Source organism: Nakamurella sp. (assembly GCF_044224575.1).
Classification (GTDB): domain Bacteria; phylum Actinomycetota; class Actinomycetes; order Mycobacteriales; family Nakamurellaceae; genus Nakamurella.
Genome location: NZ_JBGAKE010000004.1, coordinates 115343 through 172319, shown reverse-complemented (window position 1 = coordinate 172319; position 56977 = coordinate 115343). Strand labels below are relative to the sequence as shown.

Here is a 56977-nt window from a genome sequence, read left to right as displayed (position 1 = left end):
TCGGTCACCAGCAGGGCCGGCGCGGGGTACCAGACGTCCAGCACGGTGCCGTCGGCCGTGACCGAGGCCAGGCCCGTGCCGAACGCGCCGCCCTCGACGGCGGTCGAATCTGACGCCGAATCGGAGCCGGCGGGTGCGGATGTCGGTACAGCGGTCATGCCGGGAGCCTATCGGCCGGACTCGCCGCGGACCGCCACCCGTCGCTGTCAAGTCGGGTTCGCCGGCGGTGTGGATAACCCGGCCGTCGCGCCCGGTTCACCGTCCCGGACGGCGTGTCGTCCACATCGGCCGACAACCGGCTTGTCCGGTGACCCGTGGCCGACCAGCGTGGCCACCATGCCGCAGCGCACCGACGATCCCGTCATCAGCCGGACCGAGTTGCTCTCCCAAGGGTTGTCCGATCACCAGATCCGTCGGGCCCGGGAGCGCGGCGAATTGCACAGCGTCCTGCCGGGGCTCTACCTCCGTTCCGTACCCGACCCGCCGACGGATCCGGCCGAACGCCACCGGGCGACCCTGACCGTCGTGGTGCCCCTGCTGGCCGGTCGCCCCGTCGTCAGTCACGTGTCCGCGGCGGTCATGCACGGGCTCCCGTTCTGCCACAGCGACATCGGCTGGCTCGGCCGGCCTCGCCACGACGAGATCGATTGGCTCGGCCGGCCCCGCCGGGGGGACGACGATTCGCCCGGTGCGACGCGTCCGAGCGAAAGCCCGCCGATGCACATCACCCGGCCGGACGCGACCAAGTCCCGGCGCGGCGCCGCGGTGCGGCTGCACAAGGCCGCCCTGCAGCCGTCCGAGGTGGTCGAACTCGGCGGGTTGCCGGTGACCACACCCGAGCGCACCGTCGTCGACTGCGCGCTGACGCTGCCGTTCGACCACGCAGTGATGCTCGCGGACGCCGCCCTGCACCGCGGCCTGGTGAGCCCGGAGTCACTGGCGCGCCAGCTGGCCCGGCTGCACCGGGTCCCGGGCACCCGCCGGGCGGAGCAGGTCGTGTCCTTCGCCGACCCGCGCAGCGCCGGCCCCGGCGAGTCGTTCAGCCGGGTGCTGATGCACCGGTGGGGCCTGCCGACCCCGGAGCTGGGCGTGCCGGTCACGGATGCCCGAGGACGAGCGCTGGGTCGGGTGGCGTTCGTGTTCGCCGCAGCTCGGGTGCTGGGCGAGTTCGCCGATCATGACTCGCCACCGAACGCCGATCCCGACGACCGCACGGCGGCCTGGCCCGAGGCCGGCTGGCGGACGGTGCGCTGGTCCTGGCCGGACCTACGGTCGCCGGAAACGTGGGTCGATCGGCTGCAGACCGCGCTCGGCGGGGGGTGACCACGCTGAACGATCAGGCTCGTGCGTCGCCGACCGGCTCGTGCGTCGCCGACCGGCTCGTCCGTCGCCGACCGGCTCGTGCGTCGCCGACCGGCTCGTGCGTCGCCGACCGGCTCGTGCGTCGCCGACCGGCTCGTGCGTCGCCGACCGGCTCGTGCGTCGCCGGTCAGGGCGCGACAGTGATTCGGGCCAGCCCGGCGCCCAGGGCCTGGTCGGCCGTTCGCCATTCGTGGTCGGTCCACAGCTGCTGGTCCACCACCACATCCGTGATGTTCATCCCCGTCCCGTGCGCGACCGCCCAGGCCGCCAGGGTCCGCCCGGCCGCGTCGGGGGTCAGCCCGGCGAGCGAGGCGGTCACCGTGGCCGTACGCCCCTCGTCGGTGACGTCCTGCACGGTGAGCCCGCCGAGCTCCGCGTCGGCCGCCGCGAGGGCCGCGGTCAGCTGGGGGGTCGCGTCGTCGGTGCCGGCCGGTGCCGGCCGGTCCGGGGAAATCGCGGTGGGGCGGTGGCCGCCGGCCCGGCACCCGAGCTCGATCGGCGCCGACCCGGACAGGGCGCGCACCAGGGTGGTCGCCTGCGGCTCCCACTTGGCATACGCGTCCGGATACGCCGACTGCTGGACCTTCTGCGCGGCCTGGGTGAGCGGCAGGTCCGGCCAGTCGTCGACCTGCAGCAGCGCGTCGTAGAACCGGCCGGCGGCGTAGATGGGGTCCAGGATCTCCTGTTTCGTGCCCCAGCCCTGGGACGGGCGCTGCTGGAACAGGCCCACCGAGTCCCGGTCGCCGTTCTCCCGGTTGCGCAGGGTGGACTCCTGGTAGGCGGTGGCCACCGCGATGATCCGGCCGCGTTCGGCGATGCCGCGGGACACGCCGACGGCGTTGATCGTGGACGCGTGTTGCAGCTGCGCGACGGTGAGTTCGACCGTCGGGGACGCCGCGTCCGTGCCGACCGTCACGCCGGGGACGGTGCATTCGGGGTGGTCGGCGAACGGGTTACGCCAGATCAGCAGCCCGGCGGTCACCGCCGCGGCGAGCAGGCAGACCACGCCGGCCACGATGAGGCTGTTCTTCACCGGCTTGCGCATCGCCTCCGACGGTACTGTGCGGTGCGTGTCCACCGCGCCCGCACCGTCCGCCAGTCCGATCGATCCGATCGCGCTGGACCTGGCGGGCGATCCCGCCGAACTGACCGCCGCCCTGGTCGACATCCCATCGGTGTCCGGTTCCGAGGTGGTCATCGCGGACGCCGTCGAGGCCGCCCTGCGCCGGCTGCCGCATCTGCGGGTGCAGCGAGTCGGCCAGAGCGTGCTGGCCCGGACGGATCTGGGCCGGCCCTCCCGGATCCTGCTGGCCGGGCATCTGGACACCGTGCCGATCGCCGACAACGTTCCCGCCCGACGGGACGGGGACGTGGTGCACGGCTGCGGCACCACGGACATGAAGTCCGGCGACGCGATGCTGCTGCATCTGGCCGCGACGCTGCCGGAACCGGCGCGCGACCTGACATTCGTGTTCTACGAGTGCGAGGAGGTCGACTACGACCGGAACGGGCTGACCCGGATCCAGGCCGACCATGCGGAGTGGCTGGCCGCCGACCTGGCGATCCTGGGCGAACCCACCAACGGAAACGTCGAGGCCGGCTGTCAGGGCACAGTGTCGGCGGCGGTGACCGCCCGCGGGCGGCGGGCCCACTCGGCCCGGTCCTGGCTGGGGGACAACGCGATCCACCGCGCCCGGGTGATCCTGGAGCGGCTCGCCGGCTGGGACGCACGGATCGTCGACATCGACGGCTGCGAGTACCGCGAGGGCCTCAACGCGGTCGGCATCAGCGGGGGAGTGGCCGGCAACGTCATCCCCGACGAATGCACGGTCCGGGTGAACTTCCGGTTCGCGCCGGACCGCAGCGCCGACCAGGCCGTGGCGGTGGTGCGCGACCTGTTCGCCGACTTCGACGTGTCCGTGCTGGATGTCGCGGCCGGAGCGTTGCCCGGTCTGCACGCCCCGGCGGCCGCCGAGTTCGTCGTCGCCGCCGGCGGGCGGGCGCAGGCCAAGTACGGCTGGACCGACGTCGCCCGGTTCGCCGCCCTGGGCGTTCCCGCGGTCAACTTCGGGCCCGGGGACCCGTCGCTGGCCCACACCCGTGAGGAGCACGTCAGCATGACCCAGATTCGCGACATGACCGCGGTGCTGCGTCGGTACCTGGCCGGCTGACTCCTGATTCGCCGGGCCATGCGGCTCGGCCCATGGTCGAGGGCCGGCCGGCCGCGGTCCGGCGGAACCGCGGAACGGACCGAACCCGCACCCTTGATCGACCGGCATCTCATTGGGTTGCCGGTCGATGAATCCCCGGCGAAGGCTCGTCCGCGAGTGGTGACGCGGTCACCTGAGCGTCACCGCGTCACTACTGTGGCCCAGGTGACCGAATTCGAGGATCCGTCGTTGCCGCCGCCGGACGGGCAGGAGCCGGAACGGTTCAAGGGACCGGTTCGACTGCGCGGCGACCAGCGATACCAGACCGCCAGCACGACCGACCAGCGCCTGCTCGACTCCCGCGGACCCAGCGACTGGGTGCACACCGACCCCTGGCGGGTGCTGCGCATCCAGGCCGAGTTCGTGGAGGGCTTCGGCGCGCTCGCCGGGCTGCCGCGGGCGGTATCGGTGTTCGGCAGTGCGCGGACCAAACGGGGGACGCCGCACTATCAGAAGGCCGAGGAGATCGGCGCGGCGCTGGCCAAGGAAGGCTTCGCGGTGATCACCGGGGGTGGGCCCGGAATCATGGAGGCCGCCAACAAGGGCGCCAAGAAGGCCGGTGGGCTGTCCGTCGGCCTCGGCATCGAGCTACCGTTCGAGCAGGGCCTCAACCGGTACGTCGACCTGGGCATCAACTTCCGGTACTTCTTCGCCCGCAAGACGATGTTCGTCAAGTATTCGCAGGCCTACATCTGCCTGCCCGGGGGCTTCGGCACGCTGGACGAGCTGTTCGAGGCGCTCACCCTGGTCCAGACCAAGAAGGTCACCAAATTCCCGGTCGTGCTGTTCGGATCCGAGTACTGGGGCGGGCTGGCCGACTGGATCAAGACTTCGGTCGCCGGTGCCGGCAACATCTCGCCGCCGGATCTGAGCCTGATCCACGTCACCGACGACGTCGACGACGCGATTCGGGTGGTGCACGACGCCTACGCGGCGTGGGAGGCGGCGCACTGACCCGACGGCCCGGACGCCCACGGACGAAGCCGGCCGACCGGGCATTCGGGTCGTCGGCCGTCACCGGTCCGAGGGATGTCGGCGCGGACCGGGGTGACCTATCGTCACCGGCCAAGGGGACGGATGGGGGGATGCCACGTGTCGGTGTCCGACGAGGTGTCGCAACGGGTGAGGCGGGCGCTGGTCGGCGCCGGGGCGGTTCTGTTCATCGGCGCGGGCGCGCTGCTCCTGCGGGCTGCGAATCAGCCGTGGGACGAGCTCTGGCGGGACGGCTGGAGCGGAGCGGACCCGTGGCTCGCGCAGGAGCACTTTTTCGACCATGTGTGGCCCGCTGATCCATGGTTGCCGGTGGCCTCGGCGGCCTGGTGGGGCGGCGCCGCCCACCTGATGACGGCGGTCGGCCTGGCCCTGGTCTTCGCCGCGGTCCGATCGCCCTGGTGGTCGCGCATCGTGCAGGTGATGATCGTCGGCTCGGTCCTGGTTCTCGGGCTCGGGACGCTGCTCGCCGGTCGCGCCGACGCGCCGGTGCCGACGGCGTCCTGGTGGTATTGGGCGATGGCACCATGGGCCATCGGGCTGCCCCTCATCACGGTGGTGCTGGAGTGGGTGCGCGATTCCGCGCACCCGCGGTTGCTGCCCAGCTGGGTCTGGCTGGCCTGGCTGGGCGCGCTGCTGGCCACCACCCCGGTGCTGCAGCTCTTCCTGATGCCCTCGATCGTGGGCGAGGTGCCCCCGGGTCCCGTTGATGTCTTCTGGTCCGTGGTCCCGCCATGGGTCGCCGGGTCGGTCCTGCTGGCCGGGCTGGTCCGGACCGGACGACCGGCTCGGCCGGACCTCGCGGGGTCGACCCGGGTGGCCGCGGTCGGTTCGGGCGAAACGGCATGACGGCCGTCGGGGCGCCGACCGCGCGGCGGCTGGCCGCGGCCGGCGCCCTGGCGTTCATGGCGGCCGGGGCCCTGCTGATCGCTGCATCCTGGTCGCGGTGGGGTGTCCCGTGTTGGCCGGATCTGGACTCCCCGGCCTGCCTGACCGTCCAGGACCACCGGTTCGACTACCTGCTGCCCACCGAGCCGTGGACGCCGCTCGGGCGAACGGCGCACCTGGCCGGTGTCGCGTACCTCATGCTGGCCGTCGGAATGGCACTCGTCTTCGCGGCGGCCCGGTCGGCCGGGTGGGCCCGCGGACTCCAGGCGCTGCTGGTCGGATCCGCACTGGGCATCGGCCTGGTCACCCTGGCGTCGGCCCGGGCCGGCGAACCCATCGGCTTCGAATGGGTGATCTTGCCGTGGCTCTTGAGCCCGCTGCTGGTCGCCACGATCCTGGTCGACATCGTGAGCCTGAGCGATGACCGTGCCGTGCTGTCCGACCGCGCCTGGTGCGCCTGGGCCGGGATGCTGATCCTGGCCCACCCGTTCCTCGGGCTTGTCCTCACCATGATCGCCGTGGACTACAACCCGCACGACACGACGCCGTGGGACGGCATGCTCGGCGGCGGCGCCTTCGTCGGGGCCGGCCTGATCGTGCTCACCGGGCTCGCGACCCGCCGACGGGCGCCCGCCCAGCGGTAGGCGGCACGACCCGGCGGCGGCTCGTGGGAGGATGGCGCGCGTGTTGCGCTGGTTGACCGCAGGTGAATCCCATGGCCCCGCCCTGGTGGCCGTCCTCGAAGGCCTCCCCGCCGGGGTGCCGGTGACGTCCTCGGACATCGCCACCCAGCTGGCTCGGCGCCGGCTCGGGTACGGCCGGGGTGCCCGGATGAAGTTCGAACAGGACAAGGTCTCGATCCTGGGCGGCATCCGGCACGGTTCCAGTCTCGGTGGTCCGGTGGCCATCGAGATCGGCAACACCGAGTGGCCCAAGTGGGATCAGATCATGGCGGCCGACCCGGTCGACAAGGATGTGCTGGCCGGCCTGGCCCGCAACGCGCCGCTGACCCGGCCCCGCCCCGGGCACGCCGACCTGGCCGGGATGCAGAAGTACGGCTTCGCCGACGCCCGGCCGATCCTGGAGCGGGCCTCCGCCCGGGAGACGGCGGCCCGGGTCGCGCTCGGCACGGTCGCCCAGCAGTACCTGCGGGCGGTGCTCGGCGCCGAGGTCGTCTCGCACGTGGTGTCCATCGGCGAGGCCGACGCGGTCGCCGGCCCGCTGCCCACCCCGGCCGACCGGGACGCGATCGACGAGTCGCCGGTCCGGGCGTTCGCCGCCGAGTCGACGGCCGTCATGGTGACCGAGATCGAGGCGGCCAAGGCCGACGGCGACACTCTCGGCGGCGTCGTCGAGGTGCTGGTCTACGGCCTCCCGCCGGGCCTGGGGTCCTTCGTGCACGCCGACCGCAAGCTCGACGCCCGGTTGGCCGGCTCGCTGATGAGCATCCAGGCGATCAAGGGCGTGGAGATCGGCGACGGCTTCCTGACGGCCCGCCGCCGGGGCAGCGCCGCGCATGACGAGATCGACCCGACCGAGACCGGATCGACCACCGGCGTGTCCCGCCGGAGCAATCGCGCCGGCGGCATCGAGGGCGGCATGACCAACGGCGAGGTGCTGCGGGTCCGCGCGGCGATGAAGCCCATCTCCACCGTGCCGCGGGCGCTGGCCACCGTCGACATCGCCACCGGGGACCGGGCCCAGGCCAACCATCAGCGCAGCGACGTGTGCGCGGTGCCGGCCGCGGGTGTCGTGGCCGAGGCCATGGTTGCGCTGGTGGTGGCGGACGCGGTGAGCGAGAAGTTCGGCGGCGACTCGGTGGGTGAGACGGCCCGGAACGTCGCGTCCTACCTCGCCTCGATCGACTTCGCGCCGACCCCGGTGTCATCGGCCGCCGCCCCCGCCGGCCGGTGATGGCCGCACCCGCCGAACCCGGTGCGGCGCGGCCGCTCGTCGTGCTGGTCGGGCCGCCCGGCTCGGGCAAGACGTCGGTCGGTGGTGCCCTGGCCCGGCTGACCGGCAAGCAGCTGCGGGACACCGACCATGACATCGAAATCACCGCCGGCCGGCCGATTCCCGACATCTTCCTGACCGATGGAGAACCGGCGTTCCGGGCGTTGGAACGCGCCGCGGTCGCGACGGCCCTCGTCGAGCACGACGGGGTGCTGGCCCTGGGTGGCGGATCGGTGCTGGCCGAACCGACTCGTGCGTTGCTCAAGCGCCACACGGTCGTGTTCCTGTCGGTCACCATGCCGACCGGGGTCCGGCGCACCGGCCTGGCCAGCAACCGGCCGCTGCTCACCGGGGTGAACCCGCGCGCCACGTACAAGGCTCTGCTCGACGCCCGGCTGCACCTGTACCAGGAGGTGGCCACCCTGGAGGTCGCCACCGACGAGCTGACCGTCGAACAGGTGGCCACCGTCATCGTCGAGGAGCTTCGACTCTCATGACTTCTCCTGTCGTCGTCCACGTCCCGTCCGGGTCGCCGTACGACGTGACGATCGGCCGCGGCCTGCTCGACGAACTGGTCGCCGCGGCCGCGGCGACCGGCGCCGCCCGGGTCGCGCTGGTGCATCCGCACACGCTGCTGCTCACCGCCGAGACGCTCCGGGATGCCTTGCAGGAGAACGGGCTGGACGTGCACCTGCTCGAGGTGCCGGACGCCGAGGACGCGAAGAACCTGACCGTGCTGGGCTTTTGCTGGAACGTGTTCGGGCAGATCGGGATCGATCGGCGGGACCTGGTGATCGGGCTGGGCGGGGGATCGGTCACCGACCTGGCCGGGTTTGCCGCCGCGACCTGGATGCGGGGCGTGCCGGTGATCCAGGTGCCCACCACCCTGCTGGGCATGGTGGACGCCGCGGTCGGTGGAAAGACCGGCATCAACACCGACGCCGGCAAGAACATGGTCGGCTCCTTCTACGAGCCGCGGGCCGTCATCTGCGATCTCGCGACGCTGGAGACGCTGCCGCGGCACGAGCTGGTCGCCGGGCTGGCCGAGGTGGTCAAGTGCGGGTTCATCGCCGACCCGCAGATCCTGACCCTGATCGAGAACGACCCGGAGGCCGCGGCCGACCCGGCCTCACCCGTGCTCGCCGAACTGGTCCAGCGGTCGGTCGCGGTCAAGGCCGCCGTCGTCGCCGCCGACCTGCGCGAGTCGGAACTACGCGAGATCCTCAACTACGGGCACACTCTCGCTCACGCCATCGAGAAGCGGGAGCGCTACAAGTGGCGGCACGGCGCCGCGGTCTCGGTCGGCCTGGTGTTCGCCGCCGAACTGGCGCGGGCGGCCGGCCGGCTGGACGACGAGACCGCCGACCGGCACCTGACCGTCCTGCACACCCTGGGCCTACCGACCACCTACGACCCGGACGCGCTGGGCGAGCTCGTGCGGATCATGGGTTCGGACAAGAAGACCCGCGCCGGCACCCTGCGGTTCGTCGTCCTCGATGGGTTGGCCAAGCCGGGCCGGCTCGTCGGGCCCGATCCGGCCCTGCTGGCCGCCGCCTACTCCGTGATCGCCGGGCCGGGCAAGCGTCCCGGCACCATCGACCTCGGCTGAAGCGCTCCAGTGCGGGTTCCGCGCGACCCGGGCTGCGCACTCGGCGGGTTGGCGAAGCGGGTCAGCTGCTCACCAGACGGTGACCGGGTCGCGGTCGGTGATGCAATAGACCGCGCCGGCCGGATCGTGCAGCACCGTGAATTTGTCGGCGACGTGCTGCACGGCGGCGCCGAGCACCTGGTGCCGCTCCGTTTCGGCGGAGCGGTCGGTGCCGGCCAGATCGAGGTGCGCGGTGGCCGGAAAGCGATCGTCGCCGACCGCCTGCACCATCAGCCGCAGCGGCATGCCGGGCGGGCGGACCAGCGGAAACAGCGTCGAAATCGAGGACGTCGTCGGCGGCCAGCCGGTCAGCTCGCTCCAGAACTGCGTCTCGGCATCGGCGTCGGCGGCGCGGACGTCCAGGCAGAGCTGGTCGACCAGCGAGATGTGCTCGCCCCACCGGGCGGGCTCCGGGCGGGCGGATGCGCGATGGGACACGAAGCAGAAGGTGAACCCGCCCGGTGAGGTCAGCACGACGTAGCCGTGCGGGGACTCGACCGAGATCGCGGCGCCGAGGTCGACCGCGACTCGCGCGGCGGCGCCGGGATCGGGCACGTGCAGGTCCAGGTGCCGCCGGCTCGGCCCGTCTCGGAGGCGTTGGACCCGGAGGAAGTCGTCGCCGGCGGGCGGGACCAGCGTGGCGAACTCGGCGCTGTCGCCGCGGCGCGGCGACAGCGCATACCCGGTGACGTCGGCCCAGAACCGCACGCCCACCTCGAACCCGGATGGCTCGAAGTCCAGGAACGCGGAGGTCCAGAAGATGTCGGCCGGCACGGCGTCACGCTACCGGGGCCACCCGTCCCCGAGCCGGTTCAGTGTGCAGAAGGTGCCCCTCATTCCGGGGCATAGGGGCACCTTCTGCACACTCGGCGGGAACTAACTGCGGCCGACGACCCGCGCGCTGAGCCGGGCGAGAACCCCGGCCGCCGCGGCCGCGAGGGCGACCGGCCAGGGCATGCCGGTCAGCTCCCAGACCATGGCCACCGCAAACAGGGCGCTGCGGTGGCTGACGGCCAGCGCCCCTGCGGCGCCGACCAGTGCCCACTCCGGCACCGAGACGGGGGCGCCGGCGGCCGCCGCCGCCACCCCCACCGCAGCCCCCAGCGCGGCCCCCACCGACAGGGCCGGCGTGAGCAGGCCGCCCACGATCCCGGCCCGCAGACAGACTCCGGTCAGCGCGATCTTGAGCACGACCAGCAGCAGGAACGCGGCGGCCGCGGTCCCGCCGGACAGTGCGGCGCCGGACAGCAGCACCCCGTCCCGCATGCCGGGCACCGGGTTCATGGTGAGTTCGATGATGCCCTTGCCGTTGCCGGGCAACGTCGGCCACCACACCGCGGCCAGGCCGACCAGGCCCATCGCCGCGGTCATCGCCAACGGTGTCCGCAGCCAACCGGTGGGCTGGGTGGCCATGGCTCGGCGCGCGACGGTGTCCAACGTGATGGCCGCGGCGCCGGCCAGCGGCCCGGCGGCGACCGCCCACAGGGCCAGGGCAGCGGCCGCGCCGGCATCGACCGGGCGGTCCGGCATCGAGTACACCCGGCCCGACCCCAGGACCGTCCAGGCCGTGACGGTGGCCACGGCGGACACCACGATCAGGACCGGCCAGTCGCCGGGTCGGAGCGCCGGCATCGCCGCCGTGGCGTGGGCGATCAGCCGTGCCCGGCGGCTGGTCCCTTCGGGCAGGTCCGGCCGCGGGGCCCGATCGACCGCGGCCAGGGTCAGCGCCGCGAAGATCACCCCGGCGACCGGCACGTTGTAGACCGCGGCCAGTCCACCGCCGGCGCCCGCCGCAATCAGCACCCGACGGTCGACGGTCGTCAACCGGAACCGGTCGGCGAGCTGGGCGCCGGCGGCGCCGCCGACCTGCCGGGGGGCCCCTTCCCGTCCCACCGAAGCGCCGCCGCCCACCGCGACCGCCTGCAGCAGGGCGTCGAACGCGGTTCGGACGATCGGCATCCGGGCGCCGGTGGTGATCGCATCGGACACGCCGGCCGGCCGGCCGGACCCGCGCAGCCAGGCCCAACCCAGCCCCACGACCAGGCCACCGAGGCAGGCACCCGCCACCCGCCGCCAGCCGGGGGCGGACTCGATGCCCTGCAGGAAGGTGCCGGAGTCGTACCCGAACAGCAGGTGCTGGGTGCCGTGCAACACCAGGGTGACGCCGATGCCGCCGACTCCGGCGAGGACTCCTACCGCGACCGCGAGGGTCAGGCCGCGGAGTGGGGTCACCGGCGAATTATGGTCGGGCCGGACGACCGGCCGGTGGGTCGGTCCGGAAGGGAGGGTTCGGTGGCCGGCGAGATCGACCTCGATCTGGTGCGGACGTTCCTGACGGCGTACCGGGTGCAGTCGCTCAGCGCGGCGGCCCGGGAACTGGGCCGGGCGCAGTCCACCGTTACGACTCAGATCGCGACCCTCGAGGCCGAACTCGGACACGAGCTGTTCGAACGGCGACCGACCGGGGTGCTGCCGAACGCGCGGGCGCACGCCCTTGCGGCCCGGATCGCCCGACCGTTGGACGAGCTGGAGCGGGTGCTGTGGGCGGACCGACCCGGCGCCGACGACCGGCTGATCCACCTCGCCGGACCCGCCGAGTACCTGTCCCACCGAGTGCTGCCGCGGTTGGACGCGATCGTTCGGACCGGCACCCGGGTCGGCGTCACGTTCGGCCTGTCCGACCATCTGCTGGCCGAACTGGGGACAGGGGTGCACGATCTGGTGATCAGCGCCGTCCGTCCGCGGCTGGCCGGAGTCACCGCGACGGCGCTGGTGGACGAGGAGTTCGCGCTGGTCGCGGCCCCGCGCTGGAGCCGGCTCACGGACGGCGAACCGGCCGACCCGGCCCGCTGGGCCGGCGTCCCGGTGATCGCCTACGCCGAGCACCTGCCGATCATCCGCCGGTTCTGGCTGACCGTGTTCGACCGCCGGCCGGCCGAGATCGTGCCCTGGGCGACCGTGCCGGACCTGCGCACCATCGCCGCGATGGTGCGGGCCGGCCTCGGGGTGTCCGTCCTACCGACCTACCTGATCGACGACGACCTCGCGGCCGGCCGGCTGGTGCGGCTGGCCGGTCCGGAGGTACCGCCGATCAACACCCTGTATCTGGCGGTCCGGTCCGGAGCGCTCGACCGGGACCCGGCGCTGCGCGAGGTGCACACCGCGTTGGTCCGGGTGTGCCGGTCGTGAACGCTTCGATCAGTCCGTCAGCAGGGTGACGACCGCGCGGCCCAGGGCAACCGCGGACTGCGGGTTCTGCCCGGTGACCAGCCGCCCGTCCACCTCGACGTGCTCGGTCCACGGTTCGGCCGGAATGTGCTTGGCGCCCTGCTCGGTCAGCTTGTCGGCCAGCAGGAACGGCACGGTGTCGGTCAGCCCGACGGCCGCCTCCTCCTCGTTGGTGAAGCCGGCGACCGTCTTTCCGGCGATCAGCGGGGTGCCGTCGGACAGCTTCATGTTGACCAGGCCGGACGGGCCGTGGCAGACCGCGGCGACCACCCCGCCGGATTCGTAGATGACCCGGCCGATCGCCGCGAGCGCCACGCTGTCGGGGAAGTCCCACATGGTGCCGTGGCCGCCGACCAGCACGACGGCGTCGTACGCGCCCGGGTCGATCTCGTCCAGCCGGGTGGTGTCGGCCAGCTGAGTGCTGATCTTCTTGTCGGTCAGGAAGGCCCGCTGGATCTCGTCGGAGTCGTCGTACCCGTCCTGCGGCGGGGTGCCGCCGGCGATCGACGCGACGTCGACGTCGAAGCCGGCGTCCACGAACTCCCGCCACGGGTGGGCCGCCTCGCCCACGTAGTAGCCGGTCTTGCGGACCCCGCCGAGGTCGTCGTTGCTGGTCAGTGCGAGCAGGACACGCTTGTCGGACATGAATCTTCCTTTCGTCGGTGGTCAAGGCATCGTTCGATCAACCGGGTCGAGGCTAGGCGCGCCCCGGTCGGTTCACCCATCGGTCGCCCGATGGCCCCGATCCGGTCGCCGATGGCGAACGCGCGGGCCGGATCCGGATGCCGATGGGTCGATCGGCCCTGGGAGCCAGGTGCCCAGCTGCGGGACGCTCGACACGTGAGGGCACCACCGATCGACCGGCTGGGTCCGGATGACATGACGATCCTGGCCGCCGAGGCGTCCGGAGCGCGGATGCAGTTCGCCGCGATCGCCGTGCTCGACGCGGCACCGGACCCCGACGCAATGCGGGTACTCGTCACGTCGCGCCTCGACGCGGTGCCCCGGCTGCGCCAACGGTTGGTCCGGGTGCCGCACGGCCGCCCCGTTTGGATCGCCGACTCCGCCTTCGACCCGTCCCAGCACCTGGAGTCCATCGCCTGCCCGCCGCCGGGTGACCGCCGCGCAATGCTGGCCGTCGCCGCGCGGATCGTCGAGCAACGATTGTCGTTGGCCCGCCCGCCGTGGCGCATCGTGCACGTCGGCGGGCTGAACCCCGCCTCCGCGGGCGGCCGATCCGCGCTGGTGATCGTGCTGCACCACGTGCTGGCCGACGGGCTGGCCGGGCTGGCCATCCTTTCCCGGCTGGTCGACGGAGCAGAGTCGGCGGCGCGCCCAGCGGTCCCCGCGGACCCGTGGTCGGGTGGCCGCGGCTCGGCCGGGCGCCGGTGGACCGGTCCGGCCGCCCGCCTGCGCGCCGGCGCGGCGGAACTGCTGCGGGACGGGACTCGTGGGGCCCCGCCCTGCTCGATCAACGCCGGCCCGATCGGACCGCACCGCGCGCTCGGCGTCGCCCGGGCGGACCTCGGCCCGCTGGCCGCGGCGGCGAAGGCGGCCGGCGGGACGGTGAACGACGTGGCGCTGACCGCCGTCACCGGAGCGCTGCACGACCTGCTGGCCGAACGGGGCGAACCTCTGGACCGGCTGGTGGTCTCCATGCCGGTCGCCGCTCGCCGCCGCCCCGCCGAGGCTGGCGACCTGGGCAACCGGACCGGGGTGCTGCCCGTGTCGCTGCCACTGAACGGGGCGCCCCGGCAGCGGCTGTCAGCCGTCGCAGACATCACCCGGGTCCGCAAGACCGACATCCCGGGCGCGTCGGCGGCGTTGTACGGCCCGTTCGCGCGTGCGCTCGCGGCGCTCGGGGCGTTCGGCTGGTTCATCGGCCACCAGCGGCTGGTGAACACGTTCGTCACCAACGTCCGTGGGCCGTCCGAACCGCTGGTGTTCGGCCGCAATCGGATCACCGAGCTCGTTCCGGTGTCGCCGATCAGCGGCAACGTGGGCGTGGGGTTCGCCGTGCTCAGCTACGCCGGCCGGTTGAGCATCACGGTCGTCGCCGACGCCGATCGATGCCTCGACGTCGACCGGCTGGCCGCACTGGTCCGGGCGCAGCTCGACGAGCTCGCCGCACCACCGGCGCGAATGGCCGGAACTGCCCGCTCACCGGGCACGAACAGCCAGTCGGGCCCGGCTCGCCCGGGTGGAACGCGGCGACCCTGATCCCGCGGCTCACCGGCCTACCATCGGTGTTCGTGACGAGCCTGCACCGCACCCGCCGTTCGACCGTCCGCGCCGCCCTCGTCGCCGCGGGCATCGACGCGCTGCTGGTCACCGACCTGATCAACGTGCGCTACCTGACCGGGTTCACCGGGTCCAACGCGGCCCTGCTGCTGGTCGCGGCGGACGACGAGGAACCCGAGCAGGCGCACGGACACACCGACCGGACTACCGACGAGCCCGACCCGCGCACCCGCTTCTGCACCGACGGCCGTTACACCCTGCAGTCCCAGGAGCAGGTGCCCGACCTGCCGCGGCTGATCGCCCGCCCCTGTGACGTCGCTCTGCTCCGCGCGGCGCCGGCGGGCAGCGTCGGGTTCGAGGCCCGCTCGTTGCCCGTCGCCGCCTACGACACGTTGCAGGCGATCGCCCGCGAGCGCACCCGGCCGGTGTCCTTGCGCACGACGCTGGACGTGGTCGAGGACGCCCGCGCGGTCAAGGACCGGACCGAGATCGAGGCGCTGGAGCGAGCGTGTGCGGTGGCCGACCGGGCGCTGGCCGACCTGATCGGCGCGGGCGGCATCCGGCCCGGCCGCACCGAGCGGGCGGTCGGCCTCGAGCTCGACCAGCGAATGCGCGAGTTGGGCGCCGAGGATCCGGCGTTCGAGACCATCGTCGCCGCCGGTGCCAACAGCGCCGTCCCGCATCACCGGCCGACCGCCGCCGTGCTGGCCGCCGGGGACTTCGTCAAGCTCGACTTCGGCGCGACGGTCGACGGCTACCACTCGGACATGACCCGCACCTTCGTGCTCGGGGAGCCCGCGGGGTGGCAGCGGGAGATCTACGACCTGGTGCATGCCGCGCAGGCGGCCGGCCGCCAGGCCTGCGTCGTGGGGGCGACCGGGGATGCGATCGATGCGGCGTCCCGGGACCTCATCGCCGCCGCGGGTTACGGTCCCCAGTTCGCGCATGGTCTGGGCCACGGAGTGGGCCTGCAGATCCATGAAGCGCCGAGCCTGGCCCGCGGATCGGCCAGTATCATGGCCCCCGACATGTGCGTGACCGTCGAGCCCGGGGTGTACCTGCCGGGGCGGGGCGGGGTGCGCATCGAGGACAGTGGCGTGATCCGTCCCGACGGGTATCACGTCCTCACCCAGACCTCCAAGGATCTCGGCGTGCTCTGAGCCGCCGAGCCGGGCCCGGCCCGGTTCCCGAGGAACGGTCGACCCAGCGAAAGGCGCAGCACCCGCACCATGGCCAGCACCAGTGATTTCAAGAACGGGCTCGTCCTCAACCTCGACGGGCAGCTGTGGACCATCACCGAGTTCCAGCACGTCAAGCCGGGCAAAGGGCCCGCGTTCGTGCGGACCACCCTGAAGAACGTGCTCTCCGGCAAGGTCGTCGACAAGACGTTCAACGCCGGCGTCAAGGTCGAGACCGCGACGGTCGACAAGCGGGACATGACCTACCTGTACAAGGACGGCAGCGAGTTCGTCTTCATGGACGGCGACACCTACGACCAGATCCATATCCCGGCCGAGACGGTGGGCTCCGCCGCCGACTATCTGCTGGAGAACCAGGAGGCGCTGGTCGCGCAGAACGAGGGTGTCGTGCTCTACGTCGAACTGCCGGCCTCGGTCGAACTGGTCGTCTCGCACACCGAGCCGGGTCTGCAAGGTGATCGGTCGACCGGCGGCACCAAGCCGGCCACCCTGGAGACCGGTGCCGAGATCGCCGTGCCGCTGTTCCTGAACACCGGCGACAAGATCAAGGTCGACACCCGTGACGGCCGGTACCTCGGCCGAGTGAACAGCTGACGACCGCAGGCTATTGACATGTCAGCCCGCAGCAAGGCCCGCAAGCGTGCCCTCGACGTGCTCTATGCCGCCGAGGCGCGCGGGGTCGACCCGTTGATCGTGCTCGATGAACGCATGCAGCAGCCGACCGGACCCGACCGCCACTCGTGGACGCCGATCGGCGATTACGCCGAGGGTCTGGTGCGCGGCTTCGTCGAGCACCAGGAGCGCATTGACGGGCTGCTGGCCGAGCATTCCCGGGGCTGGTCGGTGGAGCGGATGCCCGCCGTCGACCGCGCCATCCTGCGGATCGCGGTGTACGAACTGCTGTATTCGACCGAGGTGCCGCCCGCGGTGGCGGTGAACGAGGCAGTGGACTCGGCCAAGGTGCTGTCCACGGACGACTCCCCACGGTTCGTCAACGGAATCCTCGGCCAGCTCGCGGTGATCACGCCGCAGCTCCGCGGCGCCTGAGCACCGGGCCGGCCGCGCGAAGCGCCCCGGGGTCGACGATCGAGTCAGAGCACCGGATCGTGGGTGCCATCGAGGAATTGCTGGGCGTACGAGTTGTCGGCTACTCGCCGAGCTCGGTACCGGCCGGCAGGACCCCCCACTGGACCAGCTGGTCGGTGAGATCCTCCGCACTCATGTCATAGATCACGGCTAGTGACCGCAGATCCTCCGAGCGGATCGTCAGGACCTTGCCGTTGTAGTCACCGCGCTGGGACTGGATGGCGGCGGCGTACCGAGCCAGCGGGCCGGCCTGGTGGGCGGGCAGTTCGGCCAGTCGCTGCAGATCGATCATCAGCTTGGGGCTGGGCGCGCCACGGCGGGTCGCGCGCGCGTCCGGCAACAGTTCGGCGACCGGGACCCCGTAGAACTCCGCCAGTTCGGCCAGCTTGGCCACCGTCACGGCCCGGTCCCCGCGTTCGTAGGAACCGACGACGACGGCCTTCCAGCGCCCTTCGGACTTCTCCTCGACCCCGTGCAGGCTCAGACCCTGTTGGGCACGAATGGAGCGCAGACGGGCGCCCAGGGCGTGGGCGTAGTCCTGGGTCATGACGGCTCCCTGATCTGACGGTGCATATTCGGCGGTGCTCCTTGCCGAGTGTATACGCAGAGTAGTCGCAATCCGTGCAGGCGTGCCAATGGGATCACGGAGGACTGGCGGCCGGGCGCGGGCCGGAGGGTGGATCGTCGCGGTGCGGTCAGTTGGTAGCATTGCCGGTCGACCACCCTTTAAGGACCGTCCGGTGAGGCGGGAAAGGAGGTCTGCACGTGGTGCGTGCGCGCCCTGCTCAGGCCAGCTCGTCCGGCGTCGAACCCGTTGCGGAATTCACCGCCGGGGGCGCCTCCCCCCCTCCTCCGTATCCGCCCGGGCCCGGGACGGATCGCACGGAATTCCCCACCGAGATCCGCACCGAGATCCTGGGGCCGGCGCAGATCGCCCGGGTGATCGACCGGATCGCCCACCAGATCCTCGAGCGCAACGGCGATCTTCCCGTGGTGCTGCTCGGCATCCCGACTCGCGGCGTTCACCTGGCCCGCCGGCTGGCGGATCGGTTGACGGCGTTCACCGACCGGCCGACCCCGGTCGGCGCCCTGGACATCACCCTCTATCGCGACGACCTGCGCCGGCGCCCGCCGCGGGCGCTGGAGGAGACCAGGATCCCGGCCGGCGGCATCGACGACGCCATCGTCGTGCTCGTCGACGATGTGCTCTACTCCGGTCGCACGATCCGGGCGGCGCTCGACGCGCTCCGGGATCACGGCCGGCCCGCGGTCATTCAGCTGGCCGTGCTGGTCGACCGCGGCCACCGGCAATTGCCGATTCGGGCCGACTACGTGGGCAAGAACATTCCGACGGCCTTCGGCGACGACGTGGCCGTCGGCCTGCTCGAGATCGACGGCGCCGACAGCGTGGAGCTGGCCCGTGCCGTGCCGAGCCGCGACCCCAGTACCGGACCGTCCGGCACCGGACACGCCGTCGAACTCACAGGGGAGCGGACGTCATGACCGGCACCACTTATTTCGACAGCCCGCCGTCGCCGGCCCAGTCTCCGACGCAGCCGGTGTCCCGTCCGGCCCGCCCGGCAATGGCCCGGCCGGCCGCACCGACCCTGCCCCGGCACCTGCTGTCCGCGGGCGACCTGTCCCGCGCGGGGGCCGAACTCATCCTCGACACGGCCGAACGCATCGACCAGGCGATCGCCGGACGGGAGGTGCGCAAGCTGCCCACCCTGCGCGGGCGCACTGTGGTCAACCTGTTCTTCGAGGACTCGACCCGGACCCGCATCTCGTTCGAGCTGGCGGCCAAGCGGCTGTCCGCCGACGTCATCAACTTCTCCGCCAAGGGCTCCTCGGTGTCCAAAGGTGAATCGCTGAAGGACACCGCCTGGACGCTGCAGGCCATGGGGGCCGACGCCGTGGTCTGCCGGCACTCGGCGTCCGGTGCGCCGCAACAGCTGTCCGCCTGGGTCGACGGCCACGTCGTCAATGCCGGTGACGGCACCCACGAGCACCCCACCCAGGCCCTGCTGGACGCGTTCACCCTGCGCCGGCACCTCGGCGCCCTGGACGGGCGGCGGATCGTGGTCGTCGGCGACGTGCTGCACTCACGGGTCGCCCGGTCCAACGTGCTCCTGCTGTCCACGCTCGGCGCGCAGGTCACCCTGGTGGCGCCGCCCACCCTGGTCCCGGTGGGTGTGGACGCGTGGCCGGCCGATGTCTCCTACGACCTGGACGCGGCGCTGACCGGGGCGGACGCGGTGATGATGCTGCGCGTGCAACGCGAGCGGATGAGCGGTGCCTTCTTCCCGACCGAGCGCGAGTACTCGCGGTGGTACGGGTTGGATGAACGCAGGCGAGGGCTCCTTCTGCCGCACTCCATCGTCATGCATCCCGGGCCGATGAACCGGGGGATGGAGATCACCCCGGGCGTCGCCGACGGGGTCAACTCGGTGATCGTGGAACAGGTTGCCAACGGGGTGACCGTGCGGATGGCGGTGCTCTACCTGCTGCTGTCCGGTGAGATGGAAGTTGGATTGTGATCGCTGTGACTAACGCTGTGTTGATCACCGGTGGGGCGCCGTACGGCGAGGACGTCGCCGACATCCTGGTGGTGGACGGGGTGATCGCCGCCGTCGGACCCGACGCGGCGACCGACCCCCGGGCCGCCCGCGCCGAGACGGTCGACGCCGCCGGGCTGGTGGTGCTGCCCGGTCTGGTCGACCTGCACACGCACCTGCGCGAGCCGGGCCGCGAGGACGCCGAGACGGTCGAGACCGGTTCGGCGGCAGCGGCTCTCGGCGGTTACACGGCGGTCTTCGCGATGCCCAACACCGACCCCACCGCGGACACCGCCGGCGTGGTCGAGCAGGTGTTCCGGCTCGGCGAGCAGGCCGGCCTGGTCGACGTGCACCCGATCGGCGCCGTCACCGTGGGCCGCAAGGGGGAGCGGCTGGCCGAACTGGCCGCCATGGCGACCTCGGCGGCCCAGGTCCGGGTGTTCTCCGACGACGGCGACTGCGTCGCCGACCCGCTGCTCATGCGGCGGGCGCTGGAATACGTCAAGGCGTTCGGCGGGGTCATCGCCCAGCACGCCCAGGAGCCGCGGCTGACCCAGGGCGCCCAGATGCACGAGGGTGAGGTGTCCGCCCGCCTGGGGTTGACCGGCTGGCCGGCCGTCGCCGAGGAGGCGATCATCGCCCGGGACGCGTTGCTGGCCGACCACGTCGGCTCCCGCCTGCACGTGTGCCACCTGTCCACCGCCGGCAGCGTCGAGGTGGTGGCGGCCGCCAAGCAGCGGGGCACCGACGTGACCGCCGAAGTGACGCCGCACCACCTGATGCTGACCGACGAGCGGGCGGTCGGCTACGACCCGGTGTTCAAGGTCAACCCGCCGCTGCGCACCCGGGCCGACATCGACGTGCTCCGGGCCGCGCTGGCCTCCGGGGTGATCGACATCGTGGCCACCGACCACGCCCCGCACGCCAGCCAGGACAAGGAAACCGAGTGGGACAACGCCAGTCCCGGCATGCTCGGGCTGCAGACCGCGCTGTCCGTCGTCATCGCGACCATGGTCGAGCCGGGTCTGCTGGACTGGCGCGGCGTCGCCCGGGTGATGTCCGAGGCGCCCGCCCGGATCGGCGGGTTGACCGGCCAGGGCCGGCCCATCGCCGCCGGCGAGCCGGCCAACCTGGTCCTTGTCGACCCGGCCGCGCGTTGGACGGTGCGCGGCGCGGAGTTCGCCTCGCTGTCCCGCAACACCCCGTACGAGGGGATGGAACTGCCCGGCCGGGTGGTCGCCACCTACCTGCGCGGCCGGCGCACCGCCGCTGTTGGCCGGCCGGTCGGGGCCGTTGCCGGACAGGGGGTCTGACGTGGAACGCACGCTCTGGGTGCTCGGCCTGGTGCTGATCTGCGCGCTGGCGGCCTGGGGGCTGTGGGTCGGTTGGCGGCACCGGGCCAACCGGCAGGGCGGGCTGGCCCCGCTGCCGGCGGTGCCGAACGCGCCGGGGGACGTCGTCACCCCCGCGCTCAAGGGGTTATACGTCTCCAGCACGACCGCCGGAAACTGGCAGGACCGCATCGTCGCCCAAGGTCTGGGGATGCGGGCGACGGCCATCGTGCGGCTCACCGAGGACGGCGTGCTGATCGACCGCGAGGGTGCCGACCCGATCTTCGTGCCGATCACGGCCCTGGTCGAGGTGACCACCGCGCCGGGCATCGCCGGCAAGGTGATGGGACAGGCCGACGGCATCCTCATCATCCGCTGGCGACTGGGTGAGACCGAGCTGGACAGCGGGATCCGGGCCGACGACCGGGACGAGCAGGCCGAATTCATCGCCGCCGCCGCGGGTCTGCTCGGCAAGAACAAGGAGGCAAGCGCATGACGCCGGCCGTGCTGGTGCTCGAGGACGGAACCGCTTATCACGGCGAGGGTTTCGGTGCGACCGGAACCGCCTTCGGTGAGGCGGTGTTCGCCACCGGGATGACCGGCTACCAGGAGACGCTGACCGACCCGTCGTACCGCCGCCAGGTTGTGGTGGCCACCGCGCCGCAGATCGGGAACACCGGTTGGGTCGCCGGCACCGGCTCCGAGGAGCGTTACGGCGCGAGCGACGACGAGTCCGGCGCGATCTGGGTCGCCGGGTTCGTGGTGCGCGACCTATCACCCCGCCCGTCGAACTGGCGGGCCACGTCGTCGCTGCCGGAGGAGATGGCCCGGCAGGGGATCGTCGGAATTGCCGGCGTCGACACCCGGGCGCTGACCCGGCGGCTCCGCACCGCAGGTGCGATGCGCTGCGGGATCTTCAGCGGCGACGCCTTCGCCGACGTGATCCGAAGCGGCGGTGAACCGGCCGGCACCGTGATCGGCAATCTGGTCGCCCAGGTGCGCGCGCAACCGTCGATGGCCGGCGCCGACCTGACCGGTGAGGTCACCACGGCCGACGGCTACGTCGTGCCGGCCGATGGGCCGGAGTACTTCTCGGTGGCCGCGATCGACCTGGGCATCAAGGCCAACACGCCGAGAATGCTGGCCGCGCGCGGGATCCGGACGCACGTGCGGCCCGCGACGACGACCATCGAGCAGATCAAGGCGCTCGGCGTCGACGGGGTGTTCCTGTCCAACGGGCCGGGCGACCCGGCCACCGCCGACTCCGTGGTGCAACTGACCAGGGACGTGCTGGCGGCCCGGATCCCGTTGTTCGGCATCTGCTTCGGCAACCAGGTGCTGGGCCGGGCGTTGGGCTTCGGCACCTACAAGCTCAAGTTCGGGCACCGCGGGATCAACCAGCCGGTGCGCGACCATGCCACCGGCCGGGTGCTGGTCAGCGCGCACAACCACGGATTCGCGGTGGACGCGCCCATCGGCGAGGTGGTCGACACCGAGTTCGGCCGAGCCCAGGTGGCCTTCAGCTGCCTCAACGACGGCGTCGTCGAAGGGCTGGAATGCCTGGACCGGCTGGCCTTCTCGGTCCAGTTCCACCCGGAGGCGGCGGCCGGCCCGCACGACGCCGGATACCTGTTCGACCGGTTCGTCGACCTGATGGTCGAAGATACGGGACGGGCCGTTCCCCGTCACAACGCCGACGCGCCGAATGAGAAGGTCACCGCCTGATGCCTCGTCGCACCGACATCAACCACGTCCTGGTGATCGGCTCCGGGCCGATCGTCATCGGGCAGGCCTGCGAGTTCGACTACTCCGGCACCCAGGCCTGCCGGGTGCTGCGCGACGAGGGCATCCGCGTCTCGCTGATCAACTCGAACCCGGCCACGATCATGACCGACCCGGAGTTCGCCGACGCCACCTACGTCGAGCCGATCAACGCCGAGTTCGTGGAGAAGCTGCTGGCCGACCAGGCCGCGCGCGGGCACAAGATCGACGCCGTGCTGGCCACCCTCGGCGGGCAGACCGCGCTGAACACGGCGATCGCCCTGGACGAGCGGGGCGTGCTGGACAAGTACGGCGTCGAGCTGATCGGGGCCGACATCCCGGCCATCAACCGGGGCGAGGACCGGCAGATCTTCAAGGATGTCGTTCGTTCGGTGGGCGGTGACGTGCCCCGCTCCGCGGTCTGTCACACGATGGACGAGGTCCGCGCCGCGGTCGCCGATCTCGGCCTGCCCGTGGTCGTCCGGCCGTCCTTCACCATGGGCGGGCTGGGTTCCGGCATGGCCTACTTCGGCCCCGGCGACGGCAACCAGAACGTGCACGCCTCGGTGCTGATCGAGGAGAGCGTGCTCGGCTGGAAGGAATTCGAGCTGGAGCTGATGCGGGACGGCAACGACAACGCCGTCGTCGTCTGCTCCATCGAGAACCTCGACCCGATGGGCGTGCACACCGGCGACTCGATCACCGTCGCCCCGTCGATGACGCTGACCGACCGCGAGTACCAGCGGATGCGGGACCTCGGCCTGGCCATCCTGCGCGAGGTCGGCGTGGCCACCGGGGGCTGCAACATCCAGTTCGCGGTCCACCCGAGCAACGGCCGGATCATCGTCATCGAGATGAATCCCCGGGTGTCCCGCTCGTCGGCGCTGGCGTCCAAGGCCACCGGCTTCCCGATCGCCAAGATCGCGGCCAAGCTGGCCATCGGGTACACGCTGGACGAGATCGCCAACGACATCACCAAGGCCACCCCGGCCGCGTTCGAGCCGACGCTGGACTACGTGGTCACCAAGATCCCGCGGTTCGCGTTCGAGAAGTTCCCCGGGGCCGATCCGACGCTGACCACCACCATGAAGTCGGTGGGCGAGGCGATGGCCATCGGGCGGTCGTTCGCCGAGTCGCTGGGCAAGGCGATGCGGTCGATGGAGACCAAGGCCGGCGGCTTCTGGACCGATGTCCCCGCGGCCGACGACGGCCTGGCCGCGCTGCTCGAACACCTGAAGACCCCGCTGGACGGCCGGATCTACGGCGTCATGCACGCTCTGGACTTGGGTGCCACCGTCGAGCAGGTGCATGAGGCGACCAAGATCGACCCGTGGTTCCTGGACCAGATCGACCTGGTCCGCACCATCGGCGGGCAGCTGCGGGACGCCGACGAGCTCACCCCCGAGTTGGTCCGGCGGGCCAAGCGGTACGGCCTGTCCGACCGGCAGCTCGCCGTGCTGCGGCCCGAGTTCGGTGGCGAACAGGCCGTGCGGGAATGGCGGTGGGCCAACGGGATCCGGCCGGTCTACAAGACCGTCGACACGTGCGCGGCCGAGTTCGCCGCGTCCACGCCGTACCACTACTCGGCCTACGAGACCGACCCCGCGGCGGAATCCGAGGTGGCGCCGCAGACCGAGAAGCCCAAGGTGATCATCCTGGGCTCCGGGCCGAACCGGATCGGCCAGGGCATCGAGTTCGACTACTCCTGCGTGCACGCGGCGCTCGCGCTGCGGGCGGCCGGCTACGAGACCGTCATGGTCAACTGCAATCCCGAGACGGTGTCCACCGACTACGACACCAGCGACCGGTTGTATTTCGAGCCGCTGACCGTCGAGGACGTGCTGGAGGTCATCCACGCCGAGCGGCAGTCCGGCACGGTGGCCGGGGTGATTCCCACCCTGGGTGGGCAGACCCCGCTCAAGCTGGCGCAGGAACTGCAGGACGCCGGCGTCACCATTCTGGGCACCTCGCCCGACGCGATCGACCTCGCCGAGGACCGGGACCGGTTCGGTTCCCTGCTGCGCGAGGCCGGCCTGCCGGCGCCGGCCTACGGCATGGCCGTCTCGTTCCCGGAGGCGCAATCGGTCGCCTCGACGATCGGCTACCCGGTGCTGGTGCGCCCGTCGTACGTGCTCGGTGGCCGCGGCATGGAGATCGTCTACGACGAGCCGTCGCTGGCCGACTACATCGACCGGGCCACCGAGGTGTCGGCCGACCGGCCGGTCATGGTGGACAGGTTCCTCGACGACGCCATCGAGATCGACGTCGACGCCCTGTGCGACGGCACCGAGGTCTACCTGGGCGGCGTGATGGAGCACATCGAGGAGGCCGGCATCCACTCCGGTGACTCGGCCTGCGTGCTGCCGCCGATCACCCTGGGCCGCAGCGACATCGCCAAGGTCCGCGCGCACACCGAGGCCATCGCCCTGGGGGTCGGGGTGCGCGGGCTGCTCAACGTGCAGTACGCCCTCAAGGACGAGGTGCTGTACGTGCTCGAGGCCAACCCGAGAGCCTCGCGCACCGTGCCGTTCTCGTCGAAGGCGACGGCGGTGCCGCTGGCCATGGCCGCGTCCCGGATCATGCTCGGCGCCACCATCGCGCAGCTACGGGACGAGGGCATGCTGCCGCCCACCGGCGACGGCGGCACGCTCCCGCCCGGCGCGCCGGTCGCGGTCAAGGAGGCGGTCCTGCCGTTCCACCGGTTCCGCCGGGCCGACGGGTCCGGGGTCGACTCGCTGCTCGGGCCGGAGATGCGTTCCACCGGCGAGGTGATGGGCGTGGACACCAGTTTCGGGCCGGCGTTCGCGAAGTCGCAGACCGCCGCCTACGGTTCGCTGCCGACCAAGGGCACCGTGTTCGTGTCGGTGGCCAATGCCGACAAACGGTCGATGGTGTTTCCGGTGAAGCGGTTGGCCGACCTCGGGTTCAAGATCATCGCCACCGAGGGCACCGCGGAGATGCTGCAACGCAACGGCATGGACGTCGAGGTCGTCTCGAAGTACTTCGAGGGCAAGGGATCCGGCGAGGGCACGGTCGTCGAGCTGATCCGCGCCGGCAAGATCGACCTGATCATCAACACGCCGTACGGGCAGTCCGGGCCACGCATCGACGGTTACGAGATCCGCACCGCCGCCGTGGCCGCCGACATCCCGTGCATCACGACGGTGGCCGGGGCCGCGGCGGCGATCCAGGGCATCGAGGCGCTGAACCGGTCCGACGTCGGCGTGGCCCCCCTGCAGGTGCTGCACGGACGGCTCCGCGCGAGCCGCGAGAAGGTCGGCTGATCGTGCGGCCGATCGGGGGGTCGCCGTCATGACGCTCAGCTCCACCGCCTACCGCCGGGTGGCCCGGCCCGTGCTGTTCCGGATGGCCAAGGGTGACCCGGAGGCCGTGCATCACCGCACCCTGAGCGCGCTCCGGACCGCCAGCCGGTCGTCCCTGGCCCTGCGCGCCATGGCGGGTATCAGGCGGCGACACCCCAGCCCGCGCAGCGTCTTCGGCGTCGACTTCCCGTCCGTGGTGGGCCTCGCCGCCGGGATGGACAAGGACGGCGTCGCGTTGAAGGCCTGGCCGGCCCTGGGGTTCGGGCACGTCGAGGTCGGCACCGTGACGGCGCACGCGCAGCCGGGCAACCCCAAGCCGCGACTGTTCCGGTTGCCGGCATCGGAAGCGATCGTCAACCGGATGGGATTCAACAACGCCGGCGCCGAGGCGCTCGCCGGCCGGTTGGCGTTGACCGGCCGGATCGGGGTGCCGCTGGGCATCTCCCTGGGCAAGTCCAAGGTCACCTCGGTCAACGACGCGGTCGGCGATTACCTGACCTCGCTGCGAGCCGTGTACTCCTACGCCGACTACATCGCCGTCAACGTGTCCAGCCCGAACACTCCCGGGTTGCGCAGCCTGCAGGACCGGGCGCCGCTGGACGAGCTGCTGGCCGCGCTGACCGCGGAGGCGGGATCGCTTGCCTGGTCCGCCCAATCGGACGGCCGGCAGCGGCGGCCCGTCCCGGTCCTGGTGAAGATCGCCCCCGACCTGACCGACCAGGCCATCGGCGACCTGCTGGAAGTGTGCGTCGACCGGGGGATCGCCGGCCTGATCGCCACCAACACCACACTGTCCCGGCCCGGCATCGCACCGGCCGAACGCGCGAAGGCGGACGAGGCCGGGGGACTGTCCGGCCGGCCCCTGCACGCACGCTCGGTCGAGGTGGTCCGGTTCGTCACCGACCACTGCGACCTGCCGGTGATCGGCGTGGGTGGCATCTCCTCGGCCGCCGACGGACTGCGGATGCTCGACGCCGGAGCCTCGCTGCTGCAGCTGTACACCGGGTTCATTTTCGGCGGGCCACCGCTGCTGACGTCCCTGAACAAGGCCATCGCGGCGCGCTGAACCGGTCGGCCGTAGACCGGTGAGATGACCGCGTCTTGTGGTATTACTCCGGTAGCATACGAGTATGAAGCTCAGCGTGAGCCTGCCGGACGAGGACGTCGCCATCCTGGACGAGTACGCCCGCACCGCCGGTCTGCCCTCGAGATCGGCTGCGTTGCACCATGCCGTCCGCATGCTGCGCCTGCCCGAACTCGAGCGGAACTACGAAGCGGCATGGAACGAATGGGAGGCGTCCGGCACCGAGGCCGCGTGGAACACGACCACCGCCGACGGGGTCGCCGATGCGGCGCGGTGAAATTCGCCTCGCCGACCTGAACCCGGCCCGCGGAAGCGAAGCAGACAAGCGACGCCTGGTCGTCATCGTCAGCAACGACCGCGCGAACCTGACCGCTGCGCGACTGGGCCGCGGCGTCGTCACCGTCGTCCCGGTCACCAGCAACATCGATCACGTCTTTCCCTTCCAGGCGCTCCTCCTCGCCGCGGTGACCGGTCTTCGACACGACTCGAAAGCCCAGGCCGAGCAGATCCGGTCCCTCGCCGTCGAGCGACTCGGCGCGGTACTCGGGCACGTCCCGGCGAATGTCATGGGACAACTCGACGACGCACTCCGCCTTCACCTGCAACTGTGACGCCCTGGGGAGTCGCGCCCGGTGCCGCACGGGCCGTTGCCGACACGGACGTTCCGGCGCGCGCGGCCGGGCCCGGCTACCGTCGCTATCCATGAGAATCGGCATCGGCATCGGGGACATCGCCGGCCGGGGCAGCTCCCCGGGCGACCAGATCGAGCAGATCCGCGCGCTGGCCGCGCAGGGCGTGCCGAGCGTCTGGCTCGCCCAGATCTTCGGTGCCGACGCGCTGACCATGATGGCCGTGGCCGGCGCCCAGATGCCGGGGATCGAGTTCGGCACGGCCGTGGTGCCCACCTACCCGCGGCATCCCACCGCGCTCGCCGCGCAGGCGATGACGGTGCAGGCGGTGACCGGCGGTCGGCTGACCCTCGGCGTCGGGCCGAGTCACCGCGAGGTGATCGAGGACATGTTCGGCCTCGACTACACCAAACCCGCCCGGCACATGCGCGAGTACCTCACCGTCCTCGGCGGCCTGCTGCGGGGCGAGCGGGTCGACTTCACCGGCGAGACGATGCGGGTCAACGCCCGGCTGAACATTCCCGGATCGACCCCGCCGTCCGTGCTGGTCGCCGCCCTCGGCCCGGTGATGCTGCGGGTCGCCGGCGAGCTGGCCGACGGCACCGTCACCTGGATGACCGGACCGGAGACCCTCGCCCGGCACACTGTTCCCGTGCTTTCGAAGGCAGCTGCGGACGCCGGTCGGCCGGCCCCACGGGTGGTCGCCAGCCTGCCGATCTGCCTGACCACCGATCTGGCGGCGGCCCGGGAGCGGGCGGCCCGGCAGTTCGCGATGTACGGCCAACTGCCCAACTACCGGGCGATGCTGGCCCGGGAGGGTGCGGCGGGGCCGGCCGACATCGCCATCGCCGGCGACGAGGCGGCCCTCCGGGCAGGATTGGGCCGCTTGGCCGACGTCGGGGTGACCGAGTTCCTGGCCGTGCCGTTCGGCACGAAGGAGCAGATCGCGGACACGATCGGTCTGCTCGCCTCGTGGTAGGGCGGGGGCGCGCCGGCCCGGTCCGATGAGAGGATCGCAGCTATGACGATCACCGAGCCGTTCGGTCACCGCCTGGTCGCTGCGATCGAGGCCCGTGGTGCGCTGTGTGTGGGCATCGACCCGCACCCCGGACTGTTGCAGGCCTGGGACCTGCCCGACGATGCCGGTGGTCTGGAGCGGTTCGCGATGACCGTGGTCGAGGCGCTGGGGCCGACGGTGGCGGTGCTCAAGCCGCAGTCGGCGTTCTTCGAGGCGCATGGAGCGGCCGGCATCGCCGTGCTCGAGGAGGTCCTCGCCGCCACTCGGGAGGCCGGCGCACTGAGCATCCTCGACGGCAAGCGCGGCGACATCGGCTCGACCATGGCCGCCTACGCCGCCGCCTACCTGACTCACGAGGCGCCGCTGGCCGCCGATGCGCTCACGGTCTCGCCCTACCTGGGGTTCGGCTCGCTGCTGCCGACGGTCGACGTGGCGCTGGCGGAGGGGCGCGGCCTGTTCGTGCTCGCGCTGACCTCCAACCCGGAAGGTCACCAGGTGCAGCACGCCCTGGGCCAGGACGAGAAGACCGTCGCCCAGTCGATCGTCGACCAGGTCGGCGCGCTGAACGCCGGCGACGATCCGATCGGCTCGATCGGTCTGGTGGTCGGCGCCACCATCGGCAAGACCGGCGTCGACCTGACGTCGGTCAACGGGCCCATGCTGGCGCCCGGCCTCGGTGCGCAGGGCGCGACCGCGGAGGACCTGCGGGCGATCTTCGCCGATGCGCACGGGGCGCTCCTGCCGAGCACCTCGCGTCAGGTGCTCGGCGCCGGTCCGTCGGTGGCCAAGCTGCGAGAAGTGGCGGCGCGCACGATCGACGAGGTGCGCGCCGCGCTCGGCTGAGCCGCTCGGTCAGCGAGGTGCCGAGGTCGTGTCTCCGCGGTGGAAGGTGCAGCTGAAGCGGACCGGCCCGGGGGAGCCGCCGTCGAGCAGGTCCAGCACGGCCCGCCCGGCGGCGCGGCCCTCGTCGGCGGCCGGCTGCACCATCGTGGTCAGGTCCTGCGGGATGATCCGATCCAGGACGATCCCGTCGAAGCCGATCACCGACAGGTCGCCCGGCACTGACAGTCCCAGGTCCGACGCGGCCCGGATGACGCCGGCCGCGAGCAGGTCGCTCTGGGCGATGACGGCCGTGGGCCGGCCGGCCGGGTCGGCCAGCAGGGCGTGGCCCGCAACCATGCCCTCCTCGACAGAACTGCCGGCCGCGACCCGGCCGGGTGCCCCGGGGTAGACCGTCCGGGCGCCCCGGAGCCGATCCAGGGTGACCGTCACCGAACCGGCGCTCTCCGCCTCGACGGTCAGCGGCCCGCGGAATCCGAACGGGGGACCGGTTGGCGTCGTTCGGTCGGGTGTGGACGGACGGAGACTGCTCTCGCGACCGTCGGCGCCCTCGGCGTTGACCAGCGGAAGGGCGACGATCGCGACGTCGGTGTGTCCGAGATCGGCCAGGTGCCGGGCGGCCGTCGCGCTGGCCGCCTCGTCGTCGATGCTGATCGTGAGCAGCGCCAGGTCGGGCCCACCGACGGCGACCACCGGAAGGGCCCGGCGGCGGAGCAGTTCGACGGTGCGGTCGCTGCGATGGCTGAAGGCGAACAGGATCGCGGCGTCCATCGTGGCGGTCCCGATGGCATCCGCGCTGGCTCCGACGTCGGACAGCAGCAGCAGGCCCTGACCCTGGGCGGACGTCTCCTGCGCGATCCCGTCGAGCACCGCGAGGCGCAGCGGGTCGCGGAACGCGGCCAGCACCCGCTCCTCCATGATCACGCCGATGATGCCGGACCGGCCTTGCCGCAGCGATCGTCCGCGCGGATCCGGGCCCGCGTACTCGAGTTCTTCCGCGGCGGCCAACACCTTGCTCCGGGTCGCGTCCGAGACCGGGCCGGAGCCACTGAAGGCCAGGGACGCGGTGGATACCGACACGCCGGCGCGGGCGGCGACCCGAGCCAGGGTCGCCCGGGAGCGGGCCATGGATCGAGTGTAGTCGAAACGATTCGATCGGCCCCGCCCTCCAGCAGTTGATCATGGGCTCCCGGCCGTTGTGCGGCGCTCCATAGCGGCCGGGAGCCCATGATCAATTCGAGAGGGGGGCGGTGGGTGCGCCGATCGCGTGTTCGGCCAACATGGCCCGGACGACGGCCAGCGGGGCCCATTGGGCGTGGCCCCGGCGGGTCACGGCGAAGGCCCGCAGCAGGGCGGCGGGCCGCGCCAACGGCAGCAGGCCGATACCGGGCGCGACCGGGCCGTCCGCCGGCAACAGCCCGACGCCGTTGCCGGTCGTGATGAGATCCTCGACGAGGTCGAGACTGTCGGCGCGGTGGGCGATGTCGGGCTCGAACTCACCCATCGCGGCCAGGATCCGCACGACGTCCTCGTCAGCGGTGTTGCGCGAGTTGACGATCCACCGGTGCCGTCGGAACTCTCGCACGACCTCGGGCGCGGGGCGGTCGTCGGTGTTCCCGCCCAGGTCCGCGGCCGGCACCCCGAGGGACCAGCGGGCAGACCACAGCCGGATCACCTCGAGCGGGGCGGCGAACCGGATCGGTGCCAGTGAGTAGTCGTAGACCAACGCCAGATCGACCTCGCCGGCGGCGAGGGCGGCCAGCGCCTCCGGCGGTTCGTGCTCCCGGACCCGCAGGACGATCCGGGGGTGCTCCACGCAGATCCGGCTGATGGCGGGAATCAGCGCGCGTCGGATGCCGGTCGCGAACCCGGCCACGGTGACCTCGCCCGCCGGATCGCCCGGACCGAGGTCGCGGCGCGCGGCGTCGATCGCACCCAGGATCGTCGCCGCGTGGTCCGCCAGCCGCCGGCCCGCGGGGGTGAGCCGCACCCGCCGACCGTCGGGTTCGATCAACGGCAGCCGGAAGTCTCGCGCGAGTGCGGCGATCTGCTGGGACACCGTGGACGTGGTCACCTGACACTCGTCGGCCACGCGCTGCATCGAGCCGAGCCGGGCGAGTTCGATCAGGAAGAGCAGCCGTCGGGTGTCCATCGGGACAATTGTCCACGATTCATGAACGGTTATTTCAAAGATCTGATGTGGACGCGAACGGTTGCCGGCTGGTCTGATCGATCGCGTGGTCAGTCACAGCACCCGGGCCGGCGCCGGCATGGCGGTGTCCGCGATGGTCTTCGTCCAACTCGGCCTGGCCGCCTCGGTCGGCCTGTTCGACTCGCTCGGCCCGGAGGGCGCCGCATGGCTGCGGCTCGCGTGGGCCGGCGTCCTGCTCCTGGTCCTGGTGCGCCCACGCCGGTCCTGGTTCACCCGGTCGAGCCTGCTCGCGTGCGTCGCCCTGGGGATCGTCACTGCGGCGATGACGATCCTGTTCATGGCGGCGGCAGCGCGGCTGCCGCTCGGCACGGCCAGCGCGATCGAGTTCCTCGGACCGCTGACGGTGGCCGCCGGGCGCGGGCGCGGGGTGGCTCGGCTGTGGGTGGCGCCGGCCGCGGTCGGGGTCGTGCTGCTCACCGAACCCTGGCACGGCGAGGCGGACCTCGCCGGTGTCGGGTTCGCCCTGGGAGCGGCGGCCTGCTGGGCGGCCTACATCCTGCTCACCCAGTACGTCGGGGACGAGGTATCGGGCATCAAGGGGCTGGCCGTGTCCATGCCCGTCGCCGGCGTCGTCGCGACCCTGGTCGCCGGTCCGGCCACGATCCCCGCCCTGACCTGGGAGCTGGTGCTGGTCGGTCTGGGCCTGGCCCTGCTGGTCCCGGTCGTCCCGTTCGCCCTCGAGATGCTGGCCCTGCGCAGGCTGTCGACCGCCGCATTCGGCACTCTGATGAGCCTGGAACCGGCGATCGCGCTGGTCGTCGGTCTGGTCGTGTTGCACCAGGTGCCCGGGGCGGTGCCGGTGATCGGGCTGGTCTGCGTGGTGGTGGCCGGCATCGGCGCCGAGCGCGGCGGTGCGCGGAGCCGGCCGCCGGCGCCGGTGGCGGTCGATCTGTCCGCCCGGGCCTGACATCGCAGCTCAGGGGTGTGTCAGAGGCCGCCGCTAGCGTCGGTCCCATGCTGGTCGATCACCTGGAACGGACCCGGCTCGCCTACGACACGGTGGCCGTCGACTACGCCCGCATGTTGGCCGGCGGGTTGCCGTCCGACCCCACCGACCGGCTGGTGCTGGCCCGGTTCGCCGCCGGCCTGCGGGGGCCGGTCGTCGAGGTCGGCTGCGGTCCGGGTCGGATGACGGGCCTGCTGGCCGAACTCGGCCTGGCGGTGCGTGGGATCGACCTCTCGCCGGAGATGGTCGCCGAAGCCCGGCGCCGGCACCCGAACCTGGACTTCGGGGTCGGCACCATGACCGCCCTCGACGTGCCCGACCGCAGCGTCGCCGGCCTGGTCGCCTGGTATTCGATCATCCACCTGCCGCCGGTGGACCGGCCGGTCGCGTTCGCCGAGTTCGCCCGGGTCCTCGCTCCGGGCGGTCGGCTGCAGCTGGCGTTCCAGGTCGGGGACGGGCCGGTCGAGATCCGGCACGCCTACGGGCATGCCGTGTCGGCGACGGCGTACCGGCTCGACCCGGACGGGATCGCCGACCTGCTCCGGGCGGCCGGCTTCACCGTGCTGGTGCGGCAGGTACGGACCCGCCTGGGTCCGGAGACGACGCCGCAGGCATTCCTGCTGGCCGGGGTGCGGTCGGGCCGCCCGCCGGCGCGCCCGCCGGGACCAGGCTGAACACGCTCTCCTCCTCCTGGACGTTATGCAGACGAAGGATCGCGTACAGGCCGTAGAGCAGCCGACGGAGCTCGACGACGTCCTCGGGCTGCACGACGTCCTCGGGCTGCACGCCGTCCTCGGGCTGCACGCCGTCCTCGGGCTGCACGCCGTCCTCGGGCCCGGGCGCGTCGGGCGCAAGCTCGTCGACCAACCGGCGCAGGCGGGAGACCTGGTGCTCGATCTCGGCGTGCGTACGGCTGATGGCGGCGCCGGCGTCCATGCCGAGCGCGCGGTCCATGAGCGGGACGAGCAACCGCTCGTCGGCCCGCTCGTGCGGGATCACGTCGGCCTCGAGTCGGTCGAGCAGCACGTGTACCGGGCGCAGGTCCGGGTGGTGGGTGGACAGCGCGTCCGCGACGGCCCGGATCTGTTCGACCACGGGCTTCGCGGCATCGTGCTCGGCGCGCAGCGCGACCGCCGTCGCGATGTCCGCGGCGGGCAGCGGTGGCGACGCGGGCCGGCCCGGCAGCACCGCCAGCAGGGCGATGCCGATGGCGAGCAGGTCGATGATCTCTTGTGCGATCGCGCCGGCCGCCGGGGGCAGCATCCCGAAGGCGGCGACCACCATGGCGATCAGGGACAGACCCATCCCGACGAGCACCGCCGCGAGCGCGATCCGCCGGCTCCGTCGCGCGATGCCGATGGCCTCGCCCAGCACGCCGATCCGGTCGACGGTGAGCACCACGTCGGCGGCCTCGGACGACGCGGACGAACCCCGGGCGGCCAGGGCGACCCCGACGCCGGCGGCGGCCAGCGCCGGCGCGTCGTTGATGCCGTCGCCGACCATGATCGTGGCCGCGCGGGCCGACTCCTGTTCGACGATGTCGAGTTTGCCCGCCGGATCCCGGTCGGCGAGGACCGAATCCACCCCGACGATGCGACCGACCGCGTCGGCCACGTCGGCCCGGTCGCCGGTGATCAACACGACGCGACCGATACCGGCCCGGCGCAACTGCCGGATCATCCGCGGCGCATCCGGCCGCAGCTCGTCCTGGAGCACCAGCGCCCCGGCCGGCCGGTCGTCGACGGCGATGAAGACCGTCAGCGAGCCGTCGAGGTCGGCCCGCCGGCGCAGTTGGCGAGCCCACGCCGGCGCGCTCCCACCCATCACCCAGGCCGCCTTGCCGAGCCGGACCGTCTGCCGGCCGACCCGGCCGCGCACGCCGTACCCGTGTTCCTCGACCACGTCGGTGGGCATCGTCAGGGTCAGCCCGCGGCGGGTGCCGGCAGTGACGATCGCGGAGGCCAGGACATGGGGCGAGACCTGGTCGACGCAGGCCGCCAGGCGCAGCACCTCGTCCGGATCCCACTGCTCACCGGCCGTCACCACGTCCGTCACCTGAGGCCGGCCGCGGGTCAGCGTGCCGGTCTTGTCGAACAACAGTACGGTGCCTCGGGCCAACCGCTCCAGGGCGGCGCCACCCTTGATGATGACGCCCTGCGCCGCCGCCCGGGAGAGCCCGGACATGAAGGCGATCGGCGCGGCCAGCAGCAGCGGGCAGGGGGTGGCCACCACCAGCACGGCGACCGCAAGGACCGGGTCGCCGCCGATCAGCCAGGCCAGGCCGGCCACCAGCAGGGTCAGCGGGACGAACACGATGGCGAACCGGTCCGCAACCCGGACGAACGGGGCCGATGATGCCTGCGCCTGCTCGACCAGCCGCACCACCCCGGCATAGGTGGAGTCCGCGGCCGATGCCGTGGTGAGCAGCTCGGCCGGCGGCCCGGCATTCACCACGCCGCTGCGGACGTCGTCGCCGGCGATCCGGTCGACGGGCAGTGGTTCGCCGGTCAGCGCCGATTCGTCGAAGACCCCGGGGGTGATGAGCCGGCCGTCGACGGCAACGATCTCGCCCGTCCCGACGAGCAGGTGGTCGCCAACGGCGACCTCGTCCACCGGCACCTGCTCGAATCCGCTCGCCACCGCCCGCCGTGCGGTACGCGGGGCCCGACCGACCAGCAGGCTCAGCTCGCGCCGGGCTCGCGCATCCGCCCGGGCCTCGAGCAGCTGACCGCTGGCCAGCATCACGGTGATCATCGCCCCGGCGAACGGTTCACCCACCACCAGCGCGCCGGCCAGCGCGAGCACGGCGATGACGTCCACGCTGAACCGGCCCTGCCGGATCGCGGCCGCCAGCTGCGCCACCGCGACGACCAGCCCCACGACCGCACCCATGATCCACGCGAGCGTGGCTGTCGTCGTGGACCCCAGCAACCACCCGACGGCGCCGACCATCAGCAGCGCCGTCGAGGCGACGAACAGCGCAACCTCCCCGTTGCGACGCCACCAACGCACGGCCCGGTTCCCTTCCAATCCACGACCGACCGGTGGAGTCCCGCGCGGATGCCCGGGCTTGCGGTCGACCCTGCAGAATCAGTCAAGGGCGGCCGCGCAGCCGGGCCAAGGGGCGAAGGTCCCTCCGCCCGGTCCGCCCGGTCCGCCCGGTCCGCCCGGTCCGCCCGACCCGCCCGCCCCGCCCATCCGGCCCACCGACCCAGGCGTCGGATCCGATCCGTACCGTGTCGGTTGACGGATCCGTTAGCAGCCGAAAGTGAGGACCGCCGGTGACCGTTCGGATCGCTTCCATCGGCACCACCCCGTTGTCCGGACCGGCGGCCCACGGGTTGTCGGATCTGCCGACGGACGCGCTGACCGCCGCCGCCCGGGAGATCCGGGACGAGGTGTTCGGGAGCCGGGTGACGTTCTCGCCCAAGGTGTTCCTGCCGTTGACCAAGTTGTGCGCCGATCGGTGCGGCTACTGCACGTTCGCCACGGCGCCGCGGCATCTGCCGCACGCCTACCTGACGTCGGACGAGGTGCTGACGATCGCCGGGCAGGGGGCGGCCCACGGCTGCGCGGAGGCGCTGTTCACCCTGGGCGAGGGGCCGGAACGCCGCTATCCGCAGGCTCGCGCCTGGCTGGACGAGCACGGGTTCGCTTCGACGGTCGACTATCTGGTCGCCAGCGCCGATCGCGTGCTGACCGAGACCGGCTTGCTCCCGCACGCCAACGCCGGTGCCATCTCGCGGGACGAACTGGCCCGGCTCCGGACCGTCGCGCCCAGCCAGGGAATGATGATCGAGTCGCTGCGACCGGACCTGGCCGCACATCGCGGCGCGCCGGACAAGACCCCGCAGCGGCGCCTGGCCACCCTGCACGCCGCGGGCGAGCTCGCCATCCCGTTCACCACCGGGATCCTGGTCGGCATCGGCGAGACCGAGGCGGACCGGATCGAGGCCCTGCTGGCCATCGCCGACGCCCACCGCGCACACGGCCACGTGCAGGAAGTGATCGTCCAGAATTTCCTGCCCAAGGCCGGGACCGCCATGCGCGACATCCCGGCCTGCCCACCCGAGGACCATCTCCGGGCGATCGCGCTGGCCCGGCTCATCCTGCCGTTCGATGTGCACCTGCAGGCTCCGCCGAACCTGACCGACACCGAGCAGCTCGGCGATCTGCTGGCGGCCGGGATCGACGACTGGGGCGGCGTCTCGCCGGTCACCGCCGACCACGTCAACCCCGAACGGCCCTGGCCGGCGCTGCGCACCCTGCGGGCAGCCACCGAGACCGCCGGGCACACCCTGGCCCCGCGCCTGACGATCTATCCCGAGTTCGCCCTCGACCCCGAGCGGTGGCTCGACCCGGCGACCCGGTTCCCGGTACTCGACCGGTCTGACGCGCACGGCCTGGGCCGGGACGACCCAGGCGCGGTCTGGCCCGAGAAGCACGGTGCCGCCGCCAATGTGGGCACCGGCGCGGAAGTGATCCAGATCGGCCGCCGGTCCACCGCCTGGTACTCGGGCGCCGATGTCGCCCCGCCCGTGCTGATCCCCGGCCCGGCCCGGGCCGGTGGCCGGATCGCCGAAGTACTGGCCGGCGCCCGGGCCGGGCAGGAGCTGGGCGAGGACGAGATCGTCACCCTGTTCTCCGCCCGCGGCCCGGAGGTGCCGGCGGTCGCCGAACTCGCCGACGAGATCCGCCGGCAACGGGTCGGCGACGACGTCACCTACGTGATCAACCGGAACATCAACTACACCAACGTGTGCACGTTCAAGTGCACGTTCTGCGGGTTCTCCAAGGGCCCCCTGTCGCTGAACCTGCGGGGCAAGCCGTACCTGCTGACCCTGGACGACATCGCGCAGCGGTCCCGGGAGGCCGTCGAGCTCGGCGCGACCGAGGTGTGCCTGCAGGGCGGCATCCACCCGCACTTCGACGGCAACTTCTACGTCGACGTCGCCCGGGCCGTGCACGAGGCCGTGCCCGGCCTGCACATCCACGGGTTCACCGCGCTGGAGGTGCACGAGGGTGCGAAACGGCTGGGTGAGCCGCTGGTCGACTACCTGCGCCGGCTACAGGCGGCCGGGCTGAAGACGCTGCCCGGCACCGCCGCCGAGATCCTGGACGACGAGGTGCGGCGGGTCATCTGCCCGGACAAGGTGACCACCGACGAATGGTTGGCGGTGCACGAGGCCGCGCACTCCGTCGGGCTGCGCAGCAACGTGACCATCATGTTCGGCTCGGTCGAACACCCCAAGCACTGGGCCCGGCACATGCTGCGGACCCGCGCCCTGCAACGGCGGACCGGTGGGTTCACCGAGTTCGTGCCGCTGCCGTTCGTACACATGGCCGCGCCCGTCTACCTCAAGCGGGGCGCGCGGCGCGGACCGACCTGGCGGGAGGCCGTGCTCATGCACGCCGTCGGCCGCATCGTGTACGCCGGCGCGATCGACAACATCCAGGCGTCCTGGGTCAAGCAGGGCCCGATCGGTGCGCGGCAGTTGCTCCGCGCCGGCGTCAACGACCTCGGCGGGACCCTGATGGAGGAGAACATCTCCCGGGCCGCGGGCGCCTCCCACGGTCAAGGGCTGGACGCCGACGGGCTGCGCGCGCTGGCCGCCGCCGAGGGCCGCCCGGCCGTTCAGCGGACCACCCTCTACCAGCGGATCCAACCCGGCGCGGCGCCCGTGGCCACGCGGCCCGCCTCGGTCTCGGCCTGACCCGCGCGCCCGTCGGGGACGGCCGACGCGCCAGGAGGAGCCGGCAGGCAAGGTGCATGTCGGTCGGACATATGGGCCGGCGCTGGTTCCGGCTGGCCCGGTCGACCGACGCCTGGGCGCCGGGCTGATCAACTCGGCACAATGCGCCTGAAATGTCGGACTTGGTGCCGAGTTGATCAGCCTGACGCAGATTCGCCGACCCACATACCAGCCGACGCACTCTTGACCGCGGAGAAGGCCGACCGTAGCCTTGTCGAAACGATTCGATCGAATCGTTTCGACCATTCTGCCGGTGAGCGATCAAGGCTGTGGCCGCACCGCCGCCGGCGCACCACCACGGCACGACGCGATTCGAGGAAGACATGTCCCAGCCGACCGCCCCGACCGGTGCGGCCGCCGCCATCGGTGCGCCGCTGACCCGCCGCGAACTCGTCGCCTGGCGCAACGCCCTGTTCGTCATCTTCGCGCTGTGCGGGATCGCGCTGGCGAGCTGGGTGGCCCGTGTCCCGGCGATCCGGGACGCCGTCGGTGCAACGACCTGGCAAATGGGACTGATCGTGTTCGGGCTGTCCGGCGGATCCATGGTCGGTCTGGTGCTGTCCAGCCACATCCTGGCCCGGTTCGGCCCCATCGCCACCATCCGGGCCACGATGATCCTGTGCGCCGTTGGCCTCGTCATCGCCGGGGTGGGCGGGAGCATGGGCTCGATCCCGGTGGTGATCCTCGGCCTGGTGGTGTTCGGCCTGGGGGCCAGCACCTGCGACGTCTCGATGAACGTCGACGGGGCGGCGAACGAGCGGGCCCTCGGCCGCACCGTCATGCCGATCTACCACGCGATGTTCAGCGTCGGCACCATCATCGGCGCCGGGACCGGCGCGCTGGCCGAGCATCTGGGCATTCCGATCGTCGTCCACCTGTCGGTGGTCGCCGGCGTCATGATCGTCGCGGTGCTGATCGCCGTCCGGTTCCTTCAGCCGGATCCGGCCCTGTCCGCCGGCGCGGAGGCCGACGAGGCGCAGGCCAAGGGGGACTGGCGGTCCCGGCTGGCCGTCTGGCGGGACCGGCGCACGCTGCTGATCGGGCTGATCGTGCTGGGCATGGCGTTCGCCGAAGGGTCGGCGAACGACTGGCTCGCCCTGGCCATGGTGGACGGTCACGGTGTCGACAACGCCACCGGGGCCCTTGTCTTCGGCATCTTCGTCACCGCCATGACGATCGGTCGGGTGGGCGGCGTGTTCCTGCTCGACCGGTTCGGCCGGGTGCCGGTGCTGCGGGTGTCCGCGCTGCTCGCCGCCGTCGGCCTGGTGACCATGATCTTCGCGCCGAATCCGGGGTTGGCGGCGGCGGGTGTCGTCGCCTGGGGTCTCGGCTCGGCGCTGGGCTTCCCGGTCGGCATGTCCGCCGCCGCGGACGACCCGAAGACCGCGGCCGCCCGGGTGAGTGCGGTGGCCACCATTGGATACCTGGCGTTCCTGGTCGGCCCGCCGCTGGTCGGCTTCGTCGGAGAGCAGGTCGGGCTGCTCAACGCGCTGCTGATCGTGCTTGGTCTGGTCGCGGTCGCCGGCCTCGTCTCGCCCGCCGCGCGCGAGCCCCGGCGGGAGCGGGTACGGCTCGGCGGATCCGACGACGCCTGACCGCGGGCTACGGTGGGCGCGTGGAGAAGGACCCGAACTGGCACGAGCCCCGCGCCCCGGCGATCGCCATCTGGACGGTCTTCGGCCTGCTGATCGGGGTCGCCGCGGCCGTCGTGCTGAGCCTGTGGCTGCTGGCGCCGATCGTCGGAGGCGGGTTGGGCCTGCTCTACGGGCTGTACACGACGCGGCGGCGGCAGGTGCCGGAGGACGACTGACGCCGGCTCACAGCGGCAAAATGTCGTTGTGCGGCAACGGGTTCGCGTAGCATCGCGGCCGTGATGACGACGATCGAGATCCCGCGGGACCTGCTGGCCGCGGTGCACCGCGCCGCGGCCGCCGACGGTACCTCGGTCCCTTCGATGGTCGAGCAGGCGCTGCGCACCCTGATTCGGGACCGGGTCATCCAGCAGGAGGCGGCGCGCGATCCGCTCGACCCGCCCACCACCCGATCGTTCGGCCGGATGCAGGACGTGTACGACAGTTACCTGATGGAGGGGCTGGGCGCACCGCGCGGCGGCCACTGAGCGCCGGTCAGTGACCGACGGCGATCTTCAACACGACGACCACGATGCCGATCACCACATTCAAGGTGATGGTCCGCACCACGGCCAGCCCCGTCATGCCGGATCGACGTACGGCCCAGTACCCCCACAGCTGTTGCTCGACGATCGCGATCACCAGAGCGATCCAGGCACCGTCGCCGTAGGAGATGTCCGGGAACACGGCGGCGGACAATGCGCCGATCGCGGGCGGAATGGCCGCGAACGCGACCGGCCATTCCTTGCGCATGCCTTTGCGGATGGCGCCGAACTCCCAGCCGCCATGGACGTTGGCGACGGTGAGCGCATAGACGTGGGCCAGCCAGAAGACGATGCCGCCGACCACGATCATGATCGCCAGGGTCACCGGCCGCGCCGGCCCGGCGGTGACGATGACCGTGCCCGCCACCACCGAGCCGTAGACGGCCGAGGTGAAATCCGCGCGGCGTCGGGTGGACACCGTCCCGGGCGGGGGGTTCGTCGGCCCGATGGCCGAGGCGATCAGCGCCTCCGGCGGGGGGGCCGAGACCGGTCGACCGGTCGCGGCCGGCGGGGCGGCATGGTCGGGGTCGCGCGGGCTGTCCGGGATCGAGGCAGTCACCCGCCCATTGTCGCGCCCCGCGGCGCGTCATTCGTCCGCCGGTAGGGCCGGATGAGTTCGTTGGCTATCCTGACCTGTGACATGCACGCCCGGTGCGGGCGTCCGGTGCAGGGCAGAACCCGAGTCCGGCCATCGGGCCGTGACGGCACGGCTCGAATCCCGAGCCCCGCGAAGGAGCACGCAAGTGTCCACCTCCACCATCCTTGGCCTCGACCTGTCCGTGGACCGGTCCGGCGACCTCGACTGGAAGGTCGCCTCGCTCGCCCTGGCCGACTTCGGTCGTAAGGAGATCACTCTCGCCGAGCACGAGATGCCCGGCCTGATGGCGCTGCGCCGCGAGTATGCCGAGGTCCGGCCCCTGGCCGGGGCGCGGATCTCCGGCTCGCTGCACATGACCGTGCAGACCGCGGTGCTGATCGAGACCCTGGTCGACCTCGGCGCCGATGTCCGCTGGGCGTCCTGCAACATCTTCTCGACCCAGGATCACGCGGCCGCCGCCGTGGTCGTCGGCCGCTACGGCACCGTCGACGAGCCCGCGGGCGTCCCGGTCTTCGCCTGGAAGGGGGAGACCCTGCCCGAGTACTGGTGGTGCACCGATCAGATGCTGCGCTGGCCCTCCCCGGACGGCACTGTGCTGGGTCCAAATATGATTTTGGACGACGGCGGGGACGCGACCCTGCTCGTGCACAAGGGCGTGGCCTACGAGAAGACCGGGGTCATCCCGACGATCAACGAGGACGACCCCGAATACTCGGAGGAGTACGCGGTCATCCTGGACCTGCTGCGCGCCTCGCTGGCCGACGACGACCAGTACTGGACCCGGACCGCGCCGTCGATCATCGGGGTCACCGAGGAGACCACCACCGGTGTCAACCGGCTCTACCAGCTGGCCGCGGCCGGTGAGCTGCTGTTCCCGGCGATCAACGTGAACGACTCGGTGACCAAGAGCAAGTTCGACAACAAGTACGGCATCCGGCACTCGCTCATCGACGGCATCAACCGCGGCACCGACGTGCTGATCGGCGGCAAGGTCGCGCTGGTCGCCGGCTACGGCGATGTCGGGAAGGGTGCCGCGGAGTCCCTGCGCGGACAGGGCGCGCGGGTGGTCGTCGCCGAGATCGATCCGATCTGCGCGCTGCAGGCGCTGATGGACGGCTTCGAGGTGTCCACCGTCGAGAAGTCCATCGACCGCGCCGACCTGGTGATCACCACGACCGGCAACAAGGACATCGTCACCGTCGAGCACATGAAGCGGATGAAGCATCAGGCGATCCTGGGCAACATCGGCCACTTCGACAACGAGATCGACATGGCCGGGCTGGCCCGGTCGGGTGCGAGCAAGATCGAGATCAAGCCGCAGGTCGACGAGTGGCGGTTCGCCGACGGGCACACCATCATCCTGTTGTCCGCGGGCCGGCTGCTCAACCTCGGCAACGCGACCGGGCACCCGTCGTTCGTGATGTCGACCTCGTTCTCCAACCAGGTCATCGCCCAGCTGGAGCTGTACACCAAGCCGAACGAGTGGGACAAGGAGGTCTACCGCCTGCCCAAGCACCTGGACGAGAAGGTCGCCAAGATCCACGTCGAGGCGCTCGGCGGCGAGCTGACCAAGCTGTCCAAGGACCAGGCCGAGTACATCGGGGTGGACGTCGAGGGTCCGTTCAAGCCGGAGCACTACCGGTACTGAGTCCTCCGACGCGCCGGCCCGTCACCGCCGACTTGCGCCGAACGCAGCTTCCGGACGACCGGGGAGGTGCGGACGGCTCAAGTCGGCGGGACTGACCGGCGGGCCGTTACTGGGCCAGGATCGCGGCCTTCTGCGACTCGACCTCGGCGTCGCTGAGCAGTCCGGCGGTCTTGAGGTCGGCCAGTTGCTGCAGTTGCGCGAGCTTGGTCGCCATGTCCACCCCGGACGCTGCCGGCGCCGGCGGTGCAGGGGGCGGCGGCGGGGCGTGGTGCACCGGCGGCGGGGGCGCGGCGGCCGGGGCAGCGTCCTGCGCGGCCCAGCGCTGTTGCTGGCGCCGCTGGACCCGGCCGTGCACCGAGCTGGCCACCGCCACCTTGGCCGCCGTCTTGAACAGTCCCATCAGCTCCGGACCTCCGTCACGTCGAGCGCCTCGTCGAGTTCCGCCGGCTCCAGATGCCCGACGAGGGCCAGCCGGCCGCCGGCGGCGTGCCAAGCGGCGATCACCGGAATCAGCACCTGCTCCTCGTAGACCAGGACGGCGGCGACGCTGCCCACCGCGATCGAATCACCGAGTGTGGCCAGGTCGGTCGCGTCGACCAGTCCACTGGACGCCCCGTCGAACGCGGCCAGATCCACCTCCGGCCCGACGGCGACGTCGGCGACGGGCACCGGCACCACGGAGCCGTCCGCGATGCGCGTCACGAACTCCAGGTCGAGCACGCGGATGACGCCGGAATCGGCCAGCCGCAGCAGTGCGTCGAAGCCGTCGCCGCCGATCACCCCACCGGGGAACTCGACGACCGCGAACTCGACCGGACCAAGCACGTCCGGTTCGTCGACTGCGGTCACCGCACGCCCAGCAGATCGATGACGAAGATCAGCGTCTTGCCGCCCAGCCGGTGGCCGCCGGGCGGGCCGTAGGCCAGTGCCGGCGGGATGGTCAGCTGACGGCGGCCGCCGACCTTCATACCCGGGATGCCGTCCTGCCAGCCCTTGATCAGGCCACGGAGCGGGAACTCGATCGACTCGCCGCGGTTCCACGACGAATCGAACTCGGCGCCGGACTCAAAGTCGACCCCCAGGTAGTGCACGCGGACGGTGTCGCCGGGTTTGGCCTCGGCGCCGTCGCCGACGGTGATGTCGGTGATGACGAGATCGGCGGGGGCTGGGCCTTCGGGGAAGTCGACCTCGGGCTTGGTGGCATCGGTTCCTGACATGACGCCCATCCAACACGAGCGCCCCGCCCGGCGAAGCGCCCACCCGACCGGGGAAGCCGGCCCGCCGGGCGAATGACCCGCGCGGATGAAGTCGTGGACTCCTGTCCCGCGGTTCACATCCGGTGCGGTTTCGTCCGCGCCGGCCCAGTTGATCCGCGCGGGGAGTCAGCCGCCGGCCCGGTTGATCCGCGCGGGGAGTCAGCCGCCGGCGTGTCCGGTCCGGGAGCGGGAGCCGCGCGCGGGAGGTCGGCGGTCAGGCCACGCGGTGCATCGGGCAACCGCCCGCCCCGTCGTCGGCGACCGGTTGGGCGGCCCGCCACGGGTCGGGTTGCGCCTCGAACCGGGGGGTGCCCGCCTCGGCGTCCGTCGAGTAGTAGCGGTGGAAGACCGGCGTGCTGGCGCCGGACATCGGCGGCACCAGCCAGCTCCAGTCGCCCGGGGTCTCCCGGCCCTGGGTGTGCTCGCGGTCCAGATGCGTCATGAACTGTTCCGCGGCGCTGTGGTGATCCACCATCCGCACCCCCGCCGCCTTGAACGAGTGCAGCACGGCGACGTTGAGCTCCACCAACGCACGGTCCCGCCACAGGCTGGTGCTGCTGCGGGTGTTCAGCCCCATCCACCGGGCGATCACCGGAAGCTTGTTGTACCGCTGAACGTCGGCCAGGTTGCGGGCGGCGATCTCGGTGCTCATGTACCAGCCGTTGAACGGGGCCGCCGGATAGCGAACGCCGCCGATCTCCACCGCCAGGTTGCTCACCATCGGCACCGCGTACCAGCGCAGGCCGAGGTCGGCGAACCAGTCGAAATCCGGATGCGAGATCGGCACCTCCAGCACCGCGTCGGCCGGCAGTTCGAACAGCCGGGACCGCGCATGTCCCACCTGGATCACCACCGGCAGCACGGTGAACGCCGATCTGCGTTCGGGTCGCCAGCCCAGCTCCTGCAGCACCTGGGTGAACTCCACCTGAGCCGGATCGCCCAGCACGGTGCCGTCGGGCAGTCGCCAGCCGGCGTACCGGATCAGCTGCGGATTCCAGATCCGGGGTGCCCGTCGGGAGTCGTCGGCACCGAACACCGTCATCACCGGCCGCAGCCGGCCGCCGTTGGTGGCCAGTCGCAGATGCTCGACGCACGCCTCGAAGATTGCGTCCGGAGTGCTCAGGTGACGCCGGTCCAACACCCGCAGCGTCGACCACGGCAGCCGCCCGATGCAGCGTGGGTTGGCCCGCCACGCGACCCGGCAGCCGTGCTGCACTTCGGCCGCGGTCTGCTGGTAGCCGCCGGTGTCGGCGAACGACGAATTGATCTCGCGGAGCCGGTGGCCGTGCGCGGCCCGGTCCACGATTCCCTCACGCAGCAGCAGACCCTGGAATTCGGCCGCCTCGGTCCGGCGTGCGGTGTGCATGGATCCTCCCGATGCTCCGAACAGCTCCTGCTTTACCGGAGCGTTCTACGGTCGGTTCCGTACCTTCGGTTCGCGCGAGGTTCCCGGGGTCGGCCCTCGCTCGTCGAACGTGCAGCGGCGCCCAACGGCGGGAAGTGGCCCGGGTCGGAAGGTCAGCGCACCCCGCTCATCAGCTTGAGGATCGGCTTGGTGAACACCCACAGCACCGCACCGACGACGATCGCGATGGCCCCGAGGATGCCGAAGTACGGGACCTGGTCCTCGACCGTGTAGTACTCGGCGAGCACGCCGGCCATGGCCGTGCCCAATGCGATGGACAGGAACAGCAGCGCCACCATCTGGGTCTCGAAGATCTTCGGGGCGAGTTTGGTGCTCAGGGACAGGCTGATCGGCGAGATCAATAGCTCGGCGATGGTGAAGACGAAGATGACGCCGATCAACCCGAGCAGCGGGGCGCTGTTCGGCTCAGTGCTGGCCATCGGTATGAACAGCAGGAACGCCACGCCCATCACGATGGTGCCGGCCGCGAACTTGACCGGGCTCGACGGTTGCCGGTTGCCCAGCTTGGTCCAGAGCGCGGCGAACACCCCGGACAGGATGATGATGAACACCGGGTTGATCGACTGCACCCAACTGACCGGCATCGTCCAGCCGAACAGGTCCCGGTTGAGTTGCTTGTCCGAATACACGGTGAGCACGGTGAACTGCTGCTGGTACAGGGACCAGAAGACGGCACTGACCAGGAACATCGGGATGAACGCGACCACCCGTTTGCGCTCGACGGCGGTGATGCGCTTGTTGCCCAGGATGACGATGAAATAGGCGACGGCGGCCACGATGACGGCGGCCACGACCGCGCCGGACAGATTGTCGGCGGTGAGAATTCCGGTGACGGAGGCCATGACGACCGCGGCGACGAACACGACGCCGGCGATGATGAACGCCATCCGCTTGTTCGCGGGCAACGGATTCGGGATGTTGTTGGCCTCGGGCGGCAAATTCTTGCGGCCGAAGGCGTAGATCGTCAGGCCGATCGCCATGCCGACCGCGGCCAGGATGAAGCCGGCGTCGAACCCCCAGGTGGTCTGGAAGAAGCCGGTGAGGATGGGCCCGAAGAACGCGCCGAGGTTGATGCCCAGGTAGTAGACCGAGAAACCGGCGTCCCGGCGGACGTCACCGGGTTCGTAGAGGGTCCCGACCAACGAGGTGCAGTTGGCCTTGACGCCGCCGGACCCCAGGGCGATCAGCACCAGCCCAACGCCGACCCCGGTCAGGCCCGGGATGGTGGACAGGGCGATGTGCCCCAGCATCACCAGGATGGCAGCGTAGAACAGGGTCCGTTCGGCGCCGAAGACGCGGTCGGCCAGCCAGGCGCCGAGAATCGTCGACAGGTAGACGGTTCCGCCGTAGGCGCCAACGATGCTGGTGGCCTCGACCTGGTCGATGCCCAGCCCGCCCTGGGCCGTCGAGTAGTACAGGTAGATCAGCAGGATGCCCTGCATGCCGTAGAAGGAGAACCGCTCCCACATCTCGACCGAGAACAGGGTGGCGAGCTGGGGCGGCTGGCCGAAGAAGGTCCGGCCGGGAGCCGGCCGGGGGGTGGCGGTGCTCATGATCCCTAGCGTCGCATCAGCGGTAGCGGACCGCAGAGGGAGCCGCGGACACGCCGCCCGCCCGGGGAACTCCGGCCGGGTCGGGCGCGCCGATGGTGCCCGCCGCGACGGTCGCTGCGGGGGTCGCCGCAGCGGGGTCGCGCCAAGTGCTCGGCCGGCCCGTAGGGTGCCGTGCCGTGGGGCAACTGATCGTGATCGAAGGGCTCGACGGGTCGGGCAAGCGGACGCTGGCCGGCACGCTGGCCGCCCGCTGGCAGGCGCAGGGGCGGACGGTGGCATCGCTGGCGTTCCCCCGGTACGGCGTCGACGTGCACGCCGACCTGGTGCAGGACGCGTTGTACGGACGGCTCGGCGACCTGTCGGACTCGGTGTACGGCCCCGCGCTGCTGTTCGCGCTGGACCGCCGGGCCGCCGCCGAGGAGATCCGCGACCTGCTGGCCGCCCACGACGTGGTGCTGCTGGACCGCTACGTCGCCTCGAACGCCGCCTACGGCAGCGCCCGCCTGGGCGGACCGGACCGGCCGACCGATTTCGCCGCCTGGGTGCAGGCCCTGGAGATCGATCGGTTCGGCGTGCCGGTGCCGGATCGGCAGCTCCTGCTCGCCACCCCGGTCGAGGTGGCCGCGCGCCGGGCGCGGACCCGCGCCGGCAGCGAACAGGACCGGGCGCTGGACCGCTTCGAGGCCGACGACGGGCTCCAGCGCCGGACGGCGGCGATGTACCGGCAGCTGGCCGCGCACAACTACCTGTCGCCGTGGACGGTGCTCACCCCCGACGCCGATGGGGCGATCAGCCTGCCGGCGGCGGTGGGGTGAGTCCGGACGGCCCGGCCGGCCCGGACCTGCGCTGCCGATCGAGGTCGGCGGCCAACCGCAGCGCGTAGTCCAGACGCTCGGTGCGGATGCGGACGTCGATGTAGAGCAGGGCCACCACGGCGCCGGTCCAGGCGCCGGTGAACGCGCCGACCACCGCGCCCACGCCCTGGGTGATCAGCAGCGTCGTCACCGCGTCGTGCTGCCCGAACAATGAGCTGACCACCGTCGTGACGACCGCTCCGCCGACCGTGCCGATGAGCAGGGCCAGCGCCAGCGCGCCGAAGATGCGGCCCCGGTGTCCTCGGCTGAGCTGCGCGCTGCGCCGCAGCGCCTCACCCACCCCCGAGCGCTCCATCGCCACCACCGAGGCGGCCAGCGCCAGCACCAGGAACGCCAGCACACCCGGCACGACGAACAGCATGAGCCCGATCGAGACGAGTACCCCGACGACGACCGACACCGCCAGCAGGGCGGGCCACCGGCCACGCAGCCGCCCGGCCACCTCGCCGCGGCCGTCCCGGCCCTGGGCCAGGGCACCCGCGTACACCGTGGCCAACCCGGCCACGACCTGCGCGCCGACCACCGAGACGAGCAGACCGGCCAGGGCGGACACCACGATCGATACCGGGATCGACGTGCCACCGCGCAGCACGTCCTCCAGCCACGTGGCCTCCGCGTAGGACTGCAGGCTGCCGGCCGCGCCCAGGACTCCCACCGTCGCCGCGGCGGACAGCGCTCCGACCGCGAGGGCGGCCAGCACCAGCGGCAGCAGGCAGCGCCGCACCACCGTCACGGCCACGCCGAGGATCTCGCCCACGCCGAGCGGCCGCAACGGGATCGGGCCGGGCTGCGCGAGCCCCCAGGCGTCCGGCCGACCTGGGTAGGGCCGACCGTACGGGTCCTGGCGGGGATACTCCGGAAAGCTCACTCGGACGCCGCCCTTCCGGGGCACCTCGCGGGCTCGGTCGCCCCGGAAGGGGCGTCGGCCTGAGAATATCGATGATTCGCTCGGCGGTTTCGGGCCCGCCCGCCCTCCCTGCTCATCAGCCCATGGTCCCACGTGGCCCGCACCGCCCGATCGGGTCGCGATCGCGCACCGGCGCCGCGCGCCCACCCCGGGTGGTCCGTTCGGGATGTCACGATGGTGTGATGAAAGCTCGTGTGCTGGTGGTCGACGACGACCCCGCCCTCGCCGAGATGCTCACCATCGTGCTGCGCGGGGAGGGCTTCGACACGGCCGTCGTGCGGGACGGGTCGAAGGCGGTGGAGGCTTTCCGGGACGTCCATCCCGACCTGGTGCTGCTGGACCTGATGCTGCCCGGGGTGTCCGGGCTCGACGTGTGCAAGGAGATCCGGGCCGAGTCGGGCATCCCGATCATCATGCTGACGGCCAAGACCGACACCGTCGACGTCGTGCTCGGACTGGAGTCCGGCGCCGACGACTACGTCATGAAGCCGTTCAAGCCCAAGGAGCTGACCGCTCGCATCCGGGCGCGGTTGCGCCGGGCCGACGTCGGGTCGGCCGAGCGGCTGCGGGTCGCCGACGTGGACATCGACGTGCCGGGTCATCAGGTCACCAGGGACGGCGAGCCGATCCCGCTGACCCCGCTGGAATTCGACCTGCTGGTCGCGCTGGCCCGCAAGCCGCGCCAGGTGTTCACCCGCGAGGTGCTGTTGGAGAAGGTGTGGGGGTATCGGCACGCCGCTGACACCCGGCTGGTCAACGTGCACGTGCAGCGGCTGCGCAGCAAGATCGAGAAGGACCCGGAGCATCCCGAGGTGGTAGTCACCGTCCGGGGCGTCGGCTACCGGGCCGGCAACGCCTGACCCACACCCGACGGGTGATCATGTCATCGTGACCAGCGAGCCTGCACCGGCCGCGGACCCCGCGGCGGGGCCGTCGGACGGTCTGCCGACCGTGGCCGACGGTCGGCTGATCAAGATGCGTCGCGGATTGCGCCGGGCCCTGGCCACGGCCCGCTCGCGCATCGCGTTCTGGAGCCGGTCGCTGCTCGTCCGGGTGGTGGTGCTCACCCTGAGCCTCTCCGCCGTCGTCATGATCATTCTCGGTCTGATCCTGCAGCAGCAGATCACCACCGGACTGCTGCAGTCCAAGATCGACGCGGCGACGGTGGAGATCGACAACGCCCGGCAGACCGTGCAGAACAGCCTGTCCGGCGCCGACTCCGACCCCAACTCGCTGCGCGAGCAGCTGCAACTGGCGTTGACCGAGATCGGTCGGGTGGACGGGTCCACGGGTGCGCAGAACTCCACTGCCGGGGTATTCGAGCCGGTCATCGTCCCCTTCCGGATCGACTCGGACGCCGACCTGTCGGTGTCCCAGCCGCTGGGCGACGTCCCGGCCGAGCTGCGCTCCCGGGTCGCCCAGGGCCAGGTCGCGTACCAGTACACGACGATCCGGCGGGACGACCAGGCGATCCCGGCCCTGGTGATGGGCGCTCCCGCCCGCACGAGCACCGACTCCTTCGAGGTGTACCTGATCTTCCCGCTGGCCGGTGAGCAGGGCACGGTGCAGGTGGTGCAGCGCACCCTGCTGCTCGGCGGGGTCGCGCTGGCCATCGCGCTGACCGGCATCTCCGCCCTGGTCGCCATGCAGGTGGTGCGGCCGGTCCGCCGCGCCGCGGCCAGCGCCCGCAAGCTGGCCGCCGGTGACCTGGCCGAACGCATGCCGGTCAAGGGTCCGATCGAACTGGAGACCCTGGCCAGCTCGTTCAACGGGATGGCCGAAGCGATCCGGGTGCAGATCCGGCAACTGGAGGAGTTCGGCAAACTGCAGCGCCGGTTCACCTCCGACGTCTCGCACGAGCTGCGGACCCCGCTGACCACCGTGCGGATGGCCGCCGACATGCTGTACGACGGGCGGTCGGACTTCCCCGAGCACCTGGGCCGGTCCACCGAGCTGCTGGTCGACGAACTCGACCGGTTCGAGTCCCTGCTGACGGACCTGCTGGAGATCAGCCGGTACGACGCCGGGATGGCCGAACTCAGCGCCGAGACCATCGACATCCGCTCGTGCATCCACGCCAGCATCTCCGCGGCCGCCTCGCTGGCCGATCAGTTCGAGGTCCAGATCGTGACGATCCTGCCCGAGCATCCGGTGGTCGCGGAGATCGACACCCGCCGGGTCGACCGGATCCTGCGCAACCTGATCAACAACGCGATCGACCACGCCGACCGTAAGCCCGTCGAGGTACAGCTCGCCGCCGAGCCCGAGGTGCTGGCGATCACCGTCACGGACCACGGCGTCGGTCTTCGCCCGGGCGAGGCCGGGCTGGTGTTCAACCGGTTCTGGCGGGCCGATCCGTCCCGCCAGCGGCACACCGGCGGGACGGGCCTCGGCCTGGCCATCTCGCTGGAGGACGCCCGGTTGCACGGCGGCTGGCTGCAGGCCTCCGGCACACCGGGCGACGGCGCCCGGTTCCGGCTCACCCTGCCCCGGCGGCACGGCGGCCTGATCACGCATTCGCCGCTGCCGTTGCGAGTGGGTGCCGACGCCACCGAGGCGACGGCCGCCGACGGGCACCAGCCGGTCCGGATGATGGTCGAGGACGGCACGCTCAAGCCCGCGCCCCGCGAAGACGACCTGCATCCGGCGTCGGTGCCGGTCGCCGGTGCGACGGCCGCCCTGACCGTCGCCCCCGATGGCGAGCCCGGCCGGCCCGGTGCCGCGAAGCCGGCCCCGGCCGTGGCCACGGCGGCGACCGCCGCGAGCCCATCCGACGTGCCGGTGCACAAGCCGGTGACCCGGTGATCGTCATGCCGGACCGACGCCGTCGTCGGGCCGGGCCGATCGCCCTGCTCGTCCTGATGGTCGGCGCGCTCATCGCCGGGTGCACCGCGATCCCCGGTTCGAGCGCCGCCTTCGACGTCACCCGGATCGCCGATCAGGTGGAACCGGTGGTGCCCGACGCGCCGACGCCGGGCGCCGGGCCGGACCAGATCGTCCGCGGCTTCATCGCCGCCAGCGCCCGGCCCGAGTCGGAGGGCGGCACCGGGTCGAGCTTCGCCGCGGCGCGGCAGTACCTCACCCCGGACGCCCAGGCCGGCTGGCAGCCGAGCCAGCTGCCGGTCGTGATCCTGGACGACAACTATCGGACCGAAGCCGATCCGATGGAATCCGGCACCGTCAGCGTGATCGGGAACTCACCGGGTGGTCTGGACGGCAGCCGGGCCTTCCATTCGTCCGGGGTCGTGTACTCCCGGGCCATCCACCTGGTCAAGGTCGACGACGAATGGCGGATCAGCGACCCACCACCCGACCTGCTGTTGACGGCATCGGACTTCCCGACGGCCTACCGCCAACGGGTGCTCTACTTCCTCGACCCCTCGGGCACGCTGGTGGTGCCCGACGTCCGGCACATCATCATCGGCCAGACGACGGCCAACCGTGCGAATCGGCTGCTGGCGATGCTGCTGGACGGTCCCGCTGTGTCCCTGCAGGGCGCGGTGACCAGCAGTTTCAGCAGCAGGTCCGCCCTGCGGTCCAACCCCTCCGTCGACCCGGACGGAGTCCTGCAGATCGACTTCACCGGTGTGGACGTGTCCACCACCGAGGCTCGACGGGCGTTGGCCGCCCAGGTGGTGTGGACGCTGTCGCCGACGACGCCGCGGATCGCGATCAGCGTCGATGGCGTGCTCCTGGACCCGGCGCAACCGGTCTACACGATCAACTCGGTGTCCTCGTTCGACCCCGACCGGCTACCCGGCACCGGGCAGGTCGCGTCCGACCCGTTCTACGTCAGTCCCGGCGGGGCGGTCACCGGCCTGCTGGACGGCAAACCGGTCGCCGGACCGCTCGGCACGGGATCGCCGACGGTGCTGTCGGCGGCGGCGTCGGCGACGACCCGGGTGACCGCGGCCGTCGCCGTCGACCCCGGCGGCGGGGAGCAGTTGCTGCTGACCTCGCCGGACCAGGTCGACCGGGCAGATCCCGCGCTGAAGGCCGACACGCTGACCCAGCCCAGCCTGACCCGGTCCGGCGACGAGGCGTGGGTCGTGCAGAACGGAGGGACCAAACCCGAGGTCTACCGGGTCTCCACGTCCGGGCCACCGAGCCGGGAACGGGTGCCGGCGGATGAGCTCGCCGGCAAGGGTGCGGTCACCGCGTTGGCGCTCTCGCCCGACGGGGTGCGGGTGGCCGTCGTGGTCGGCGACCAGTTGTACCTGGGGGTGCTCAAGCCGGCGGCCGCCGAGGGCGCCTCCGCGCCGACCAGCACCGCGCCGAACGGCGGGAGCCGGGACGAGTCGGCCGGCCAGAGCCCGCTGCAGATCACCGGGCTGACCGTGCTCCGGTCCGATCTGCAGGACGTCGGGCCGATCACCTTTGTCAACTCGCTGGAACTGGTGGTCGCGGCCGCGAACGCGCCGAACGGGTTCCGGAGCCTGTGGAACCTCAGCATCGACGGCTACGAGTCGCGCAAGATCAGTGACAACGGGATCTTCGGCAACATCGACGGCCTGGCCGCGGCCGTCAGCGAGCCGTTGCTCATCACCTTCAGCGGCCGGGTCTGGCAGTTGGACGGAAGCCAGGCCGACGGCAAGTGGCAGTCACCCGTGGATGGCCAGCCCTTCCTGAACGGCTCCGCCCCGTTCTACCCGAGCTGACCCGTCCAGCCGCCGACCGTGCAGCCGGGGTTGCGGGGGCGGGTCGGGGTCGGGTCGCGTGCCCGCGCCGTCCGCGCGCGGGACAATGGCGCGGTGATCTCGGTCGAACTCGCCGCGGCGCTCCGTGATGCCGGCCTGGTGTGGCACCCCCGGTCGGGGGATCGATTCATGCTGACCCGGGGCACGTTCGACGGTGAGGTGTTCACCCTCTCGGACATGGTGGTCGAGGCACACGAGGCGTCGACCGGGCCGGTGCTGGCGTTCAACGGCACGACCGAATGGGCGCTGGACTCCACCTCGGCCGACGACGCGCTCTGGCTCCCGCGCGAGGACCAGCTACGCGAACTGCTCGGTGGTGCCTTCCGGAACCTGGCCCGGGACGGCGCCGGCTATCGCGTGACGGTGGTGCTGCCCGGTGGACCCGGTCCCGCCCGGTATCCGGCGGGCAGCCCCGCTGATGCCTACGCGACGGCGCTGTTGGATCTGGTCCGCCGGGCCACCGACTGATCCCGGGTCAGGTCAGGATCGGTTGCGCCAGTCGCTGCCCCACAACGCGCTGGTCACCACCGCGATCAGGGCCGGGATCAGGAACACCAGCCAGGTCTTGACCAGGAAGAACAGCACCAGAGCGATGATCCCGGACGCGGCCAGGAGCACCGCGGCGCCCCGTTGCGCCGGGGTGCGGGTGTCGTCCGGCCGGGCCGGCACTCCCGCCGACGGCGTGACCGGAATGGCCGCGGCTCGGACGGGCGCCGGCGGCCCGGGCAGCGTCGGGTGCGGCGCCGGTAGATCGGTGAACAGCGCCTGCAGGTCGGCCACCGTCCGCGCCTGGGTGACCTGAGCGCTCCGGGTGCCGAACTCGTCCAGGTCGATCCGCCCCTTGCCCAGATGCTCGGAGAGTGCGTCCATCGCGGAGTTTCGCTCGGTGTCGCCGATCCGTAGCCGCGACGGATCCGGTCCCGATGATGGTGCGCTCACGCCTTCGACTGTAGCGATGTCCAGTGGGAGGGCGGCCCGAACCGAACAGTGGACGGAAACGCAGAGCGGGATCGACGGACGACAAACCGGCTGTGAACCCTGGTGGGGCGGATCGATGACGGGGTGCGGCTGCGCGCGGATCCGATGGAAGGACGCGGCCGGGCCGCGCGATACGGCCGGCCGAGCTCGATGCGGTGGTGGGTCGCACGCCGGGTCGGGCCGTCCCGGCGACCGCGTGCCATCTGGTCGACCTCGGCCTGGCCATGCGCTGCCGACCTCGGATCAGCCGCCCGCGTACGAACCGCTGACGAACTCCGCCACCAGGCCGGGTCGGGACGGGCTCCACCCGAGCGACCGCGCTCGCTCACCCGTCGCCTGCTGGCTGATCAGCAGTGCGTCGGCGAAATCGTCGCCGAGGCGAGTCCGGCTGTCGGACACCGATGCGGCCAGCACGCCGGCCGGGCCCGCCGCGGCGGTCGCCAACTGCCGGACGGTGGGGTTCTCGCCGCTTGCGCCGATGATGGTGCCCAGCCCCGAGCCCCGTTCCAACAGGAGCACGTACAGCTCGGCGAGGTCGTCGACGTGCACCGTGACCCAGTGCTGGCTGCCGTCGCCGATCATGGTCAGGGCACCGGATGCCGCCCGTGGGCCGCCGGCGACCAGGGCGGGGATGCCGCGGCCGTGACCGTGGACGATGCCCGGGGCGACGACGGTGGCCGCCACGTCCGAATCGAGCAGCGACCGCTCGACCGGCAGGCGCCAGGCCACCAGGGCCGGCGGGTCGAACGGCGACCCTTCGACGATGTTCGGGTTCGCGCCGTACACCCATATTCCACCGGTGTGCAGGTAGGGCCGACCGGTGCCGCCGAACGCGTGACCGACCGCCTTGACGACGCCGGTGTCGAAGCCGGCGGCGCTCGCGTCGCCGGGCGTCGCCGCGTGCACCGCCCCGTCGGCCTTCCCGAGTTGGTCGGCCAGCCAGGCGATGTCGGTGAGGTCTCCGATCAGCGGGGTGGCCCGGGCGGTCGCGGCGGCCTCCGCGGCCGCTCCGCTCCTGACAATTGCCGTGACCTCATGGCCGTGGGCGACCAACTGTCGGAGAACCGCGCCGCCGATGAACCCGGTCCCGCCGGTGATGATGATCTTCATGTCGACGATGGTATGAATTGGATACTGATTACTTCAACGAAACGTGATCACCCCGAGGTAACCATGGAGGCGAGCGGTGGACGAACCCTTCGACGTGTTCGGGGTGGACTGCCCGAGCCGGGTGATCCTGCAACGGATCGGTGACCGCTGGTCGATGTTCGTCATCGCGGCGCTGAGCACCCGGCCGATGCGGTTCACCCAGCTGAAGAACCGGATCGGCGGCATCACCCCGAAGGTGCTCACCGAGACGCTGCGCGCGCTGCAGGCCGACGGCCTGGTGGCGCGGCGGGCGTTCGCGGAAATGCCGCCGCGGGTCGAGTACCGGCTGACCCCGCTCGGCCTGTCGCTGCTCGAACCGATCAACGCGATCCGGGCCTGGGCGGAGGCCAATGTCCCGCAGGTGCTCGAAGCCCGAGCCCGGGCGGATGCCTGACCGGGACAGGTCCACGAAGGGACGGTCAGCCCTCCGCCGGGGCGTCCTCGATCTCGGCGACGGCGGCGCCGGCCGTGACCGACCCGCCGACCTCGACGTTGATGGACGTCACGACGCCGGCCTTGTGCGCCGGGATGGGGTTCTCCATCTTCATCGCCTCGACCACCGCGACGACGTCGCCCGGGGCGACGGTGTCGCCGACGGCCACCGCGACCTTGACCACGGTGCCCTGCATCGGCGCGACGACGGAATCGCCGCCGCCTTCGGGGGAGTGGTGCGCCGACCCGCCGCGCTTCGAGGACCGCCGGGCCGCCGGGCCGGCCGAGCGGCTGGCCCCGGACGTCGACACGGCGACCTCCGCCGGCAGCGTGACCGACACCCGCCGCCCGTTGACTTCGGCGACGATCGTCTGCCGTTCCCCGGCCTCCCCGGCCGCCGCCGCCGACGCCGGGTCGAACGCCGGCAGCGTGTTGTCGAACTCGGTTTCGATCCACCGGGTGTGCACGTCGAACGACCCGCCGGCGGCGGTGAACGCCGGGTCGTCCAGGACGGCCCGGTGGAACGGCAGCACCGTGGCCATGCCCTCCACCACCATCTCGGACAGGGCCCGCCGCGACCGTTGCAGCGCCTCCTCCCGGTCGGCGCCGGTGACGATGATCTTGGCCAGCAGCGAGTCGAACGCGCCGCCGATCTCCGAGCCCGACTCGACCCCGGAGTCCACTCGCACCCCCGGGCCGGCCGGCGGCACGAACCGGGACACCACGCCCGGCGCCGGCAGGAAGCCACGACCGGGGTCCTCACCGTTGAGCCGGAACTCGAACGAGTGCCCACGGGGCGGCAGATCGTCCGTCCAGCGCAGCTTCTCACCGTCGGCGATGCGGAACTGCTCGCGGACCAGGTCGATCCCGCTGGTCTCCTCGGACACCGGGTGCTCGACCTGCAGCCTGGTGTTCACCTCCAGGAAGGAGACGGAGCCGTCGTCGGCGACCAGGAACTCCACGGTGCCGGCGCCGTGGTAGCCGGCCTCCCGGCAGATCGCCCGCGCGGCCGAGTGGATCGCCGA

Annotated in this window: 56 protein-coding genes (2 of these 56 cut by a window edge); 37 read left to right on the top strand and 19 right to left on the bottom strand. The window is 71.9% G+C overall.

Annotated elements, in window-relative coordinates; genetic code table 11:
- A protein-coding gene (dapD, locus tag ACILSK_RS06440) for a 2,3,4,5-tetrahydropyridine-2,6-dicarboxylate N-succinyltransferase (protein WP_395726311.1) crosses the window boundary here: on the bottom strand, nt 1-158 show its 5' end (the start). The gene continues 847 nt to the left of window position 1, outside the view; only the first 158 of its 1005 coding nucleotides appear in the window; its start codon is at nt 156-158; the stop codon falls past the left edge of the window.
- Nucleotides 159-336: 178 nt separating this feature from the next.
- Here dapD and ACILSK_RS06435 point away from each other — a divergent pair, with 178 nt between their 5' ends.
- On the top strand, nt 337-1323 hold the full coding sequence (locus ACILSK_RS06435) for a hypothetical protein (protein WP_395726310.1): 987 nt from the start codon (nt 337-339) through the stop codon (nt 1321-1323).
- A 166-nt stretch (nt 1324-1489) separates the two neighbouring features.
- Here ACILSK_RS06435 and ACILSK_RS06430 read toward each other — a convergent pair whose 3' ends face one another.
- A complete protein-coding gene (locus ACILSK_RS06430) occupies nt 1490-2407 on the bottom strand; it encodes a heavy metal transporter (RefSeq protein WP_395726309.1) in 918 nt (305 codons plus the stop codon).
- Nucleotides 2408-2432: 25 nt separating this feature from the next.
- Between ACILSK_RS06430 and dapE the strand changes: the two genes are divergently transcribed.
- The 7 genes from dapE to aroB all read left to right on the top strand — a co-directional run bounded on the left by dapE (nt 2433) and on the right by aroB (nt 9012).
- On the top strand, nt 2433-3533 hold the full coding sequence (dapE, locus tag ACILSK_RS06425; RefSeq protein WP_395726308.1) for a succinyl-diaminopimelate desuccinylase: 1101 nt from the start codon (nt 2433-2435) through the stop codon (nt 3531-3533).
- A 204-nt stretch (nt 3534-3737) separates the two neighbouring features.
- The gene (locus ACILSK_RS06420; RefSeq protein WP_395726307.1) at nt 3738-4526 is read left to right on the top strand and encodes a TIGR00730 family Rossman fold protein; all 789 of its coding nucleotides are present in this window, start codon (nt 3738-3740) and stop codon (nt 4524-4526) included.
- 138 nt (nt 4527-4664) lie between these two features.
- Entirely contained in the window at nt 4665-5411 is a 747-nt protein-coding gene (locus ACILSK_RS06415; RefSeq protein WP_395726306.1) for a hypothetical protein, read from the top strand.
- Nucleotides 5408-6094, top strand: a complete 687-nt coding sequence (locus ACILSK_RS06410) for a hypothetical protein (protein WP_395726305.1) — start codon at nt 5408-5410, stop codon at nt 6092-6094. The genes ACILSK_RS06415 and ACILSK_RS06410 overlap by 4 nt, the downstream gene beginning before the upstream one ends.
- Before the next feature lie 31 nt (nt 6095-6125).
- Nucleotides 6126-7364, top strand: coding sequence for a chorismate synthase (gene aroC, locus ACILSK_RS06405; protein ID WP_395726304.1), 1239 nt, complete (start codon nt 6126-6128; stop codon nt 7362-7364).
- Entirely contained in the window at nt 7364-7900 is a 537-nt protein-coding gene (locus ACILSK_RS06400) for a shikimate kinase (RefSeq protein WP_395726303.1), read from the top strand. The genes aroC and ACILSK_RS06400 overlap by 1 nt, the downstream gene beginning before the upstream one ends.
- The gene (gene aroB / locus ACILSK_RS06395) at nt 7897-9012 is read left to right on the top strand and encodes a 3-dehydroquinate synthase (RefSeq protein ID WP_395726302.1); all 1116 of its coding nucleotides are present in this window, start codon (nt 7897-7899) and stop codon (nt 9010-9012) included. The genes ACILSK_RS06400 and aroB overlap by 4 nt, the downstream gene beginning before the upstream one ends.
- Nucleotides 9013-9081: 69 nt before the next feature.
- Here the strand turns inward: aroB and ACILSK_RS06390 are convergent, their stop codons facing one another.
- Both ACILSK_RS06390 and ACILSK_RS06385 read right to left on the bottom strand, forming a co-directional pair.
- Complete coding sequence (locus ACILSK_RS06390; protein ID WP_395726301.1) at nt 9082-9825, bottom strand: VOC family protein; 744 nt, start codon at nt 9823-9825, stop codon at nt 9082-9084.
- Between the two features lie 102 nt (nt 9826-9927).
- A complete protein-coding gene (locus tag ACILSK_RS06385; RefSeq protein WP_395726300.1) occupies nt 9928-11283 on the bottom strand; it encodes a chloride channel protein in 1356 nt (451 codons plus the stop codon).
- Nucleotides 11284-11343: 60 nt separating this feature from the next.
- Between ACILSK_RS06385 and ACILSK_RS06380 the strand changes: the two genes are divergently transcribed.
- On the top strand, nt 11344-12240 hold the full coding sequence (locus ACILSK_RS06380) for a LysR family transcriptional regulator (RefSeq protein ID WP_395726299.1): 897 nt from the start codon (nt 11344-11346) through the stop codon (nt 12238-12240).
- Nucleotides 12241-12249: 9 nt separating this feature from the next.
- Here the strand turns inward: ACILSK_RS06380 and ACILSK_RS06375 are convergent, their stop codons facing one another.
- A complete protein-coding gene (locus ACILSK_RS06375) occupies nt 12250-12924 on the bottom strand; it encodes a type 1 glutamine amidotransferase domain-containing protein (RefSeq protein ID WP_395726298.1) in 675 nt (224 codons plus the stop codon).
- A 195-nt stretch (nt 12925-13119) separates the two neighbouring features.
- On the opposite strand from ACILSK_RS06375, the gene ACILSK_RS06370 reads away from it, so the two are divergent.
- The 4 genes from ACILSK_RS06370 (at nt 13120) to nusB (ending at nt 16766) form a co-directional block, all read left to right on the top strand.
- Nucleotides 13120-14499, top strand: a complete 1380-nt coding sequence (locus tag ACILSK_RS06370; protein ID WP_395726297.1) for a wax ester/triacylglycerol synthase domain-containing protein — start codon at nt 13120-13122, stop codon at nt 14497-14499.
- Between the two features lie 32 nt (nt 14500-14531).
- On the top strand, nt 14532-15680 hold the full coding sequence (locus ACILSK_RS06365) for a M24 family metallopeptidase (RefSeq protein ID WP_395726296.1): 1149 nt from the start codon (nt 14532-14534) through the stop codon (nt 15678-15680).
- Between the two features lie 69 nt (nt 15681-15749).
- Nucleotides 15750-16313: an elongation factor P gene (gene efp, locus ACILSK_RS06360; RefSeq protein WP_395726295.1), complete on the top strand. Its 564-nt coding sequence runs from the start codon at nt 15750-15752 to the stop codon at nt 16311-16313.
- Between the two features lie 18 nt (nt 16314-16331).
- Complete coding sequence (gene nusB, locus ACILSK_RS06355; protein ID WP_395726294.1) at nt 16332-16766, top strand: transcription antitermination factor NusB; 435 nt, start codon at nt 16332-16334, stop codon at nt 16764-16766.
- Between the two features lie 100 nt (nt 16767-16866).
- Here nusB and ACILSK_RS06350 read toward each other — a convergent pair whose 3' ends face one another.
- The gene (locus tag ACILSK_RS06350; RefSeq protein ID WP_395726293.1) at nt 16867-17352 is read right to left on the bottom strand and encodes a transcriptional regulator; all 486 of its coding nucleotides are present in this window, start codon (nt 17350-17352) and stop codon (nt 16867-16869) included.
- A gap of 353 nt (nt 17353-17705) precedes the next feature.
- Between ACILSK_RS06350 and pyrR the strand changes: the two genes are divergently transcribed.
- The 11 genes from pyrR to pyrF all read left to right on the top strand — a co-directional run bounded on the left by pyrR (nt 17706) and on the right by pyrF (nt 29349).
- Entirely contained in the window at nt 17706-18308 is a 603-nt protein-coding gene (gene pyrR / locus ACILSK_RS06345; protein WP_395726451.1) for a bifunctional pyr operon transcriptional regulator/uracil phosphoribosyltransferase PyrR, read from the top strand.
- 104 nt (nt 18309-18412) lie between these two features.
- Nucleotides 18413-19342: an aspartate carbamoyltransferase catalytic subunit gene (locus ACILSK_RS06340; protein ID WP_395726450.1), complete on the top strand. Its 930-nt coding sequence runs from the start codon at nt 18413-18415 to the stop codon at nt 19340-19342.
- 5 nt (nt 19343-19347) lie between these two features.
- Nucleotides 19348-20673 (top strand): dihydroorotase, encoded by a 1326-nt coding sequence (locus ACILSK_RS06335; RefSeq protein ID WP_395726292.1) that lies wholly within the window; start codon nt 19348-19350, stop codon nt 20671-20673.
- 1 nt (nt 20674) lies between these two features.
- A complete protein-coding gene (locus ACILSK_RS06330) occupies nt 20675-21187 on the top strand; it encodes a transporter (RefSeq protein WP_395726291.1) in 513 nt (170 codons plus the stop codon).
- Nucleotides 21184-22416, top strand: coding sequence for a glutamine-hydrolyzing carbamoyl-phosphate synthase small subunit (gene carA / locus ACILSK_RS06325; RefSeq protein WP_395726290.1), 1233 nt, complete (start codon nt 21184-21186; stop codon nt 22414-22416). The genes ACILSK_RS06330 and carA overlap by 4 nt, the downstream gene beginning before the upstream one ends.
- A complete protein-coding gene (gene carB, locus ACILSK_RS06320) occupies nt 22416-25736 on the top strand; it encodes a carbamoyl-phosphate synthase large subunit (protein ID WP_395726289.1) in 3321 nt (1106 codons plus the stop codon). The genes carA and carB overlap by 1 nt, the downstream gene beginning before the upstream one ends.
- Nucleotides 25737-25764: 28 nt before the next feature.
- Complete coding sequence (locus ACILSK_RS06315) at nt 25765-26841, top strand: quinone-dependent dihydroorotate dehydrogenase (protein WP_395726288.1); 1077 nt, start codon at nt 25765-25767, stop codon at nt 26839-26841.
- Between the two features lie 64 nt (nt 26842-26905).
- Nucleotides 26906-27136: a ribbon-helix-helix domain-containing protein gene (locus ACILSK_RS06310; protein WP_395726287.1), complete on the top strand. Its 231-nt coding sequence runs from the start codon at nt 26906-26908 to the stop codon at nt 27134-27136.
- Nucleotides 27123-27470: a type II toxin-antitoxin system PemK/MazF family toxin gene (locus ACILSK_RS06305; protein WP_395726286.1), complete on the top strand. Its 348-nt coding sequence runs from the start codon at nt 27123-27125 to the stop codon at nt 27468-27470. Before ACILSK_RS06310 ends, ACILSK_RS06305 begins: the two co-directional genes overlap by 14 nt.
- A gap of 91 nt (nt 27471-27561) precedes the next feature.
- Nucleotides 27562-28467, top strand: coding sequence for an LLM class F420-dependent oxidoreductase (locus ACILSK_RS06300; RefSeq protein ID WP_395726285.1), 906 nt, complete (start codon nt 27562-27564; stop codon nt 28465-28467).
- A 42-nt stretch (nt 28468-28509) separates the two neighbouring features.
- Nucleotides 28510-29349: an orotidine-5'-phosphate decarboxylase gene (gene pyrF, locus ACILSK_RS06295; protein WP_395726284.1), complete on the top strand. Its 840-nt coding sequence runs from the start codon at nt 28510-28512 to the stop codon at nt 29347-29349.
- A gap of 9 nt (nt 29350-29358) precedes the next feature.
- On the opposite strand, the gene ACILSK_RS06290 is transcribed toward pyrF, so the two are convergent.
- Nucleotides 29359-30474, bottom strand: a complete 1116-nt coding sequence (locus ACILSK_RS06290) for a LacI family DNA-binding transcriptional regulator (protein WP_395726283.1) — start codon at nt 30472-30474, stop codon at nt 29359-29361.
- A 103-nt stretch (nt 30475-30577) separates the two neighbouring features.
- On the bottom strand, nt 30578-31498 hold the full coding sequence (locus ACILSK_RS06285; RefSeq protein WP_395726282.1) for a LysR family transcriptional regulator: 921 nt from the start codon (nt 31496-31498) through the stop codon (nt 30578-30580).
- Between the two features lie 133 nt (nt 31499-31631).
- Here ACILSK_RS06285 and ACILSK_RS06280 point away from each other — a divergent pair, with 133 nt between their 5' ends.
- Nucleotides 31632-32465 (top strand): EamA family transporter, encoded by an 834-nt coding sequence (locus ACILSK_RS06280; protein WP_395726449.1) that lies wholly within the window; start codon nt 31632-31634, stop codon nt 32463-32465.
- 47 nt (nt 32466-32512) lie between these two features.
- Nucleotides 32513-33178 carry a class I SAM-dependent DNA methyltransferase gene (locus tag ACILSK_RS06275; protein WP_395726281.1) on the top strand — a complete coding sequence of 222 codons (666 nt, stop codon included), beginning with the start codon at nt 32513-32515 and terminating at the stop codon, nt 33176-33178.
- On the opposite strand, the gene ACILSK_RS06270 is transcribed toward ACILSK_RS06275, so the two are convergent.
- Nucleotides 33060-35516: a heavy metal translocating P-type ATPase gene (locus ACILSK_RS06270; RefSeq protein ID WP_395726280.1), complete on the bottom strand. Its 2457-nt coding sequence runs from the start codon at nt 35514-35516 to the stop codon at nt 33060-33062. The genes ACILSK_RS06275 and ACILSK_RS06270 overlap by 119 nt on opposite strands.
- A 269-nt stretch (nt 35517-35785) precedes the next feature.
- Here ACILSK_RS06270 and ACILSK_RS06265 point away from each other — a divergent pair, with 269 nt between their 5' ends.
- The 4 genes from ACILSK_RS06265 (at nt 35786) to ACILSK_RS06250 (ending at nt 40376) form a co-directional block, all read left to right on the top strand.
- Complete coding sequence (locus ACILSK_RS06265; RefSeq protein WP_395726279.1) at nt 35786-38218, top strand: bifunctional FO biosynthesis protein CofGH; 2433 nt, start codon at nt 35786-35788, stop codon at nt 38216-38218.
- A 362-nt stretch (nt 38219-38580) separates the two neighbouring features.
- Nucleotides 38581-39852 carry an MFS transporter gene (locus ACILSK_RS06260; protein WP_395726278.1) on the top strand — a complete coding sequence of 424 codons (1272 nt, stop codon included), beginning with the start codon at nt 38581-38583 and terminating at the stop codon, nt 39850-39852.
- Nucleotides 39853-39872: 20 nt separating this feature from the next.
- A complete protein-coding gene (locus ACILSK_RS06255; RefSeq protein ID WP_395726277.1) occupies nt 39873-40067 on the top strand; it encodes a hypothetical protein in 195 nt (64 codons plus the stop codon).
- Nucleotides 40068-40130: 63 nt separating this feature from the next.
- A complete protein-coding gene (locus ACILSK_RS06250; RefSeq protein WP_395726276.1) occupies nt 40131-40376 on the top strand; it encodes a ribbon-helix-helix protein, CopG family in 246 nt (81 codons plus the stop codon).
- A gap of 7 nt (nt 40377-40383) precedes the next feature.
- Here ACILSK_RS06250 and ACILSK_RS06245 read toward each other — a convergent pair whose 3' ends face one another.
- The gene (locus tag ACILSK_RS06245) at nt 40384-40992 is read right to left on the bottom strand and encodes a hypothetical protein (protein ID WP_395726275.1); all 609 of its coding nucleotides are present in this window, start codon (nt 40990-40992) and stop codon (nt 40384-40386) included.
- Nucleotides 40993-41176: 184 nt separating this feature from the next.
- On the opposite strand from ACILSK_RS06245, the gene ahcY reads away from it, so the two are divergent.
- Entirely contained in the window at nt 41177-42679 is a 1503-nt protein-coding gene (ahcY, locus tag ACILSK_RS06240) for an adenosylhomocysteinase (protein WP_395726274.1), read from the top strand.
- A 106-nt stretch (nt 42680-42785) separates the two neighbouring features.
- Here the strand turns inward: ahcY and ACILSK_RS06235 are convergent, their stop codons facing one another.
- The 5 genes from ACILSK_RS06235 to ACILSK_RS06215 form a co-directional block, all read right to left on the bottom strand.
- Entirely contained in the window at nt 42786-43079 is a 294-nt protein-coding gene (locus ACILSK_RS06235) for an SHOCT domain-containing protein (protein WP_395726273.1), read from the bottom strand.
- Nucleotides 43079-43528, bottom strand: coding sequence for a DUF6325 family protein (locus ACILSK_RS06230; protein WP_395726272.1), 450 nt, complete (start codon nt 43526-43528; stop codon nt 43079-43081). Before ACILSK_RS06230 ends, ACILSK_RS06235 begins: the two co-directional genes overlap by 1 nt.
- Nucleotides 43525-43896 (bottom strand): FKBP-type peptidyl-prolyl cis-trans isomerase, encoded by a 372-nt coding sequence (locus tag ACILSK_RS06225; protein WP_395726271.1) that lies wholly within the window; start codon nt 43894-43896, stop codon nt 43525-43527. The genes ACILSK_RS06230 and ACILSK_RS06225 overlap by 4 nt, the downstream gene beginning before the upstream one ends.
- Before the next feature lie 253 nt (nt 43897-44149).
- A complete protein-coding gene (locus ACILSK_RS06220) occupies nt 44150-45301 on the bottom strand; it encodes a nitric oxide synthase oxygenase (protein ID WP_395726270.1) in 1152 nt (383 codons plus the stop codon).
- A 152-nt stretch (nt 45302-45453) separates the two neighbouring features.
- A complete protein-coding gene (locus ACILSK_RS06215; RefSeq protein ID WP_395726269.1) occupies nt 45454-46914 on the bottom strand; it encodes a peptide MFS transporter in 1461 nt (486 codons plus the stop codon).
- Between the two features lie 176 nt (nt 46915-47090).
- On the opposite strand from ACILSK_RS06215, the gene ACILSK_RS06210 reads away from it, so the two are divergent.
- Nucleotides 47091-47729, top strand: a complete 639-nt coding sequence (locus ACILSK_RS06210; RefSeq protein WP_395726268.1) for a dTMP kinase — start codon at nt 47091-47093, stop codon at nt 47727-47729.
- On the opposite strand, the gene ACILSK_RS06205 is transcribed toward ACILSK_RS06210, so the two are convergent.
- Nucleotides 47704-48657 carry a YciC family protein gene (locus ACILSK_RS06205; protein ID WP_395726267.1) on the bottom strand — a complete coding sequence of 318 codons (954 nt, stop codon included), beginning with the start codon at nt 48655-48657 and terminating at the stop codon, nt 47704-47706. The two genes, ACILSK_RS06210 and ACILSK_RS06205, sit on opposite strands and share 26 nt — an antisense overlap.
- A 221-nt stretch (nt 48658-48878) precedes the next feature.
- Here ACILSK_RS06205 and mtrA point away from each other — a divergent pair, with 221 nt between their 5' ends.
- The 4 genes from mtrA (at nt 48879) to ACILSK_RS06185 (ending at nt 53861) form a co-directional block, all read left to right on the top strand.
- Nucleotides 48879-49556 carry an MtrAB system response regulator MtrA gene (gene mtrA / locus ACILSK_RS06200; protein ID WP_395726266.1) on the top strand — a complete coding sequence of 226 codons (678 nt, stop codon included), beginning with the start codon at nt 48879-48881 and terminating at the stop codon, nt 49554-49556.
- Between the two features lie 28 nt (nt 49557-49584).
- The gene (mtrB, locus tag ACILSK_RS06195) at nt 49585-51501 is read left to right on the top strand and encodes an MtrAB system histidine kinase MtrB (protein WP_395726265.1); all 1917 of its coding nucleotides are present in this window, start codon (nt 49585-49587) and stop codon (nt 51499-51501) included.
- A gap of 5 nt (nt 51502-51506) precedes the next feature.
- Nucleotides 51507-53354 carry an LpqB family beta-propeller domain-containing protein gene (locus tag ACILSK_RS06190; protein WP_395726264.1) on the top strand — a complete coding sequence of 616 codons (1848 nt, stop codon included), beginning with the start codon at nt 51507-51509 and terminating at the stop codon, nt 53352-53354.
- Between the two features lie 93 nt (nt 53355-53447).
- Complete coding sequence (locus ACILSK_RS06185; RefSeq protein ID WP_395726263.1) at nt 53448-53861, top strand: pilus assembly protein CpaE; 414 nt, start codon at nt 53448-53450, stop codon at nt 53859-53861.
- Between the two features lie 12 nt (nt 53862-53873).
- On the opposite strand, the gene ACILSK_RS06180 is transcribed toward ACILSK_RS06185, so the two are convergent.
- Together ACILSK_RS06180 and ACILSK_RS06175 are read right to left on the bottom strand one after the other, a co-directional pair.
- Nucleotides 53874-54332 (bottom strand): DUF1707 domain-containing protein, encoded by a 459-nt coding sequence (locus tag ACILSK_RS06180; protein ID WP_395726262.1) that lies wholly within the window; start codon nt 54330-54332, stop codon nt 53874-53876.
- 282 nt (nt 54333-54614) lie between these two features.
- Complete coding sequence (locus ACILSK_RS06175) at nt 54615-55481, bottom strand: NAD-dependent epimerase/dehydratase family protein (RefSeq protein WP_395726261.1); 867 nt, start codon at nt 55479-55481, stop codon at nt 54615-54617.
- Between the two features lie 76 nt (nt 55482-55557).
- Between ACILSK_RS06175 and ACILSK_RS06170 the strand changes: the two genes are divergently transcribed.
- Nucleotides 55558-55914 (top strand): winged helix-turn-helix transcriptional regulator, encoded by a 357-nt coding sequence (locus ACILSK_RS06170; RefSeq protein ID WP_395726260.1) that lies wholly within the window; start codon nt 55558-55560, stop codon nt 55912-55914.
- A gap of 25 nt (nt 55915-55939) precedes the next feature.
- Here the strand turns inward: ACILSK_RS06170 and ACILSK_RS06165 are convergent, their stop codons facing one another.
- A protein-coding gene (locus tag ACILSK_RS06165; RefSeq protein ID WP_395726259.1) for an acetyl/propionyl/methylcrotonyl-CoA carboxylase subunit alpha crosses the window boundary here: on the bottom strand, nt 55940-56977 show its 3' portion. Its footprint extends 753 nt past the window's final position; only the last 1038 of its 1791 coding nucleotides appear in the window; its start codon lies beyond the right edge, outside the window; its stop codon occupies nt 55940-55942.

Excerpts from the sequence above, each read along its gene's own strand:
- ACILSK_RS06250 (WP_395726276.1), top strand. The coding sequence starts at position 40,131 with ATGACGACGATCGAGATCCCGCGGGACCTGCTGGCCGCGGTGCACCGC.
- ACILSK_RS06285 (WP_395726282.1), bottom strand. The coding sequence starts at position 31,498 with ATGGACACCCGACGGCTGCTCTTCCTGATCGAACTCGCCCGGCTCGGC.
- ACILSK_RS06220 (WP_395726270.1), bottom strand. The coding sequence starts at position 45,301 with ATGCACACCGCACGCCGGACCGAGGCGGCCGAATTCCAGGGTCTGCTG.
- ACILSK_RS06310 (WP_395726287.1), top strand. The coding sequence starts at position 26,906 with ATGAAGCTCAGCGTGAGCCTGCCGGACGAGGACGTCGCCATCCTGGAC.
- ACILSK_RS06300 (WP_395726285.1), top strand. The coding sequence starts at position 27,562 with ATGAGAATCGGCATCGGCATCGGGGACATCGCCGGCCGGGGCAGCTCC.
- ACILSK_RS06215 (WP_395726269.1), bottom strand. The coding sequence starts at position 46,914 with ATGAGCACCGCCACCCCCCGGCCGGCTCCCGGCCGGACCTTCTTCGGC.
- ACILSK_RS06430 (WP_395726309.1), bottom strand. The coding sequence starts at position 2,407 with ATGCGCAAGCCGGTGAAGAACAGCCTCATCGTGGCCGGCGTGGTCTGC.
- carB (WP_395726289.1), top strand. The coding sequence starts at position 22,416 with ATGCCTCGTCGCACCGACATCAACCACGTCCTGGTGATCGGCTCCGGG.
- ACILSK_RS06375 (WP_395726298.1), bottom strand. The coding sequence starts at position 12,924 with ATGTCCGACAAGCGTGTCCTGCTCGCACTGACCAGCAACGACGACCTC.
- ACILSK_RS06290 (WP_395726283.1), bottom strand. The coding sequence starts at position 30,474 with ATGGCCCGCTCCCGGGCGACCCTGGCTCGGGTCGCCGCCCGCGCCGGC.
- ACILSK_RS06190 (WP_395726264.1), top strand. The coding sequence starts at position 51,507 with ATGCCGGACCGACGCCGTCGTCGGGCCGGGCCGATCGCCCTGCTCGTC.
- ACILSK_RS06175 (WP_395726261.1), bottom strand. The coding sequence starts at position 55,481 with ATGAAGATCATCATCACCGGCGGGACCGGGTTCATCGGCGGCGCGGTT.
- ACILSK_RS06435 (WP_395726310.1), top strand. The coding sequence starts at position 337 with ATGCCGCAGCGCACCGACGATCCCGTCATCAGCCGGACCGAGTTGCTC.
- ACILSK_RS06305 (WP_395726286.1), top strand. The coding sequence starts at position 27,123 with ATGCGGCGCGGTGAAATTCGCCTCGCCGACCTGAACCCGGCCCGCGGA.
- nusB (WP_395726294.1), top strand. The coding sequence starts at position 16,332 with ATGTCAGCCCGCAGCAAGGCCCGCAAGCGTGCCCTCGACGTGCTCTAT.
- pyrF (WP_395726284.1), top strand. The coding sequence starts at position 28,510 with ATGACGATCACCGAGCCGTTCGGTCACCGCCTGGTCGCTGCGATCGAG.
- mtrA (WP_395726266.1), top strand. The coding sequence starts at position 48,879 with ATGAAAGCTCGTGTGCTGGTGGTCGACGACGACCCCGCCCTCGCCGAG.
- aroC (WP_395726304.1), top strand. The coding sequence starts at position 6,126 with ATGGCGCGCGTGTTGCGCTGGTTGACCGCAGGTGAATCCCATGGCCCC.
- ACILSK_RS06225 (WP_395726271.1), bottom strand. The coding sequence starts at position 43,896 with ATGTCAGGAACCGATGCCACCAAGCCCGAGGTCGACTTCCCCGAAGGC.
- ACILSK_RS06315 (WP_395726288.1), top strand. The coding sequence starts at position 25,765 with ATGACGCTCAGCTCCACCGCCTACCGCCGGGTGGCCCGGCCCGTGCTG.
- efp (WP_395726295.1), top strand. The coding sequence starts at position 15,750 with ATGGCCAGCACCAGTGATTTCAAGAACGGGCTCGTCCTCAACCTCGAC.
- ACILSK_RS06400 (WP_395726303.1), top strand. The coding sequence starts at position 7,364 with ATGGCCGCACCCGCCGAACCCGGTGCGGCGCGGCCGCTCGTCGTGCTG.
- ACILSK_RS06350 (WP_395726293.1), bottom strand. The coding sequence starts at position 17,352 with ATGACCCAGGACTACGCCCACGCCCTGGGCGCCCGTCTGCGCTCCATT.
- ACILSK_RS06235 (WP_395726273.1), bottom strand. The coding sequence starts at position 43,079 with ATGGGACTGTTCAAGACGGCGGCCAAGGTGGCGGTGGCCAGCTCGGTG.
- ACILSK_RS06260 (WP_395726278.1), top strand. The coding sequence starts at position 38,581 with ATGTCCCAGCCGACCGCCCCGACCGGTGCGGCCGCCGCCATCGGTGCG.
- aroB (WP_395726302.1), top strand. The coding sequence starts at position 7,897 with ATGACTTCTCCTGTCGTCGTCCACGTCCCGTCCGGGTCGCCGTACGAC.
- ACILSK_RS06275 (WP_395726281.1), top strand. The coding sequence starts at position 32,513 with ATGCTGGTCGATCACCTGGAACGGACCCGGCTCGCCTACGACACGGTG.
- ACILSK_RS06280 (WP_395726449.1), top strand. The coding sequence starts at position 31,632 with ATGGTCTTCGTCCAACTCGGCCTGGCCGCCTCGGTCGGCCTGTTCGAC.
- carA (WP_395726290.1), top strand. The coding sequence starts at position 21,184 with ATGACGCCGGCCGTGCTGGTGCTCGAGGACGGAACCGCTTATCACGGC.
- ACILSK_RS06410 (WP_395726305.1), top strand. The coding sequence starts at position 5,408 with ATGACGGCCGTCGGGGCGCCGACCGCGCGGCGGCTGGCCGCGGCCGGC.